Origin of the sequence: Lysinibacillus sp. Bpr_S20 (assembly GCF_023337835.1) — a bacterium.
In the GTDB taxonomy this organism is placed as follows: domain Bacteria; phylum Bacillota; class Bacilli; order Bacillales_A; family Planococcaceae; genus Lysinibacillus.
On record NZ_JALNLQ010000002.1, the window covers coordinates 115,344 to 173,014 of the forward strand.

General features: G+C 39.1%; 51 protein-coding genes and 1 riboswitch (1 of these 52 only partly in view). Of the genes, 47 read left to right on the plus strand and 4 right to left on the minus strand.

All coding sequences use genetic code 11. The features are described from left to right. Positions 1 to 245: 245 nt before the first annotated feature. The gene (locus MWJ95_RS05180) at positions 246 to 2,300 is read right to left on the minus strand and encodes a transglycosylase domain-containing protein (RefSeq protein ID WP_249104639.1); all 2,055 of its coding nucleotides are present in this window, start codon (positions 2,298 to 2,300) and stop codon (positions 246 to 248) included. 407 nt (positions 2,301 to 2,707) lie between these two features. On the opposite strand from MWJ95_RS05180, the gene speB reads away from it, so the two are divergent. Beyond that, the gene (gene speB / locus MWJ95_RS05185; protein ID WP_249104641.1) at positions 2,708 to 3,580 is read left to right on the plus strand and encodes an agmatinase; all 873 of its coding nucleotides are present in this window, start codon (positions 2,708 to 2,710) and stop codon (positions 3,578 to 3,580) included. A gap of 201 nt (positions 3,581 to 3,781) precedes the next feature. Here speB and MWJ95_RS05190 read toward each other — a convergent pair whose 3' ends face one another. After that, on the minus strand, positions 3,782 to 4,498 hold the full coding sequence (locus MWJ95_RS05190; RefSeq protein WP_249104643.1) for a 3-ketoacyl-ACP reductase: 717 nt from the start codon (positions 4,496 to 4,498) through the stop codon (positions 3,782 to 3,784). Positions 4,499 to 4,663: 165 nt separating this feature from the next. On the opposite strand from MWJ95_RS05190, the gene MWJ95_RS05195 reads away from it, so the two are divergent. From MWJ95_RS05195 to MWJ95_RS05210, 4 genes are all read left to right on the plus strand, one after another. Continuing rightward, positions 4,664 to 5,059 (plus strand): winged helix-turn-helix transcriptional regulator, encoded by a 396-nt coding sequence (locus MWJ95_RS05195; protein ID WP_249075195.1) that lies wholly within the window; start codon positions 4,664 to 4,666, stop codon positions 5,057 to 5,059. Positions 5,060 to 5,106: 47 nt separating this feature from the next. Further along, positions 5,107 to 5,307 carry a hypothetical protein gene (locus MWJ95_RS05200; protein WP_249075194.1) on the plus strand — a complete coding sequence of 67 codons (201 nt, stop codon included), beginning with the start codon at positions 5,107 to 5,109 and terminating at the stop codon, positions 5,305 to 5,307. 211 nt (positions 5,308 to 5,518) lie between these two features. Beyond that, on the plus strand, positions 5,519 to 6,088 hold the full coding sequence (locus tag MWJ95_RS05205) for a TetR/AcrR family transcriptional regulator (protein ID WP_249104644.1): 570 nt from the start codon (positions 5,519 to 5,521) through the stop codon (positions 6,086 to 6,088). Then, a complete protein-coding gene (locus MWJ95_RS05210) occupies positions 6,085 to 6,843 on the plus strand; it encodes a CPBP family intramembrane glutamic endopeptidase (protein WP_249075192.1) in 759 nt (252 codons plus the stop codon). Before MWJ95_RS05205 ends, MWJ95_RS05210 begins: the two co-directional genes overlap by 4 nt. A 64-nt stretch (positions 6,844 to 6,907) precedes the next feature. Here the strand turns inward: MWJ95_RS05210 and MWJ95_RS05215 are convergent, their stop codons facing one another. Then, entirely contained in the window at positions 6,908 to 7,843 is a 936-nt protein-coding gene (locus tag MWJ95_RS05215) for a threonine ammonia-lyase (protein WP_249075191.1), read from the minus strand. A 198-nt stretch (positions 7,844 to 8,041) separates the two neighbouring features. On the opposite strand from MWJ95_RS05215, the gene MWJ95_RS05220 reads away from it, so the two are divergent. The 19 genes from MWJ95_RS05220 (at position 8,042) to MWJ95_RS05310 (ending at position 33,851) form a co-directional block, all read left to right on the plus strand. After that, complete coding sequence (locus MWJ95_RS05220; RefSeq protein ID WP_249075190.1) at positions 8,042 to 8,473, plus strand: YwiB family protein; 432 nt, start codon at positions 8,042 to 8,044, stop codon at positions 8,471 to 8,473. Next, on the plus strand, positions 8,473 to 10,140 hold the full coding sequence (gene argS, locus MWJ95_RS05225) for an arginine--tRNA ligase (protein WP_249075189.1): 1,668 nt from the start codon (positions 8,473 to 8,475) through the stop codon (positions 10,138 to 10,140). The genes MWJ95_RS05220 and argS overlap by 1 nt, the downstream gene beginning before the upstream one ends. Positions 10,141 to 10,635: 495 nt before the next feature. Beyond that, positions 10,636 to 11,025: a MerR family transcriptional regulator gene (locus MWJ95_RS05230; protein ID WP_249104646.1), complete on the plus strand. Its 390-nt coding sequence runs from the start codon at positions 10,636 to 10,638 to the stop codon at positions 11,023 to 11,025. Continuing rightward, entirely contained in the window at positions 11,018 to 12,520 is a 1,503-nt protein-coding gene (locus MWJ95_RS05235) for a class I adenylate-forming enzyme family protein (protein ID WP_249104648.1), read from the plus strand. Before MWJ95_RS05230 ends, MWJ95_RS05235 begins: the two co-directional genes overlap by 8 nt. A 1-nt stretch (position 12,521) precedes the next feature. Beyond that, a complete protein-coding gene (locus tag MWJ95_RS05240) occupies positions 12,522 to 14,189 on the plus strand; it encodes an acyl-CoA dehydrogenase family protein (RefSeq protein WP_249104650.1) in 1,668 nt (555 codons plus the stop codon). Positions 14,190 to 14,267: 78 nt separating this feature from the next. Then, positions 14,268 to 14,450: riboswitch (cobalamin riboswitch) on the plus strand. 355 nt (positions 14,451 to 14,805) lie between these two features. Next, positions 14,806 to 15,771, plus strand: coding sequence for an ABC transporter substrate-binding protein (locus MWJ95_RS05245; protein ID WP_249104651.1), 966 nt, complete (start codon positions 14,806 to 14,808; stop codon positions 15,769 to 15,771). Next, positions 15,768 to 16,769 (plus strand): FecCD family ABC transporter permease, encoded by a 1,002-nt coding sequence (locus MWJ95_RS05250; protein ID WP_249075184.1) that lies wholly within the window; start codon positions 15,768 to 15,770, stop codon positions 16,767 to 16,769. The genes MWJ95_RS05245 and MWJ95_RS05250 overlap by 4 nt, the downstream gene beginning before the upstream one ends. Next, positions 16,766 to 18,238 carry an adenosylcobinamide amidohydrolase gene (locus MWJ95_RS05255; protein ID WP_249075183.1) on the plus strand — a complete coding sequence of 491 codons (1,473 nt, stop codon included), beginning with the start codon at positions 16,766 to 16,768 and terminating at the stop codon, positions 18,236 to 18,238. The genes MWJ95_RS05250 and MWJ95_RS05255 overlap by 4 nt, the downstream gene beginning before the upstream one ends. 55 nt (positions 18,239 to 18,293) lie before the next feature. Then, entirely contained in the window at positions 18,294 to 18,857 is a 564-nt protein-coding gene (locus tag MWJ95_RS05260) for a cob(I)yrinic acid a,c-diamide adenosyltransferase (RefSeq protein WP_249075182.1), read from the plus strand. 621 nt (positions 18,858 to 19,478) lie between these two features. Further along, positions 19,479 to 21,701 (plus strand): heterodisulfide reductase-related iron-sulfur binding cluster, encoded by a 2,223-nt coding sequence (locus MWJ95_RS05265; protein WP_249075181.1) that lies wholly within the window; start codon positions 19,479 to 19,481, stop codon positions 21,699 to 21,701. A gap of 333 nt (positions 21,702 to 22,034) precedes the next feature. Beyond that, entirely contained in the window at positions 22,035 to 23,240 is a 1,206-nt protein-coding gene (locus MWJ95_RS05270) for an acetyl-CoA C-acetyltransferase (RefSeq protein WP_249104653.1), read from the plus strand. Then, positions 23,240 to 24,091 carry a 3-hydroxybutyryl-CoA dehydrogenase gene (locus tag MWJ95_RS05275; RefSeq protein WP_249104925.1) on the plus strand — a complete coding sequence of 284 codons (852 nt, stop codon included), beginning with the start codon at positions 23,240 to 23,242 and terminating at the stop codon, positions 24,089 to 24,091. Before MWJ95_RS05270 ends, MWJ95_RS05275 begins: the two co-directional genes overlap by 1 nt. 69 nt (positions 24,092 to 24,160) lie before the next feature. Then, the gene (locus MWJ95_RS05280; protein WP_249075179.1) at positions 24,161 to 25,297 is read left to right on the plus strand and encodes an acyl-CoA dehydrogenase; all 1,137 of its coding nucleotides are present in this window, start codon (positions 24,161 to 24,163) and stop codon (positions 25,295 to 25,297) included. A gap of 280 nt (positions 25,298 to 25,577) precedes the next feature. Continuing rightward, positions 25,578 to 26,714, plus strand: coding sequence for an acyl-CoA dehydrogenase (locus MWJ95_RS05285; protein WP_249104655.1), 1,137 nt, complete (start codon positions 25,578 to 25,580; stop codon positions 26,712 to 26,714). Positions 26,715 to 26,717: 3 nt separating this feature from the next. After that, positions 26,718 to 27,350: a TetR/AcrR family transcriptional regulator gene (locus MWJ95_RS05290; RefSeq protein WP_249104657.1), complete on the plus strand. Its 633-nt coding sequence runs from the start codon at positions 26,718 to 26,720 to the stop codon at positions 27,348 to 27,350. A gap of 123 nt (positions 27,351 to 27,473) precedes the next feature. After that, positions 27,474 to 30,722, plus strand: coding sequence for a fused isobutyryl-CoA mutase/GTPase IcmF (gene icmF, locus MWJ95_RS05295; RefSeq protein WP_249104659.1), 3,249 nt, complete (start codon positions 27,474 to 27,476; stop codon positions 30,720 to 30,722). Positions 30,723 to 30,869: 147 nt separating this feature from the next. After that, positions 30,870 to 31,031: a hypothetical protein gene (locus MWJ95_RS05300; RefSeq protein WP_249075293.1), complete on the plus strand. Its 162-nt coding sequence runs from the start codon at positions 30,870 to 30,872 to the stop codon at positions 31,029 to 31,031. 155 nt (positions 31,032 to 31,186) lie between these two features. Continuing rightward, positions 31,187 to 31,723 (plus strand): DNA-directed RNA polymerase subunit delta, encoded by a 537-nt coding sequence (rpoE, locus tag MWJ95_RS05305; RefSeq protein WP_249075175.1) that lies wholly within the window; start codon positions 31,187 to 31,189, stop codon positions 31,721 to 31,723. Positions 31,724 to 32,258: 535 nt separating this feature from the next. Next, positions 32,259 to 33,851, plus strand: a complete 1,593-nt coding sequence (locus MWJ95_RS05310; protein WP_249075174.1) for a CTP synthase — start codon at positions 32,259 to 32,261, stop codon at positions 33,849 to 33,851. Positions 33,852 to 33,897: 46 nt separating this feature from the next. Here MWJ95_RS05310 and MWJ95_RS05315 read toward each other — a convergent pair whose 3' ends face one another. Further along, positions 33,898 to 34,428, minus strand: a complete 531-nt coding sequence (locus tag MWJ95_RS05315; RefSeq protein WP_249075173.1) for a DUF2529 family protein — start codon at positions 34,426 to 34,428, stop codon at positions 33,898 to 33,900. A 155-nt stretch (positions 34,429 to 34,583) separates the two neighbouring features. Here MWJ95_RS05315 and MWJ95_RS05320 point away from each other — a divergent pair, with 155 nt between their 5' ends. The 23 genes from MWJ95_RS05320 to MWJ95_RS05430 form a co-directional block, all read left to right on the plus strand. Then, complete coding sequence (locus MWJ95_RS05320) at positions 34,584 to 34,940, plus strand: response regulator (protein WP_249075172.1); 357 nt, start codon at positions 34,584 to 34,586, stop codon at positions 34,938 to 34,940. A gap of 529 nt (positions 34,941 to 35,469) precedes the next feature. Continuing rightward, the gene (locus MWJ95_RS05325) at positions 35,470 to 36,324 is read left to right on the plus strand and encodes a class II fructose-bisphosphate aldolase (protein WP_249075170.1); all 855 of its coding nucleotides are present in this window, start codon (positions 35,470 to 35,472) and stop codon (positions 36,322 to 36,324) included. A 284-nt stretch (positions 36,325 to 36,608) separates the two neighbouring features. Further along, positions 36,609 to 37,259, plus strand: coding sequence for a fructose-6-phosphate aldolase (fsa, locus tag MWJ95_RS05330; RefSeq protein ID WP_249075169.1), 651 nt, complete (start codon positions 36,609 to 36,611; stop codon positions 37,257 to 37,259). A gap of 63 nt (positions 37,260 to 37,322) precedes the next feature. Continuing rightward, complete coding sequence (locus MWJ95_RS05335; RefSeq protein WP_249075168.1) at positions 37,323 to 38,609, plus strand: UDP-N-acetylglucosamine 1-carboxyvinyltransferase; 1,287 nt, start codon at positions 37,323 to 37,325, stop codon at positions 38,607 to 38,609. Positions 38,610 to 38,704: 95 nt separating this feature from the next. Beyond that, entirely contained in the window at positions 38,705 to 39,664 is a 960-nt protein-coding gene (gene glpX / locus MWJ95_RS05340) for a class II fructose-bisphosphatase (protein WP_249075167.1), read from the plus strand. Positions 39,665 to 39,932: 268 nt separating this feature from the next. Continuing rightward, entirely contained in the window at positions 39,933 to 41,216 is a 1,284-nt protein-coding gene (rho, locus tag MWJ95_RS05345) for a transcription termination factor Rho (RefSeq protein ID WP_249075166.1), read from the plus strand. Between the two features lie 650 nt (positions 41,217 to 41,866). After that, positions 41,867 to 42,070, plus strand: a complete 204-nt coding sequence (gene rpmE / locus MWJ95_RS05350) for a 50S ribosomal protein L31 (protein WP_249075165.1) — start codon at positions 41,867 to 41,869, stop codon at positions 42,068 to 42,070. A 120-nt stretch (positions 42,071 to 42,190) separates the two neighbouring features. Continuing rightward, positions 42,191 to 42,763, plus strand: a complete 573-nt coding sequence (locus MWJ95_RS05355; RefSeq protein WP_249075164.1) for a thymidine kinase — start codon at positions 42,191 to 42,193, stop codon at positions 42,761 to 42,763. Positions 42,764 to 43,093: 330 nt separating this feature from the next. Further along, positions 43,094 to 44,170: a peptide chain release factor 1 gene (gene prfA, locus MWJ95_RS05360; RefSeq protein ID WP_249075163.1), complete on the plus strand. Its 1,077-nt coding sequence runs from the start codon at positions 43,094 to 43,096 to the stop codon at positions 44,168 to 44,170. Then, the gene (prmC, locus tag MWJ95_RS05365; protein WP_249104661.1) at positions 44,157 to 45,017 is read left to right on the plus strand and encodes a peptide chain release factor N(5)-glutamine methyltransferase; all 861 of its coding nucleotides are present in this window, start codon (positions 44,157 to 44,159) and stop codon (positions 45,015 to 45,017) included. Before prfA ends, prmC begins: the two co-directional genes overlap by 14 nt. A gap of 43 nt (positions 45,018 to 45,060) precedes the next feature. Then, positions 45,061 to 45,666: a stage II sporulation protein R gene (locus MWJ95_RS05370; protein WP_249104664.1), complete on the plus strand. Its 606-nt coding sequence runs from the start codon at positions 45,061 to 45,063 to the stop codon at positions 45,664 to 45,666. Between the two features lie 105 nt (positions 45,667 to 45,771). Beyond that, on the plus strand, positions 45,772 to 46,806 hold the full coding sequence (locus MWJ95_RS05375) for an L-threonylcarbamoyladenylate synthase (RefSeq protein ID WP_249104666.1): 1,035 nt from the start codon (positions 45,772 to 45,774) through the stop codon (positions 46,804 to 46,806). A gap of 213 nt (positions 46,807 to 47,019) precedes the next feature. Then, positions 47,020 to 47,517: a manganese efflux pump MntP gene (locus MWJ95_RS05380; RefSeq protein WP_249075159.1), complete on the plus strand. Its 498-nt coding sequence runs from the start codon at positions 47,020 to 47,022 to the stop codon at positions 47,515 to 47,517. 24 nt (positions 47,518 to 47,541) lie between these two features. Next, complete coding sequence (locus MWJ95_RS05385; RefSeq protein ID WP_249075158.1) at positions 47,542 to 47,982, plus strand: low molecular weight protein arginine phosphatase; 441 nt, start codon at positions 47,542 to 47,544, stop codon at positions 47,980 to 47,982. An 8-nt stretch (positions 47,983 to 47,990) separates the two neighbouring features. Next, positions 47,991 to 49,274, plus strand: a complete 1,284-nt coding sequence (locus tag MWJ95_RS05390) for a methyl-accepting chemotaxis protein (protein ID WP_249075157.1) — start codon at positions 47,991 to 47,993, stop codon at positions 49,272 to 49,274. Positions 49,275 to 49,643: 369 nt separating this feature from the next. Then, positions 49,644 to 49,814 (plus strand): hypothetical protein, encoded by a 171-nt coding sequence (locus tag MWJ95_RS05395; protein WP_249104669.1) that lies wholly within the window; start codon positions 49,644 to 49,646, stop codon positions 49,812 to 49,814. Between the two features lie 381 nt (positions 49,815 to 50,195). Next, positions 50,196 to 50,633: a ribose 5-phosphate isomerase B gene (gene rpiB / locus MWJ95_RS05400; protein WP_068986237.1), complete on the plus strand. Its 438-nt coding sequence runs from the start codon at positions 50,196 to 50,198 to the stop codon at positions 50,631 to 50,633. Between the two features lie 109 nt (positions 50,634 to 50,742). Beyond that, entirely contained in the window at positions 50,743 to 51,285 is a 543-nt protein-coding gene (locus MWJ95_RS05405) for a TIGR01440 family protein (protein ID WP_249075155.1), read from the plus strand. Positions 51,286 to 51,345: 60 nt separating this feature from the next. Continuing rightward, positions 51,346 to 52,587 carry a serine hydroxymethyltransferase gene (gene glyA / locus MWJ95_RS05410; protein ID WP_249104671.1) on the plus strand — a complete coding sequence of 414 codons (1,242 nt, stop codon included), beginning with the start codon at positions 51,346 to 51,348 and terminating at the stop codon, positions 52,585 to 52,587. A 279-nt stretch (positions 52,588 to 52,866) separates the two neighbouring features. After that, positions 52,867 to 55,017: a bifunctional diguanylate cyclase/phosphodiesterase gene (locus MWJ95_RS05415; protein ID WP_249075153.1), complete on the plus strand. Its 2,151-nt coding sequence runs from the start codon at positions 52,867 to 52,869 to the stop codon at positions 55,015 to 55,017. A 125-nt stretch (positions 55,018 to 55,142) separates the two neighbouring features. Further along, positions 55,143 to 55,772, plus strand: a complete 630-nt coding sequence (gene upp, locus MWJ95_RS05420) for a uracil phosphoribosyltransferase (protein WP_249075152.1) — start codon at positions 55,143 to 55,145, stop codon at positions 55,770 to 55,772. Positions 55,773 to 55,995: 223 nt separating this feature from the next. Further along, positions 55,996 to 57,117, plus strand: a complete 1,122-nt coding sequence (gene wecB / locus MWJ95_RS05425; protein ID WP_283175720.1) for a non-hydrolyzing UDP-N-acetylglucosamine 2-epimerase — start codon at positions 55,996 to 55,998, stop codon at positions 57,115 to 57,117. Positions 57,118 to 57,634: 517 nt separating this feature from the next. Continuing rightward, positions 57,635 to 57,671, plus strand: the 5' portion of a protein-coding gene (locus MWJ95_RS05430; protein WP_249075151.1) for an ATP synthase subunit I. It continues 335 nt past the right edge of the window; the window shows 37 of its 372 coding nt (coding positions 1-37); the start codon lies at positions 57,635 to 57,637; its stop codon lies beyond the right edge, outside the window.

The following is a 57,671-nucleotide window of genomic DNA, read 5'->3' on the forward strand; positions in this document are numbered from 1 at the left end:
GTAAGCTAGGACACTTGGTTCTGCGAATGTGATGGGCACTATGTGGCATTTGAACAACCCAAGCCCAAGCCAAATGCCCCATGATGCTCATCTACTTCGCAAACCATAAATAAGAAAAGCTTTCTGTTCCCACGGACACTGCTCCGGGGAAGAGAAAGCTTTTCTTTTTCGTATATATTTGTTTACTTTGTCGAGAGCCTTCGTTATTTAAACGTTTAAAGCTTCTAAAGGTTCCGCATGATGCATTAATTTTTAAAAATGGAGAATGGAAGCATGTTCCAGAAATTTCCCCATGTATTCGTATCGAGAATATCGAAGTTTGAACATTTTTCAGTTGGTACATCTTTAGCGTCCATGTAGATAAGACGCTGTTTTGGGCAGGCATCCGTTGCTAACTTACCTGATTCAATATCGATAACCACACCTTTAACGCCTTTAGGCTTTGCGAAATCCTCGTTCTTTGTTCCTTTATTGACTGTCTCCATAAAGTCAATCCAAATTTGCTTTGTAGATGCAGTATCTTCTTTAGCCGTTAGATTTTTCCCTTGATCATAGCCGTTCCATACGCCAGCAGTTAAGCTAGGTGTAAATCCAATCAGCCACTGATCGCTATTTGTAGAGCCAGATTTTGCTGCATACGTATGCGTCATACGCGAGCGAATGCTAATCCCTGTAGCAGGTGAATAATCGCTTAAGACTGGATCGAAAATACCCGTCATCATTTCTGTTAAGATATACGTATTTTCTTTTGAGAGAACGGTTTTATCTTCTTTATTAGCTTCTTTATTTTCGTAGATGATATCGCCATTAGCATTTTTAATAGAAACAATAGTAGTAGGAGCAGTTTCTTTCCCTTGTGAAGCTAAAATATTATAAGCATTCGTCATTTCATATAATGTTGTTTCAGTCGTTCCAAGAGCCATGGATAAGTTGTCTTTCTTTCCAATCGTCACATTGAAGCGATTTGCCATATCATGAAAGGCTTTAAATCCAATCTCCTCTAAAGTTTTCACAGCGTAAATATTATCAGAAATAGCGATAGCTTGTGCCATTGACATATCATGGTTTGCAAATTTACCGTTTACATTTTTAGGTGCATATGTGGATCGTCCATGATCATATGTGAAAGTTGTTTCACCGACATTTAAATAGGTTAATGGTGTATAACCATTCTCTAAAGCTGCCGCATATAAAATAGGTTTAATGGTTGAGCCAGGCTGACGTTTTGCCTGTGTTACTCGGTTAAATGAACTCGCAGCATAGTCACGCCCCCCAACTAATGCTGTAACAGCACCTGTTTTGGATTTCATACTAACAAAAGCAGTCTGAAGATCATCACTAGGCATATTTTTGGCTACAGCTTCTTCTGCTGCCTTTTGGTGCCCTAGATTAAGCGTTGTTTGGATAGTCCAGCCACCTTCACTAATATCGAGATTTTTCGATTTCAAAATTTCACTAGCCTCTTGCCATGCTACATCAAGGAAAAATGGAGCTACAGATTTTGTGGCAACCCAGCTATCATTCTTTAAGACAAGCTTTTCACTTTCTGCACGTGTTTTATCATCTTGCGTAATAGCCCCTTGATCGGCCATCAGTTTTAAAATAACGTGTTGGCGATTCGTTGCCTTTTCTAGATTGGCAATAGGGGAATAAATACTTGGCCCTTTTGGAATTCCTGTTAACATTGCCGCTTCTGCTAGTGTTAAATCTCTTGCAGATTTTCCGAAATAAAAACGACTGGCTGCTTCTACGCCGTACATACCATGTCCGTAGTAAACAGTATTTAAATAGCCTTCCAGTATTTCATCCTTATCATAAAAAACTTCTAATCTATAAGCATATAGTGCTTCATTTAATTTTCGTGTCCAAGACTTTTCATGTGAAAGATATAGATTTCGAGCATATTGTTGGGTAATTGTACTGGCTCCTTGAACCTTTCCACCAGCCTTAATATCAATTAAAACTGCACCGGCGATACGAGAAAGATCAAAACCGCCATGCTTATAAAAATCTTTATCCTCAACGGCGACCACTGCTTTCAGTAAATAGGGGGACATCTCATCAGAGCTAACCCAATATCGTCGTTCATTTGTAAAGTGATCCCCAATCTGGTTCTCATTTTCATCTAAGAAAATAGAGGCTTTCGGTACGGTTAAAGGTGGGGCACCAGCTATTTGAACATAGACGCGTAAAGCTATAAATGCTACTACAATGGCAGATGTAAAGGCGACAAAAAGGGTTAGTGCCTTACGTGTACGCTTCGCACGTTTTTGCTTACGTTGAAAGCTTTTTCTCTTCATCCGTCTTCACCTCGTTTTCTCACACTTGCGTATAGTATGTGTTTGAACATTCATATTTAATCGAAATTATTGGTAAAAACTATTGCACTTTATTCAAAAACATCTATACTTTTTTTGTACTGTTTGAAATGCTAGCATTCGACAAAAGCATGCCACCTTGTAGATTTTAATCGAATTTTGCTAGACGTTCCAATAATGTATACGAGGATATGGGGGTAGAGGTTTCATTACATTCCTGTAAGCCCTTTATAGAGTAATCGTAAAAGGTTCATTATCGAAAGTTATTAAATACAGATTTCAGATTGGAGTGAAGGCTGTACGCCTTCAGTCGGAACGGAAATCTACGCAGTGATGAACTGATGAAAATAAATAGAATAGAATTAATTTCTAAAAGTGGAGGTCTACTCATGAGATTTGATGAAGCTTATTCAGGGAATGTTTTTATAAAAAGTCATCCTACATACGAGGATGCTCAGGCGGTCATTTATGGTATGCCAATGGACTGGACAGTTAGTTATCGTCCGGGCTCACGTTTTGGTCCCCAGCGTATTCGTGAAGTATCTATTGGGCTAGAAGAATATAGCCCATACTTAGACCGTGAGCTAGAAGAAGTGAAATATTTTGATGCGGGTGATATACCGCTACCATTCGGTAATGCACAGCGCTCATTAGATGAAATTGAAAAGTATATCGAGAAGCTTTTAGCTGATGACAAAATTCCTGTAGGTATGGGTGGCGAACATTTAGTATCATGGCCTGTTATGAAAGCTGTGTCAGCTAAATATGATGATCTAGCAATTATCCACTTCGATGCACATACAGACTTACGTATAGAATATGAAGGGGAGCCACTTTCTCACTCAACGCCTATTCGTAAAATTGCCGAACATATCGGACCAAAAAATGTCTATTCTTTTGGTATTCGTTCAGGTATGAAGGAAGAATTCGAATGGGCAAAGGAAAATGGTATGCATATTTCAAAATTTGAAGTGCTAGAGCCATTAAAAGAAGTATTACCATCTTTAGCGGGACGTAATGTTTACGTTACGATTGATATAGATGTACTTGATCCAGCACATGCACCAGGTACAGGAACAGTAGATTGCGGAGGCATTACTGCAAAAGAATTACTAGCGTCCATCCATGCGATTGCAGCAAGTAACGTCAATGTAGTGGGCTTTGACCTAGTGGAAGTAGCACCAATCTACGACTCATCCGAAATGACAGCAAATACAGCTTCAAAATTGCTAAGAGAAATGATTTTGGGCTGGATTAAATAACGCCAGAAACACTAAATAAAGCAATGCATTCTGCGACGAAAGTGCAACGCCAGTCGCAAATACAGCTTCTAAATTGCTAAGAGAAATGATTTTGGAATGGGGTTTAGCTTTAAGCTAGCCCCATTTTTCATTTATAATCTGAAAAAGAAAGACGCCATCCAACATACATCGGATAGCGCTTTGATACTTCGAATAGTTCTATTAAGGGTTTGTCGACCAAAGTCCAGCGTGTTTTAAGACAACACGTGGATGAAGTTTTAGTTGTGCAACCATTAAATCTGCTAAATCTTCTGCTTGCATCACTTTTTCTGGATTGCCGTCTGTTAAGTTTAGTTCAACAGCCATATCTGTTGCAACTGTACTTGGCGTTAATGTTGTCACGCGAATATTTTTCTTACGTACTTCAAGCATTAATGATTCGCTTAGGCCAATAACGGCAGCTTTTGAAGCCGAGTATGCGCTTGTGATTGGTGCTCCTTTTTGACCAGCTGTTGATGAGATATTAATGATGTCGCCTGTGTTGCGCTCGATCATCTCCGGTAATACAGCACGTGTCGTGTAGTACACACCTTTTACGTTAACATCGATAATATTTGTCCATTCTTCAGGAGTTAAGTCCATGAAGTTACCGAATTTTGAAATGCCGGCATTGTTTACTAAAATATCGATAGCGCCAAGCTCGCCGCGGATAGATTCAACGGCTGTAGTAATAGAGTCTAAATCCGCTACATTTGCCGCAGCGATGGCTACTTTCACGTCATACTGTTTAAGTTCCTCTGCTACTTGTTGTAAATTTTCAAGCGTACGTCCAACAAGACCTACGTGAATACCTTCTTGTGCAAAAGCTACTGCTGTTGCACGTCCGATTCCACGCCCAGCTCCTGTAATTAACGCCACTTTTCCTGCGATTGTTTGCATGTTTTTCGCTCCTTCGGTTGAGATCATTTTATTTAGACGAAAAAATAGATTAACATTTGTCTTTAAGACTATCCTCATTTTACTACGGTTTTATACATTGTGAAGAGTGCACTTTTTGGTGCGGAGGTTACTAAAAGTTACTTATATGAAAAGGGAGTTAGCTCTATGTCAGATAAATTAAGAGAAGAAATAAAAGAGAGAATAGTAAATAATGATTACCATTGTGAAAAAGAACTTACCTTATCCATTATTAGTGGGAAATGGAAAGTTGTTATTTTGTGGCATTTAGGTGTAGAAGGACCGCATCGCTTCAGTGAGCTTCAAAGACTTTTTCCGAAAATATCTCATAAGATATTATCAAACCAATTACGTGAACTGATGGAGGATGGGATTGTTCATCGTGAAGTGTTTCCGGAAGTTCCTCCGAAAGTCGAATATTCTATGACTGAATTAGGGATGACGTTATTACCAATCGTTGAGATGATGTATGAATGGGGAAAAAAGAGAATCGATCAACTTAAACAACAAAGCAATAATGAGGTTATTTCGAAGGATTTATGATGAACTTTCTGTAAGCCTTAACGTCTTTTTATAAAAGGGGTGAACGAATGGGAGTTTGGTATTTCTTAATCTTATTTGTAGGGTTGTTTTTGATAGTTAAAGGACTATTTATGAAAAAGCAATCTTTGTTCATTAAGAAAATTGGATTTGTGTTTGTAGGATTGTTATGCATTTCATTCTCCATTTTTATGTTTACACCAGGAAGTGCAGAAATAATTTCTGATTGGCTAAATTTAACAATCGACTAAAAGAAAAAATGTGGGGCTAAAAGTGGGGCGGCGTAATGAATACACTTTTAGCCCCACTTGCTTTTTCAAGGACCTCCATTAACATGGCTCATGATAAAGTGTGCCTTTTTATTTATTCGGAATATTTCTTGAATTCCTGATTGACATTGATAAGAAAATACTGTTACATTATAGGTAACAAACGTTACCTATTGAAAGGAGGTAAATTTTTTTGGCACCAAAAGAGCGGTTTACAGAGGAAGTTTTAATGGATTGTGCTTTTGAAATGGCTAGGAAGAGTGGGATTGAAAGTGTGAATGCAAGAGATTTAGCAAAAGAGTTAGGCTGTTCGACAAAGCCTATTTTTCGATTGTTCTCGAGCATGGACGATTTGAAGTTTGCCATTTATGAAAGGGCCGGCAATCTTTATAACGAAAGAATGTTTCAAGGCTTGCAAGAAAATTCTTTTTTAGGGATGGGTTTGGCTTATATTAACTTTGCTCGCGAAGAAAAAAAGCTATTTGAGCTATTATTCTTATCTAATAAATATAAAATCTCGAGCTTTTCAGATTTAATCAATGACGTAGAAAATCAAGGAATTATCGCAATAATTTCAAAATTAACAGGATTAACGCAAACCTCCGCAAGATCTCTTTTTATAGATACATGGTTAACTACGCATGGTATTGCGACAATGTGTGCAACGAATACTTGCGATTTAGATAGCTCAGAAATTGAAGATATTCTAAAAGACGTATTTGAAGGTGTTAAACAAAAATTATTGAATGGAGAAAATAAATGAAAATGAAAAATTCACCTATTCTTTTATCGATACTATTTACTTTGCTTGTAATTGTTTTTCCTGCTATAGCTGGGACAATTATATCAATCAAAAATATAAGTAATTTAAGCTCTATACGTTTGATTCAATTTATTGCCTTTGCAGTTGGTGTTCTAGTTACTCTTTGGATCATGAAAAAAAGTAAATTCTCTTACCGTGATTTTGGATTAAGAAGGTTTAAAGCAGAGGCGTGGATGGTTGTTATCGTTATTTTTGAGCTGGTTGCTTTCTTTAATGGTATTACAGATCAAGATGGTTTTTCTGCGCAATACATACTTATTTTGCTTCTATTTGTTATTGCCGTTGGTCTTTGTGAAGAGTTTATTTTCCGAGGCCTAATTTTCAAATATTTATCAGCGAAAGGGCTTAAAGTCGCTATTATAGGCTCCTCAATTTTGTTTGGTATCGGACATCTTGCAAATGTACTTTCCGGTGCTGATTTATTAATGACATTACTACAAATAACTTTTGCATTCCTCTTTGGGTTAGTTTGTGCAGAGATTGTTGCAAAGACAAAAAGTATTATATTCCCGATTGTCTGGCACGCTATGCATGATTTTATTGCATTCTTGACCGATAGTGAGCCGAATGTTCTTTCTGTCTCTATTTATGTCTTTCATTGTCTAGTGTTAATTGGCCTTGCCATTTATTTCTGGAGAGCTTTATTTCCTAAAAAGGCTGTTATGAATTTAAAAAATCCTGAAAGTTTCGTTTAAACGCTACATGTTAAAAAGGCATCTACTCATTCATTTGAGTGGATGCCTTTTTTGGCTAGGCTCTTTAAATCAAAGTCTCTAAGCCAACATTACCCCCGGAAATAAGGAAGCACACTTTTTCGTTTTTACGAATAGGTAAAGATCCTTGTAGGGCAGCGCCTATTCCGATAGAAGAGGAAGGTTCTGCAATGATTTTACCCTCGGAGAGTAAGGTTTTCATCCCACGTTGGATCAAAGCCTCATCGACACTTACTACCTTATCAACAAGCTGTTGAACAATTGGAAAATTCCTTTCTCCAGGCTGTAAAGTTCGTAGAGCATCTGCCAAAGATTTTTGTTCCGGTAACAGCAATCTTTCACCAGCTTCTAAGCTTTTGCTATAACGCGAAACAACAGCAGGCTCCACGCCAATAATGTTGATATGAGGGGCAATGGATTTGACAGCAGTTGCCATACCACTAATTAATCCACCGCCACCCATTGGAACAACTATAGTATCGACATCAGGGAGCTGTGCTACTATTTCCAAACCTGCTGTTCCTTGTCCTGCCATAATATCGTAATCATCATAAGGATGAATGTTGAAATAGCCATAATCACGACTAAGCTTTTCTGTTACTACATGTCGTTCTGCAAGCTTACATTGGACAACTTCTGCACCTAAGGCACGTATTCCATCAACCTTAACGCTAGGAGCTGAATCCGGTAGAACAATTGTTGCCTTACTATTTAACAGTTTGGCAGCATAGGCCACACCTTTGCCATGATTACCTGAGGACGCAGCAACTACGCCTTGTTCTAATTGCTCGAACGGCATCGCAAGCATTTTATTGAGAGCCCCTCGAAGCTTAAAGGAGTTTGTTTTTTGCATATTCTCGGCTTTTATGTAGACATGACAACCTAAAAGATGATCGAGCCCATTTAATCGAATAATAGGTGTTTCATAAATATAAGATGAAATTCTTCGTTTAGCAGCATGAATTTGTTCAAGTGTTAACAAATAGCACCCCTCACTTCGTTTTGAATTTTCGAACTATTTAATATAACTGTAGATTTACAGGCAAATTGTGTCAATCGTTAAATAATGAACAAATTACTGCTACATCGGACAGAATCCTTACTTCTATCTTGAAAAATTATGAGTATTCATCCTATAATAAAAAGGTTATAGTAAAAACAATAAAAGGGAGCGTCCATAATGGCGAACGAAGCAAGATCGCAGGTGAACATTAAGCTCATTTCTACGATTCGCCCGATTGATGGGGAGTCTGAAGGCTATGAAATGTGGCTGACAGGGCAGCTACTTGAAAAAGCAGGAAGCATCTATTTGAAATATGAAGAGGTGCAGGAGGATAAAACTATCCGCACAACTATGAAGCTAGGCGATGAACAGGCATTAATTATGCGTAATGGAGCATTAAAAATGCGTCTACCACTTAACGTAATGGAGCAACAAATAGGTCATTATGAAAGTGAATTCGGTTCAATGCCACTCGTCATAGACACGAAAGAAATGACGTTTACAAAGCAATCAGTAAGCGGAGATTTCCATGTACAGTACGATTTACTAATCGGTGGACAATCCGTTGGCAATTATACATTAGACATTACATTTACGGAGGTACAATGATGAACGCAGTAGAACAAGTACAACAAGCCATTAAAGCGGCAATTGCGCAGGCTGTTGAAAAAGCAAGCTTAGTCGAAGCTGGCACAGAGTTAAATATTCACCTTGAAACACCGAAGGATAAAGCAAATGGGGACTACGCAACAAATATTGCTATGCAATTAACAAAATTAGCAAAAAAACCACCTCGTGCGATTGCAGAAGCTATTTTAGAAAATCTTGACACAGCAGGTACAGATATTGAGAAAATCGATATTGCTGGCCCTGGCTTCATGAATATTACAGTGCGTAAAGATTTCCTAACAGGTGTAGTAAAAGCAGTACTTGAGCAAGGTACTGATTACGGCCGTTCTAATGCTGGCGCAGGAGAAAAAGTTCAAGTTGAATTCGTATCTGCAAATCCAACAGGTGATCTTCATTTAGGACATGCGCGTGGAGCTTCTGTAGGGGATTCATTATGTAATGTGCTAGATATGGCTGGTTACGATGTCTCTCGTGAGTACTACATTAACGATGCGGGTAACCAAATCAATAACTTAGCGTATTCACTGGAAGCGCGTTATAAGCAAGCTTTAGGAATGGATGCTGAGATGCCAGAGGACGGCTACCACGGTCAAGATATTATTGAAATCGCTGGTAAACTAGCAAGCGAGCATGGTGATGCAATTTTATCTAAAACTGATGAAGAACGTTTTGCATTCTTCCGTCAACATGGTTTAGCGTTAGAATTAGACAAGTTAAAAACAGACCTTGCTAACTTCCGTGTAAACTTTAACGTGTGGTACTCAGAAACTTCACTATATGAAAACGGCAAAATCGAAGTAGCGTTAGATAAACTGAAAGCGAATGGTCATGTATTTGAAGAAGACGGTGCAACTTGGTTCCGTTCAACAACATTTGGTGACGATAAAGACCGCGTGTTAATTAAAAATGATGGTTCTTTCACATATCTGACTCCAGATATCGCGTACCATGAGGACAAAATTGTACGTGGCTTCGATAAATTAATTAATATTTGGGGAGCTGACCATCACGGCTATATCCCACGTATGAAGGCTGCTATTCAGGCACTAGGTTACGACCGTGATACGCTTGAAGTAGAAATCATCCAAATGGTTCAGCTTTATAAAAACGGTGAGAAATTCAAAATGTCTAAACGTACAGGGAACGCTGTGACAATGCGTGAGCTAGTAGAAGAAGTTGGTTTAGATGCAGTTCGTTATTTCTTCGTGAAAACTGCGGGCGATTCTCATATGGACTTTGACCTTGACCTTGCCGTATCTCAATCAAATGAAAACCCAGTGTATTATGCACAATATGCGCATGCACGTATTTCATCGATTTTACGCTCAGCAAATGAGCAAGGCTTTGCTGCAACAACAGATCATTTAACGCTGTTAACTGCGGAAAAAGAAATTGATTTATTGAAAAAAGTAGGCGACTTCCCGAAAGTGGTAGCAGAAGCTGCGAAGCACCGTACACCACACCGTATTGCCAACTATATTCAAGAAACAGCGGCTGCATTCCACAGCTTTTATAACGCTGAAAAAGTGTTAGATGCTTCAAATAAAGAGCTAACAGAAGCTCGTTTAGCCCTTATTACTGCTGTACGTACAACAATTGCCAACGCATTACGCTTAATCGGCGTATCTGCACCGGAAAAAATGTAATAATAGTCTATTTTGCCCCCGGCACGACATGTGCCGGGGGTTTTTTGTGTGGAAATGGATTTGATAGCTAAAGGTGTTGAATCGCAGATAGAATCCGAAGCAATTTGACTAAAGTCAGGTTCTTAGCGGCGGAATTTCTAGTTTTAGCGGCGTTCGTAGCTTGGTTAGCGGCGGATTATCAGGTTTTAGCGGCGATCCTCGCTTAGTTAGCGGCGCAACTCACACTTTTAGCGGCGATTTCCAACATAAGCTGGACAATTTGACAAAACTAAACTCAGGATTGAAAAACTTTTAATAGAATTTTACACAATATCAAGAACTGGATGGATAGATCCGCCGAAGCGACGGAAAGAGTTGTCGAAGTGCCAGGTGAAATCCCTGACCGAATCAATTTCTCTCATTAAAACTATTATTTTCTATAAAATTCATAAATCTCGTTGCGGTTTACGCTAACGTCAATGCTATACTAATGGAAAATGGGAGAGGGGGATGCTGTTGAAGACGATTAAAGAAGTGGCTAAGCAGTTTAATGTTTCAACACGGACAATTAGATATTATGAGGAGCTAGGGCTACTTAATCCTAATCGATCATCTACTAATCAGCGAACCTTTTCAAAAAAAGAATTAGCGAAGCTTAAACTTATTTTCCGAGGGAAGCGTTACGGTTTTTCACTTGAGGAGATTAAGGAGATGGTATTGCTGTTTGATCTTGATCGCACAGGCGTACAGCAGTTGGAGCGTACGGTCGAATATGGAGAGCAAAAAATTCAAGAGATTGATAGTAAGATAGCAGAGCTTACACAGATGAAAAACGAGTTACAGCAATTACAAGGCATTTTTATAGAAAAATTAGCGACTTTTAAGGGAGAGATGCACGATGAATAGTTCGAATTTGTTGGCACGTAATGCGCGAAAATACCCTATGAGTGAAGCAGTTGTTTGTCAGGGCAGTCGAATGACTTATCGTGATTTAGATGAGCAGGTGACACGTCTTAGTCATGTCTTATTAGAACAAGGTGTGTGGCAAGGCGATAAAGTTATCCTTTTTATGCCTAATGTTATCGAGTTTGTTGTTAGTTATTTTGCTATTCAGCGTATTGGAGCTATTGTCGTTCCAGTAAATGCGAAATTTACACTGCAAGAGGTTGAGTACGTAGCACAGCATGCTGATGCTAAGGCTATTCTAGTACATGAGGCAATTTTTGCAGCAGTTGACAACATCAAGGTAGTCCCTTTAAAAATCAAAACAGGTCAAGAGCAGGCTGGTTGGCTAAGCTATGAAACACTTATTCAACAGGCAAGCAATCAAACAATTGACTGCCAGTTGAATGAGGATGATGTTTCAACGATTTTATATACATCAGGCACAACGGGGAAACCAAAGGGGGTATTGTTTAGCTATCGCAATATTTTAACTGTAGCGCAAATGATTGCAGTGGAAATGGAAGTAAAGCCAGAAAGCCGAATCCTTCTTATGATGCCGTTGACGCATTCAGCTCCATTACATTTGTTTTTAATGGCGGGAATGCTTATAGGCTCAACAAATGTGTTAACGCCAACATTTACACCAGATTTGTTGATTGATGCAATCGAGCAAGAAAGAACAACACATTTCTTTGGCGCACCTGTCGCTTATTTGTTAACTGCTCAACTGCCAAGATTGCAAACAGCTGATTTATCATCGATGAAATGGTGGATTTATGGTGGCGCACCGTTATCACAAAAAGAAATCCACGCTATCCAAAAAGCTTTCCGAACGGATAATGTGACGTGTGTCTATGGCTTAACAGAGGCGGGCCCAAGCGGTTCGTTATTGTTTGGCAAAGAGCATGCAAGGAAGGCGGGGAGCATTGGTCGACGTGCACCACTTGGAGCGGAGTTACGTATTATCAACGACAATGGTGAAGAAGTCAGTGTTGGTGAAGTAGGAGAAATTGTGTTATTCGGTGAGGGCAATATGCTGGGCTATTACAAAGATGATATCGCAACAAAGGCTGCATTTATAGATGGCTGGCTGAAGACGGGTGATTTAGCTCGTATAGATGAGGACGGTTATATTTGGATTGTCGATCGTAAAAAGGATGTCATTTTGTCAGGCGGTGTGAATATTTACCCGAAAGAAATTGAAGATAGTATGTTGAGCTATGAGGGGATATTTGAAGTTGCTGTAATAGGTGTGCCACATCCGGAATGGGGAGAAACGGTGAAGGCCGTTTATGCCGCTAAAACAGAAATTGACGAGATCGAACTTAAAGCTCATTTGGAGGAGCATCTTGCTAAATATAAAATTCCACGCATCTTTGAACGTGTGGAAGCGCTACCACGAAATGCATCGGGCAAAATACTAAAACAAACCTTGAAGGGGCAAGAGGTGAAATAGCATGAAGGTTTTACAGCGGGAAGAAATGAAAACAACAAACTTTTTTAAAGATAATGATACACTTCAAAAAGTTTTAGAAATGATGCTAGATAAAGAGTTTGTGGAATATGCAACACGTGAGCTAACAGATTTCGGTGAGCTTTGTGCAGGAGATATTGATGTGAGGGCCAAGCATACGGATAGAGAGGGCGAACCTCGATTACAAAGGTATAATGCCTATGGGGAAGAAGTGTCAAAGGTTTGGGTCAATGAAGGGTATAAAAAAACAATTGAAGAGACGTACAATACCGGCATTGTGGGCTATGTGCATAAGAATATTCCGCAACTAGGTAGAAAGGGCAATTATGTGTATAGCTTTGCTCAAGGTTATATACTATCACATGCCGAACCAGGTTTTTATTGTCCGGTTACGTTAACGATGGCAACGGCGTATTTACTGGATCATTACGCGAGTGATGAGGTGAAGGAGCGCTTTTTACCACATGTTTGTGCAACAGGAGAGACGGAGCTATATGAAGGGGCTACATTTTTAACGGAGCGTCAAGGTGGCTCTGATGTTGGTGCGAATGTTGTAGAAGCAAGACAGGAAGGCAATCAGTATCGTTTATATGGGGAGAAATATTTTGCATCTAACGCAGGAATGTGTGGCGTAACTATGGTATTGGCTCGCATGGAAGGGGCTAAGGCAGGCTCAAAGGGCTTAACATTGTTTGCTGTTCCATGGCGAAATGAGGATGGCACTGTGAATAACCTTCGAATTCGGCGTTTAAAAGATAAACTTGGTGTTAGAGCAGTACCTTCTGGTGAAGTAGAATTTGATGGTGCGCTAGCCTATGTTGTAGGTGACCCTGATAAAGGGATTTACTACATGCTCGAGGCGCTTAATTTATCAAGAATTTGCAATGCAGTTGCTTCTATCGGCATTATGCGCCGCGGATATTTAGAGGCGAAGCACTATGTAACAAATCGTCATGCGTTTGGTAAACCTTTAACACAATATCCTATGATTCAAGATACGCTAGGGAAATTCGCTGCCAAGCTTCATGTAGAAGTTGCTACGGTTTTTGATGTTATTCAGCTGTACGATAAAGTAACGAGCGGGCAGGGCAAAAAAGAGGACATCATTTTGAATCGTTTGTATATTGCGATCATGAAAAAAGAAACGGCGGAGCAAGCTGTACATTATGCTAGTGAAGCCATTGAATTACATGGCGGAAACGGCTATATTGAAGATTTTGTTACACCTCGGTTATTACGAGATGCACAGGTACTTACTGTGTGGGAGGGGACTGCGAATATTTTAGCCTTAGAGCTTATTCGTTTAGTTGAAAAGTTTCATGTGCACGAAATGTTTGTCCGTGTCATGGAGGAACGTTTAGAAAAATTAGCTGACAGTCCATTAGTCGAAATTGTAGTGGATCAATTAGCAAAACTAGATTCAACGTTGCAAACATTTAGCCGTTTAGATGATGCTACGAAAACGTTTGAGGCAAAAAAGGTCGCAGAGAAAATGGCGCATTTATATGAAAGTGTGGTAGCGGTCGAATGGGCTCAAAAATTCGGTGGCAAATATGAGAAACTAGCAGATATTTATTTAGAGAACACATGGTCATTGCGTGAATTGGGTGCACCAATGAAAACGGTACAGTATTTTTCGGATATAGTGTAACTTCTTTGGCGCATAATGGATTTAATTGGGGGTCGTCTCGAATGGAGGCGACTTCTTTAATTTTCATGTATAATAAAATCAACTGAAAATTATAAAGGTTCTTTACTTAAGTAAAGTGAAAAGGGAAATCGGTGTAATTCCGATGCGGTCCCGCCACTGTATGTGTGAGTTTTTTCAATCTGCGCCACTGAAAATTTCGGGAAGGCTTGAAAAAGCGTATGTAGCACGAGCCAGGAGACCTGCCTTTATAGAAAACACGTTGTAGCCTACGAGGATAGGATGGTGGATTTTGTCATGGATTTTTTTGTGCAAATTTGACCCCCTCATTGTTTTCTGATGAGGGGTATTTGTTTTGGAAGATGAATGTCGATATATTTAAAAAATGGGCGATAAACTCACAATGTTAGGTGATAAATCGACAAAGTTGGGTGATAAACTCAAAATGTTGGGCGATAAATCTACATAGTTAGGTGATAAACTCAAAATGTTTGTGATAAACCTGCAACATTGAGCAATAAACCACAACATTAGCAGATGAAAATCTGAAAAGTATCGATCAATCAGAAAAACAAGTCGTTAAAAACTATATGCACAGGACTAAGGGGGATTTATTCACATGAAGAAAATTTGGAAAATAGGATTATCAGCATTTTTGGCAATTGGCTTGCTTGCTGCATGTAATACAAAAGAGGCAACAAAAGAAAAGCCCTCATCTACTGAACAACAAGAGGCAACGAAAGTAGATCAAGCAACATTCCCAATGACGTTAACGGATGCTACTGGCAAAGATATTACGCTAGAAGCACCTCCTGAAAAAATAGTCTCTCTCATTCCAAGTAACACTGAAATTTTATTTGGTCTTGGCTTAAATGATGAAATAGTGGGTGTAACAGATAATGACGATTATCCAGTAGAGGCTACTAAAAAAGAAAAGGTTGGCGGCATAGATTATAATATTGAACAAATTGTTGCTTTATCGCCAGATATTGTTCTTGCGCATGCATCGGGTATGAGCTATTCAAAAGGAGCAATTGAACAGCTTGAGGCTGCAGGTGTGAAAGTATTTGTAGTAGCGGATGCAAAAAACTTTAATGAAACTTACACAACGATTGAACAGCTTGGTCGTGCAACAGGAAAACTAGAAGAGGCTAAAAAAATAGTCGCAAATATGAAGGCAAAAGTGAAAGAAGTTGAAACAAAACTTGAGGGTGTTGAGCCAAAGAAAGTCTTTGTAGAATCTTCTGATGAGCCACAAATTTATACAGCTGGTAAAGGTACATTTATGAATGAAATGCTTCAAATGATTCATGCCGAAAATGTAGCAGCAGATTCAAACAACTGGTATGAAATTGATGCTGAACAAATTATCGCAAAAAATCCAGATGTCATTGTTGTCGCCTATAATTATGTACCTGATATTTTAACAAAAATACCGCAACGTCCAGGCTTTGAGACAATCTCTGCCGTGAAAAATAAAGCCATTGTACAAGTCGATGAAAATACGACAAGTCGTCAAGGTCCTCGTTTAGCAGATGGTCTTGAGGAATTAGCAAAGGCTGTCTACCCTGAGGCATTTAAATGAGTAAAACAATTGTAGCCTATGTAACAGCAATTACGCTTCTAATCATTAGCATCTGGTGTGGTGTGGCGATAGGCTCGGTTCATATTCCACTAGAAGTATTGTGGAATAAAGCGGCTGATGAAACAGCTGCCAATATTTTATGGAAAATTCGATTACCTCGAGTCCTGTTGGCAGGGCTTGTAGGGGCGTCACTTGCCATTGCAGGGGCAGCTTTTCAAGGCTTATTAAAAAACCCGTTGGCTGACCCTTATACGTTAGGGGTTTCCTCTGGTGCATCCGTTGGCGCAGTTATGACGATTTTTTTTAGTTTATCAATACCTGTAGTAGGCCATTTTACATTGCCAATCTTTAGTATGATAGGTGCCATATTAACGATGGTAGCTGTCATGGGCTTTGCTAGAATAGTAGATCGCTCGCTAAAAATGGAAACGCTTATTTTAACAGGGGTTATCTTTAGTTCATTTTTAGGTTCCTTGATTTCATTAATGATTGCATTATCTGGTGAGGAGCTACGCCAAGTTATCGGGTGGCTGCTAGGCTCAGTATCTATGCGTGGTTGGCCATATGTTCAGATGATTATTCCGTTTGTCATAATTGGCTCAATAATGCTTTGGACGCAAAGACGCGAGTTAAATGTTTTGTTATATGGTGAAGAACGTGCGAAGCATTTAGGTGTCAATGTTAAACGCAGTAAATATATTATTTTAGTAGGTGGATCTATGTTGACAGGAGCAGCGGTAGCTGTTTCTGGAACAATTGGTTTCGTGGGTTTAGTTGTTCCTCATATGACGAGAATGGTTTGGGGTTCCGATCATCGTCATTTATTGCCATTATCGTTTTTAAATGGGGCAACTTTGCTGATTATTTGTGATTTAGTAGCAAGAACGATTATTACACCAAGAGAGCTACCGATTGGTGTCATTACTGCATTTATTGGGGCGCCCGTTTTTTCCTATATTTTTTATAAACAACGTAGAAGCAAGGGGGTACGGGCATGATTGTTGTTGAACATCTTTCCGGCGGCTATGAAGACGTACCGATTGTCCATGATATAAGTTTTTCCGTTGAAAAAGGCAAAATACTAGGGATTTTAGGGCCGAATGGTAGCGGGAAATCCACACTGTTAAAAGTAATAAGTGGCATACTACCGGCAACCGCAGGCACTATATTAATAGATGGTCATACTATAAGCTCTTACAATGCCCGTGCATTAGCGAAGAAAATGGCAGTGCTACCACAATTACATGCTAATGCCTTTTCAAACAGTGTGCGGGAGGCAGTATCACTTGGACGTTATCCTCATCAAACAGGCTTCTTTTCAAGCTGGACTGATCGCGATGAACAAGCGGTCCAACATGCAATGATGCAAACAGGTGTGAAACGCTATGAACAGACACCGATGGAATTTTTGTCGGGCGGTGAACAGCAAAGAGTTTTTGTCGCGCAAGCTCTTGCACAAACAGCAGAAATATTGCTGCTAGATGAGCCAACGAACCATCTAGATATTGCGCATCAACGACAAATTTTAGATATGGTGCGAAAGGAAGCAATAGAACATGGTTTGACCGTGATTATGGTACTACATGATATGAATTTAGCTGCCCTCTATTGTGATGAATTATTATTAATGGAGGAAGGACGGATGCGGGCATTTGGAGCGCCACATGAAGTATTAATTGCTTCACAAATCGAAGAGGTCTATCATGCCCGAGTGACAACTTATGCACATCCAGAAATTCCAAAGCCTCAAATTACAATGATGCCAGCTTCAGTTGAACATCAGCAGCGTGCTGTCATTAAAAAGGAAAATTTCACTGTTACAGATCATTACATTAAGCTTCAATCAGAGTTTCCGTTGAAAACAGTGTCCTCAGCTGTTCATAATCCGGGTATCGGTTGGTATGATTGTCTGTTAAATCGCTCTGTACCAATAGATTATGTCATTAGTGATGTAAAGAGAGAGGTCGCTGAATTTTTACTAAATGAGCATTTTTCATCAACGAGTACCGTCGTCATGTTAACAGCTGTCCCAACAAATCTTGTTGCTATTAATGAATTTCAAGCTTCTTTTGGCAGCGTCTTAGTAGCTGTGACGGCTGGAGTTGGCAATGCTGTGGATGTGTCTCGCGCACATGAAAGACAAGGTGAACCATATATTGGTACTATTAATACATGGGTCATCGTTAATGGCTGTTTATCTGAAGAAGCGTTTTTCCAAGCAATGATGACAGCGAATGAGGCGAAAACAAAGGCATTGCAATCAGAAAATATTCGTGATGACCTTAGTGGTACAATTGCAACAGGTACAGCAACAGATAGTTTATTGATTGCAGCGACACAAAAAGGGGAGGAAATGCTGTACGGTGGACCCATTACGGATGTAGGCAAAATTATCGGTAAAGGTGTTTTTGAAACAACTGTGCAGGCAATTAAGAATTATCTTCATTCAGCAGATAGTTTTTTGTAGCGACAGCTACATGTCATGGCGAATTGCTAAAAATGAATTCTAGGAGATGAGAGAAATGAAGCTTTATACAAAAACAGGCGATACAGGTAAAACAAGTCTTATCGGAGGACGTGTTGATAAAGATAGCTTACGCGTAGAGACATATGGGGCAATCGATGAATTAAACTCTTTTATTGGTAAAGCTGTTAGTGAATTAGATCGTGAGTTATTTAAGGATATTTTAATTGATTTAGAAACGATTCAGCATGAGCTTTTTGATGCAGGTGGCGACCTTGCGAATGTCATGAAAGAGCGACATTATAAGCTAACAGAGAAGCCAATTGAAGTGCTGGAATCGCGTATTGATGCATTGTCAGAAGAGGCACCTCCGTTGCAGCGCTTTATTCTGCCAGGAGGTGCTCCGGCAGCTGCAACTTTACACATAGCTCGCACAGTAGCACGCCGAGCAGAGCGTCAAATGGTAACGCTTATGAAGGAAATCGAAGATGTACCGACAATTGTACAAAAATATTTAAATCGTTTATCTGATTATTTATTTGCGGTTGCACGTGTTGTTAATTTCCGATTGAATGTAGCGGATATCGAATATATTCGAAGCGGCAATGTTTTTAAAAAATAGCTTGATCAAATTACGCACATTACCTAAAGTTGTGGATGACATTTGATATAGGTTGATTGGAGTGGAGACTGGGCGACTCCTTGGGGATTAGCGACAGGGGAACGAAGGCTAAGAGCATCACGTCCTGTGATAACGCCTTCGTGACCAACATCGTGTTGCCCCGACGCCCCCAGGAAGCTCTGCTCTGCGCGAAAGCGAAGCGTCAGCGGCAAAGCGCCCAGTCGGAACGGAAATCAACCCCACGTTTTGCTAAACATATTAGTTTTAAAACGAAATAGCTAATTTGAAATTTACCGCACTAAAAAAGTCGATTTGTCATCAAAAAAATATGATGCGAATCGGCTTTTTTAGTATTTATATACAACTAAAAGAAAGATTTATAATATAAATGAATAAATCTCTTTAGTGGTTAGTAGCCATCATTAAAAATTCAGGGTGGCTTTTTTTCTTGTAAAATGTAAGAATATAAAATTATCAGAAATATTTCCGTTTTATGTTGACTGAATGCTCACTCATTTATTAGAATAGGAATATAATGATAGAATGACGTACATTTACGTATGAGCTAGCAAATTTATCACAAAGAGAGAAACTTACGACAAACTAAAGGGGGGACCAACCATGAGTCCATTAGTAATTGCAAACATTGTTCTAACAGTCGTGGTTGTGCTTTATGCAGTAGGATTGTTCTTCTATCTGTTAAAAACACGCTATAAGTTTGTACAATTGGGGAAAAAGGTTGAGTTTGATGAAAGTGTTAAAGAACGAGTTCGTTATCTTATGGTTAATGTACTTGGCCAAAACAAACTATTAAAGGATCCAAAGAGTGGTTTAATTCACGTCATGTTCTTCTATGGATTTTTGATGGTACAGTTAGGGGCCATTGATTTAATTTGGAAGGGGTTAGCACCTGGTTCTCATTTGCCGCTTGGTATTTTCTACAGTGTGTTTACATTCTTCCAAGAACTCGTAGTATTAATGATTTTAGTGGCGGTTGTCTGGGCATTTTATCGACGCTATATAGAAAAGCTAGTTCGTTTAAAACGAGGCTGGAAAAATGGTCTTGTCTTAATTTTCATTGGCGGGTTAATGGTATCTACATTACTTGCAAATGGTATGGGCATCATTTGGCATGGTGAAGAACTAACTTATACAGAGCCAGTTGCTTCTGGCATTGCTGCTATTTTTAGTTTCTTACCAGCATCAGCAGCGGCTGTTGTTTTCTATGTAATGTGGTGGGCGCACTTATTAATTCTTTTGACATTCTTAGTGTACGTACCACAATCGAAGCACTTCCACTTGATTGTAAGTCCAATTAATGTGTACATGAACCGTTTAGATCGTACAGGTACTCTAACACCTATCGATTTTGAAGCATTAGAAAATGCTGAAGATGAAGAGGATATTCCAGCCATTGGTGTTGGGCGTATTCAAGACTTCACACAAAAACAAATGCTAGATTTATATTCTTGTGTAGAGTGCGGGCGCTGTACAAATATGTGTCCAGCATCAGGAACAGGGAAAATGCTATCACCGATGGATTTAATCGTGAAGCTTCGTGATCATTTAACATTTACAGGTGCTGTTGTGACAAAGCAAAAGCCTTGGGTACCTTATCAATTCTTTGCGAATACAAAGGGCAATCAGCTAGCGATGGCAGCGGGCGCTGAGGGGGCAGTAATTGAAGATATCTACAGCCCTTCTTTAATCGGCGAAGTCATTACAGAAGAAGAGATTTGGGCATGTACAACGTGTCGTAACTGTGAAGATCAATGTCCTGTTATGAACGAGCATGTCGATAAAATTATTGATTTACGTCGTTACTTAACAATGACTGAAGGAAAAGTAAACCCTGATGCACAACGCGCGATGACAAATATCGAGCGTCAAGGTAATCCTTGGGGCTTAAACCGTAAAGAAAAAGAAAATTGGCGTGACTTAGATCCAACAATTCATATTCCAACAGTGAAAGAGCTGAAAAAATCAGGCGAAGAAATGGAATATTTATTCTGGGTAGGTTCGATGGGGGCATTTGATAACCGCTCACAAAAAATTGCATTAGCTTTCTGTCGTTTATTAAACGAGGCAGGCGTGAAGTTTGCGATTTTAGGAAATAAAGAGAAAAACTCAGGGGATACTCCTCGTCGTTTAGGAAATGAGTTCTTATTCCAAGAGCTGGCAACAGCAAATATCGATGAATTTGAGAAAAATGACGTGAAGAAAATCGTTACGATTGACCCACACGCTTATAATATCTTTAAAAATGAATACCAAGACTTCGGCTGGAAAGGTGAGGTCTACCACCATACTGAACTATTGAATCAATTGATTGATGAAAATCGACTAGCGTTAAATTACGAAGTTCATGAAACAATTGTTTTCCATGATTCTTGTTATTTAGGCCGTTATAACGATGTTTATGATGCACCGCGTGAGATATTACGTGGTATCCCAGGTGTTAAACTTGTGGAAATGGAGCGTAACCGTGAGACGGCAATGTGCTGTGGTGCGGGAGGCGGTTTAATGTGGATGGAAGAGCATGTAGGCAACCGTATTAACGTAGCACGAACAGAGCAAGCTTTAGCAACTGATGCATCCGTTATTTCTTCTGGCTGTCCGTACTGCTTAACAATGCTTGAGGATGGTACAAAGGCAAAAGAGGTTGAGGATTCAATCGGTACATTTGATGTTGCAGAACTTTTAGAGCGTTCTGTATTTGGTGAAAAAGTGAAAGCTGTCGAGGAATCTGTGGAAGAGGCAGCAGATGTAATGGTTGAAGAAGTAGTAGCTTCAGTGGATACTGTCGAACAAGACAAGAATACAGAAGCTAACGCAGAAAAATGATGGCTATTGCAGAAATATTTTTGTTATCTGAAAAATATAAATTGCACAATAAATAATTGTTTTGTAGAATAAGATTAAATGGAGATGGGAGTTAATCTAACTTCTTTCAGTGGGTATCCAAACACCCGCTGAAAGAAGTTAAAGCCTCCGGCGGATGTCATGGAATCGAAAAGGAGTGCTTTGTGCAAGCACAAAGCCGATTCCAGACGCAATTATGCCGAGGCATAATTGATACTAACTCCCATTTTTCATAGCTAGAGGTCGAGCGAGCGTTCAGTCAACGCAGATGCTCTAATACTTCTTCTAGAACGTAAAACAAAAGGGGTGTTTTACTTGAATAGAGCAGTAATTTTAGCAGGAGCAAGAACGGCATTCGGTAAGTTTGGAGGTTCACTATCCTCATTAAGTGCAAGTGATTTAGGTGCAGTCGCCATAAAAGGGGCACTTGAGAAAGCGAGTATTTCGCCTGATGAAGTGGATGAAGTAATTTTAGGCTCCGTTTTACAAGGGGGACAGGGCCAAATTCCTTCAAGGCAGGCTGCGATCAAAGCAAATTTACCAATAGCAGTGAAAACAGAAACGATCAACAAGGTTTGCGCGTCAGGGATGCGCGCAGTAACACTAGCGGATCAGCTCATTCGATTAGGGGACGAAGAAGTTATTATCGCTGGTGGTATGGAGTCTATGTCCAATGCACCGTATTATCTACAAAATGGTCGAACGGGCTTACGCATGGGCGACTCAACAATGGTGGATGGCATGCTATATGATGGTTTAACATGTGCCTTTCATAAGGCAAGGCCACATATGGGAAGCTATGGTAATATAACGGCAAAAGAATATTCGTTAAGCCGTGAAGAGCAGGATGCTTGGTCTGTTCGCAGTCATGAACGTGCACTTGCAGCAATTGAGAAAGGTTATTTCGCTGAAGAAATTGTGCCTGTGGAAATTCCACAACGTAAGGGAGAGCCGATTCAAGTCCATACAGATGAGGCGCCAAGAGCCGGTACGTCGATGGAGGTACTTGCCAAACTCAAGCCTGCCTTTGACAAGGATGGAACGATTACAGCAGGTAATGCACCTGGCGTTAACGATGGTGCATGTGCGCTAATAGTTATGAGTGAGGAACGTGCTGTTCGTGAAGGCAGAGAACCACTTGCAATTATTATCGGTCATGAAGAGATTGCTATTGAGCCAGAAAACTTCCCACAAACACCAGGGCTTGTCATTAACAAATTACTGAAAAAGACGGGGAAATCATTAGCCGATATTGATTTGGTCGAAATTAATGAAGCATTCGCAGCAGTAGCTCTTGTTAGCAAACAGCTGGCGGATTTAGATGCTGAAAAAATCAATGTTAATGGTGGCGCGGTTGCACTAGGTCATCCAATCGGAGCATCTGGAGCACGCATAATTTTAACACTTGCGCATGAATTAAAACGTCGTGGTGGTGGTATCGGAATTGCTGCTATCTGCTCAGGTGGAGGGCAAGGCGATGCGATCATGATTGAAGTACCGAAAACAGGGGGACACGAATGATGGGAATTCAAAAAGTAATGGTTATTGGTGCCGGGCAAATGGGCTCTGGCATTGCACAAGTTTGTGCACAAGCTGGCTTTGACGTAAAACTGAACGATATGAAGCAAGAATTTTTCGAACGTGGTCTAGGAGTGATAACGAAAAACCTGACGCGAGATGTCGAAAAAGGGCGTAAAACGGAGGATGAAAAGGCGGCTATTTTAGGTCGTATTAGTATGTCACTAGATTTACAGGATGCTAGTGACGTAGATATTATCATCGAGGCAGCAGTGGAAAACATGGAAGTGAAGCAATCCATCTTTAAGCAAATTGATCAGATTGCACCGGCACATGCCATTTTAGCTACGAATACATCATCTTTACCAATTACAGAAATTGCAGCTGTAACAAACCGTCCAGAGCAAGTAATTGGTATGCACTTTATGAATCCTGTACCTGTTATGAAGCTTGTAGAAATTATTAGAGGATTAGCTACAAGTGATGAAGTCTACAAGGCAGTTGAAGATATGACAGTGAAATTGTCGAAAACGCCAGTGGAAGTAAATGACTTCCCAGGCTTTATATCGAATCGTATTTTATTACCAATGATTAATGAAGCGATTTACGCATTGTATGAGGGTGTAGCATCGAAAGAAGCAATTGATGATGTGATGAAGCTCGGAATGAATCATCCGATGGGGCCGTTAACATTAGCAGACTTTATTGGACTTGATACATGTCTTTCTATTATGGAAATTTTACATGAGGGCTTAGGTGATAGTAAATATAGACCTTGTCCATTGCTTCGCAAATATGTGGCAGCTGGCTGGCTAGGTAAAAAATCTGGAAGAGGCTTTTACGTTTACGAATAATCCTATGGGGATGGGAAGATTCAAACGAAGTGCAATGCTACGGGACAACGTACAGGGGTGACATAATAGATGCATTTACAATTTACAGATGAACAAATAATGATGCGTGACATGGTTCGAAATTTTGCTCAGGAAAAAATTGAACCGTGGGTAGAACGTATGGAAGCAGGAGAGTTTCCACGTGAGCTCCTTGCACAAATGGGAGAATTAGGTTTAATGGGGATCACGACGCCTGAGGATTTAGGCGGCGCGGCGATGGATTTTACATCGTACATAATTGCTATTAATGAACTATCGAAGGTTAGTGCAGTAATGGGGGTTATTTTATCTGTACATACTTCGGTTGGAACAAACCCCATTATTTATTTCGGCAACGATGAACAGAAGAAACGTTATGTTCCAAAGCTTGCTGCAGGAGAATATTTAGGGGCATTTTGTTTAACAGAGCCTAGCGCAGGTTCTGATGCTGGCTCATTACAATCTAAAGCGGTGCGAGATGGAGATGAATATGTCATCAACGGCTCCAAAGTGTTTATTACAAACGGTGGGGAAGCGGATGTTTATATTGTCTTTGCCGCAACGAATCCTGCTGAAAAAACTCGTGGTATTTCAGCATTTATTGTTGAAAAAGGCACACCAGGCTTAATCATAGGTAAAGATGAACATAAAATGGGCTTACACGGCTCACGTACAGTTCAACTAACGTTCGACAACTGTCGCATACCAGCCACAAACCTTCTTGGGGAGGAAGGGGAAGGCTTTAAAATTGCAATGGCCAACTTAGATGTTGGGCGTATTGGAATCGCAGCACAAGCGCTAGGCATTGCCGAAGCAGCACTTGAGGCAGCTACTGCCTATGCAAAAGAACGTGTTCAATTTGGAAAGCCTATTGCGGTGCAACAAGGGGTTGGCTTCAAGCTTGCGGATATGGCGACGAGGATTGAATCAGCAAAATTACTAGTCTATCGTGCAGCGGATTTACGCACAAAAGGGTTATCGTGCGGAGCCGAGGCGTCGATGGCGAAACTTTTTGCCTCCCGTACGGCAGTGCAAACAGCAATAGACGCTATACAAATTTTTGGTGGTTATGGCTATACAAAAGACTATCCCGTAGAGCGTTATTTCCGAGATGCAAAGGTGACAGAAATTTACGAGGGTACAAGTGAAATTCAAAAGCTAGTCATTAGTAAACATTTACTTAAATAAGGCTTGGTGTTTGTTGCATTGTTGATTTTTCAAGGATGATGTCGATTGCTAAAAGAAAAAACTCGGGTAACCTGATGAACTGATCAGGTCGAGTAATAAACCGCTCGGGTAACCCGGAAAACTGATCAGGTAAAGCAATGAACCGCTCAGGTACCTCGAAGACTGCTCAGGTAACCAAAAGATTTGCTCAGTTTCTCGAAGTAATATTGCAGATACATTATCAAAATTGAAATCAACAATATAGCACGAATAGAGTCTAACAAAAAAGGGGTAATGGACAATGAACTTTCAATTAACAGAAGAGCATGAACAATTACGTGAAATGATTCGTGATTTTGCTATAAATGAAGTAGCACCAACGGCAGCTGAACGTGACGAGAACGAAGAGTTTGACCGTGCGATTTTCGATAAAATGGCGGAACTAGGTTTAACAGGTATTCCGTGGCCAGAAGAATACGGTGGCGCAGGCTTTGACTATCTTGCATATGTCATTGCAGTAGAGGAATTATCACGTGTATGTGCTTCAACAGGGGTAACTTTATCAGCACATACTTCACTTGCTGGTTGGCCGATCTTTAAATTCGGTACGGAAGAACAAAAACAAAAATATCTTCGTCCAATGGCAGAAGGTAAACATATCGGTGCATATGGCTTAACAGAGCCAGGATCAGGCTCTGATGCTGGTGGCATGAGAACATATGCAAAACTAGATGGCGATGATTATATTTTAAACGGCTCGAAAATTTTCATTACCAATGGTGGAGTAGCAGATACATATGTTGTATTTGCAGTAACAGATCCAGAAGCTAAACATGGCACAACAGCTTTTATCGTTGAAGCTGGCTTTGAAGGTTTCTCGGTAGGGAAGAAGGAGAAAAAACTAGGAATTCGTTCATCTCCTACAACTGAAATTATTTTTGATAACTGTCGCGTTCCGAAAGAAAACATGCTTGGGGCTGAGGGAGAAGGCTTCAAAATTGCGATGACAACACTTGATGGGGGACGTAATGGTATTGCGGCTCAAGCTGTAGGAATTGCGCAAGGAGCATTAGATGCAGCGGTTGAATACGGTAAAGAGCGTGTGCAATTTGGCAAACCGATTACTGCTAACCAAGGTGTATCCTTTAAACTAGCGGATATGGCAACTCAAATTGAAGCATCTCGACTGCTTACATACCAAGCAGCTTGGTTGGAATCAAATGGTCTACCATATGGTAAGGCATCTGCAATGGCAAAATTAATGGCTGGCGATACTGCGATGAATGTAACGACTGAGGCGGTTCAAGTCTTTGGTGGCTATGGTTATACGAAAGATTATCCTGTTGAGCGCTTCATGCGTGATGCGAAAATCACACAAATTTATGAAGGTACACAAGAGATTCAACGACTTGTTATCTCTCGTATGTTGACAAAATAACGTATGACAGAAAGAGATAAAAGACCCCAAGTACAGTCAACGGTAAAAGATGAAAATCTTATCGCCATTCGTCGAGAACAAATGATAGAGGGAGCCATTAAATTATTTAGAGAAAAAGGTTTCCATCGTGCTACTACGAGAGAAATCGCAAAAGCTGCAGGCTTTAGTATCGGAACATTATATGAATATATTCGTACTAAGGAAGATGTCCTTTACCTTGTATGTGATAGTATTTATCACCATGCGATGGAGCGACTTTCAAGTTATGAGATTAAGGCAGGAACTATAGAAGAATTAAAAGAAATGATTCGAGAGTATTTCTTGCAAATTGATAGTATGGTTGATGAGCTGACAATCATGTATCAGGAAACTAAATCACTGTCAAAAGAAGCACAGCGTTATGTATTTAGTAAGGAGTTTGAAATGGTTGGTACTTTTGAGCGATTACTAAAACGCTGTGTGCAGTCAGGTGAAATAACGATGACGGATAAGCAAATTCATATGGCAGCAAATAGCTTAGTCGTTTCTGGACAAAGCTGGGCATTCCGTAAATGGGCGCTCCATCGTCAGCACTCGATAGACGAATTTATTGAAATGCAAATAACATTGTTTATTTCAGGCATAAAGGGGTTCTAATAAGTTCCGTAAAGGGGTTGTCGGTAATTGCATAAAGCGACATTGCAATTACCGATTTTTTTATGAATTATGTTTCATAGCACAAAGGTGTAATTGATTAAGGGGAGAAAGTGGGGATTTCATATGACAAAGGTAGAAGTATATCGTCCAAAAAATCACGTACGTTTTGTTACAGCATCAAGTCTTTTTGATGGACATGATGCTTCGGTTAACATTATGCGACGTATTTTACAATCAAGCGGTGTAGAGGTAATCCATTTAGGACATAACCGCTCCGTGGAAGAAGTCGTAAATGCTGCGATACAAGAGGATGCTCAAGGCATTGCGATATCCTCATATCAAGGCGGACATATGGAATACTTTAAATATATGTATGATTTGCTACGTGAAAAAGGGGCGCCACATATTAAAATTTATGGTGGCGGCGGTGGTGTTATTTTACCACGTGAAATTAAAGAGCTACATGCTTACGGGATTGCAGGGATTTTCTCGCCAGAGGATGGGCGTGTTTTAGGATTACAAGGGATGATTAACCAGAAAATTAAAGGAACCGATTTTCCAACAGCTACAGGTAATTATCTAGAAAAGCTCGATGCTCTAACGACAGAGACACCGGAAATTTTAGCAAATTTATTAACTGCTGCTGAATCGAATGATGATGAAGAAACGAAAGAGATGCTAGAAGAAGCTCGTAAACGCTCAAAAGGGACACCTGTATTAGGTATTACAGGAACTGGTGGTGCGGGTAAATCCTCCTTAACGGATGAATTAATTCGTCGTTTCCTAAAGGAGTTTCCGGATAAACGCGTAGCTATTCTTTCTGTCGATCCGACAAAACAAAAAACAGGTGGAGCATTACTTGGTGACCGAATTCGTATGAATGCGATTTTCAATAATCGAGTATATATGCGTAGTTTAGCAACCCGTGGATCTCGTACAGAACTTACGGCTTCTATTGGGGATGTGCTAGATGTAGCGCGTGTAGCAGGCTATGATTTAATCATTGTAGAAACAAGTGGTATTGGTCAAGGTGATGCCGAGATTACAAAATACACGGATCTGTCCATGTACGTTATGACAAGTGAGTTTGGTGCGCCGACACAGCTTGAGAAAATTGACATGATTGATTTTGCGGATGTGATCGCCATCAATAAATTTGAACGCAAAGGCTCTGAGGATGCGCTACGTCAAGTACAAAAACAATATCAGCGTTCACGAGAGCTTTGGGATGAATCACTTGATAATATGCCTGTGTACGGTACGATTGCCAGTCAATTTAATGATAAAGGAACGAATGCTTTATTTGCGGCATTAGTCAATATCATCAATACGAAGACAGGAAGTAATTGGGAAACGGGCTATGAGCAATTTGCGAAAACCCAAAAGCAAGACGTTATCATTCCAAACGATCGTCGTTATTATTTACGGGAAATTACTGATACCGTGCGTGGCTATCATAAAAAATCAGAGCTACAAGTGGAATTTGCACGCCGACTATTCCAATTAGAGGGAGCGATTGAAGCGATTGAGGAAAAGGCACCAAATGATGCACTTGTCGCATCTCTTACTTCTCTCGCTGAAGGTGTCAGAGACGAACTAACAGCTGAGTCTAAACGTATATTAGATAATTGGCAAGCTTTAAAAGAAGCGTATGCTGGAGACGAACTTGTAACGAAAGTTCGTGATAAAGAAATTCGAACAATTTTAAGGACAACAAGCCTTTCCGGCACAAAAATTCCTAAAGTTGCTTTGCCGAAATTCGTAGATTATGGTGAAATTTTACGCTGGGTTTATAGAGAAAATGTACCTGGTGAATTCCCGTATACAGCTGGGGTATTCCAATTTAAACGCGAAGGCGAAGATCCGAAGCGTCAATTTGCTGGTGAAGGAACGCCTGAACGTACAAATAAACGATTCCATTATTTATCGAAGGATGATGATGCCAAACGTTTATCAACAGCATTTGACTCTGTAACGCTTTATGGTGAGGATCCAGATTACCGACCAGATATTTATGGCAAGGTTGGGGAGTCGGGTGTATCTATTTGTACGCTAGAGGATATGAAAAAGCTTTATGCAGGCTTTGATTTATGTGCACCATCAACATCAGTATCGATGACAATTAACGGGCCAGCACCGGTTATTTTGGCGATGTTCATGAATACGGCTATTGATCAGCAAGTGAAACTGCGTGAGGAAGAACTTGGTCGACCTTTGACAGTTGAAGAATTTACGGAGACACGAGAGAAAACATTACAGGTTGTACGTGGAACCGTGCAAGCAGATATTTTAAAAGAAGATCAAGGGCAAAATACGTGTATTTTCTCAACAGAATTTGCGTTGCGAATGATGGGGGATATTCAACAATACTTTATCGATCATAAAGTTCGTAATTATTACTCAGTATCTATTTCTGGCTACCATATTGCCGAAGCTGGTGCGAATCCAATATCACAATTGGCCTTTACATTAGCAAATGGCTTCACGTATGTGGAATATTATTTAAGCCGAGGAATGAATATTGACGACTTTGCGCCAAATCTATCATTCTTCTTCTCCAACGGACTAGATCCAGAGTACACAGTTATTGGACGTGTAGCCCGTCGTATTTGGGCAGTGGTAATGCGTGATAAGTACGGTGCGAATGAACGAGCACAAAAATTAAAATATCATATCCAAACATCTGGACGCAGCTTACATGCACAGGAAATTGATTTTAATGATATCCGCACAACATTACAGGCTTTAATGGCCTTACAGGATAACTGTAATTCATTGCATACAAATGCATATGATGAGGCAATTACAACGCCTACGGAAGAATCTGTACGTCGTGCAATGGCTATTCAAATGATTATTACGAAGGAACATGGCTTAGCGAAAAACGAAAATCCATTACAGGGAGCGTTTATCGTTGAAGAGTTAACAGACCTTGTAGAAGAAGCGGTACTAGAAGAATTTGATCGTATCAATGATCGTGGTGGTGTGCTAGGTGCAATGGAAACACAATATCAACGTGGTAAGATTCAAGAGGAATCCATGTACTACGAGATGCTAAAGCATTCAGGTGAGCTACCGATTATTGGTGTGAACACATACTTAAATCCGAATCCACCTTCAGAAGATGAAATTAACAATATGGAAATTGCGCGTGCATCGACAGAAGAAAAAGAGACGCAAATCCATAATTTACATGAGTTCTGGAAGCAACATAAAAATGAGAACGAAGCAGCTCTTGCTCGTTTACAACATGTTGCGGTAAACAACGGTAATATTTTCGCGGAGCTTATGGAAACCGTAAAAGTCGCTAGCTTAGGGCAAATTACAAATGCATTATATGAGGTTGGCGGACAATATCGTCGTAATATGTAATTTGTAAACGTGTATATTTTCTAGCTGTATAACATTTATTCTAGTTTGTACAAAATGTTTGTGTAGTTTTAAGTGTCTAGTCTTAGGATTAGGCACTTCTTTTTATTTCCGTTATAATAAATTGTAAAAAAAGGGGAGGCGCAGTAGATGATGAAATCAGTTAGTAACTACATCATTATTTTAGCTTTATTGATAGGAGTTTATTTCCTGTATGATAAGCAAATTGGCGCTGTTCCTTTACTATTACTATCTGTCTATTTGTTTTACTTAGGCATAAAAAAAATGCGTGATATAAAAAACAGTAATTGAAGCTAGCAAAGAGGATAAAACTTTGTATATAATGGGTATTATGCTTATGATATGGAAAGTTACTTTTGTGCGGCCTTTTTTGCTGCGCTCCGAAAATAAAGCTATATGAATTTTAAAACGTCCATTGTGATGGATGAGGGAAAGGAAGTGCACGAATGAATTTTCGTGAAATGACAAAAGAACAATTAACAGAAGAATCGTTAATTAACTTAGCTTATGCAATATTAAATGAAAAACGTGCCTCAGTGTCTTTTAATGACTTATTAACAATTATTCAAGAGCTTGTAGGCTATAGTGATGAAGAAATGAAAGCTCGCCTATTACAATTTTACACAGATATAAATGTAGATGGCCGCTTCTTATTTAATCAGGAAACTGGATGGGGCTTACGTGAATGGTATAAAGTTGAACAGATTGAAGAAGAAACAGCTCCTTCTGTTAAAACGCATAAGAAAAAATCTAAAGCTGCCGTTGAGGATGAAGATGATTTAGAAGAAGATCTAGATGAAGAAGATATTGACTTTGATGAAGACTTTGAAGAATTCGTTGAAGATGAAGAAGATCTAGACGAAGAAGATGACGACAAAGAAGATATCGATTTTGATGAAGACGATATAGAGGACATCGATGAAGAAATCGACGAGGACTTTATTGATGATGAAGATGAACTTGAAGAAGAGGATGAAATCTAAGACGATTTCGGACGCAATTGTGCCGAGGCATAATTGATGATCATTACTCTTTGAAATTTTCTTTCTTTTATCCTTATAGTAAAAAATCTTGACTTCTATCGCGGTTACGTTTAATCTTTTACTTGGGCTCCTTAATTAAAGGAGAAAGACCGTGTATGTAATACGCTCCCCCTGCAAACCTATGCAGGAGGAGCGTTTTTTTATTTTTTTAACTTTATTCAATCAAGTTCTCCCATGTTTATAGCTACGGAATGAATATAAATGCTCTAATTTATTCATGATGTATAATAATCGGTGATTGAATATATGTTAGAACTTTTTAAAAGGAAAGTAGAAAAGAGATAGAAACGATTACAGCTTCGAATCGACTACAATTTTGTAGGCATTCTCGGCTTTTCTTATTTTAGGGATAAGAAATATTACTTTTCTTAGCCTATAGAGAAATTTGCACCAATGCTCAAGATGACTTAGCTTAGGACGTGAATGCACTTTTCTTACTAGCAATTTCTAGAACAACATAAGGAGGAATTTTTTCATGACGAAGTATATTTTTGTAACAGGTGGGGTTGTGTCATCACTTGGAAAAGGGATAGTAGCAGCATCTCTAGGTCGTTTATTAAAAAACCGTGGATTAGAAGTAACAATTCAAAAATTTGACCCATATATCAATATTGACCCAGGTACAATGAGTCCTTATCAACATGGTGAGGTTTTCGTAACTGATGATGGCGCAGAAGCTGACTTAGACTTAGGTCACTACGAACGTTTCATCGACATTAACCTAGGAAAACATTCTACAGTAACATCAGGTCGTGTTTATCAGTCTGTATTACAAAAAGAACGCCGCGGTGATTACAACGGTGGAACAGTACAAGTAATTCCTCACATTACAAATGAAATCAAAGATCGTATTCAACGTGCTGGTCGTGAAACAAATGCAGACGTCGTTATTACAGAAGTAGGCGGAACAGTAGGGGATATTGAGTCATTACCATTCCTTGAAGCAATTCGCCAAATGAAAACGAATTTAGGCCATAACAATGTCATGTATGTTCATTGTACGCTTATTCCTTATATTAAAGCTGCGGGTGAGCTAAAAACAAAACCAACTCAGCATTCTGTAAAAGAATTACGTTCTCTAGGTATTCAACCAAATATTATCGTTGTGCGCACAGAGCAAGAAGTGCCTCAAGATATGAAAGAAAAATTAGCTTTATTCTGTGATGTTCAACCACACGAAATTATTGAATCTCGCGATGCAGAACATTTATATGAAGTACCTTTAAACCTTCATGCTCAAGATATCGATGATATTGTACTTGATCATTTTGGCATTAAAGCACCTGAGGCAGATATGGAAGAATGGCGTGAGCTTGTAGCAAAAGTGAAAAACTTACCAAATAAACGAAAAGTAGCATTAGTAGGTAAATATGTAGAACTACAAGATGCTTATATTTCTGTAGTAGAGGCATTAAAACATGCAGGTTATGCATTTAATTCTGATATTGAAATTGACTGGATCAATGCAGAACATGTAGATACAGACAATGTTGCTTCACTATTAAAAGGTGCTGACGCTATTTTAGTTCCAGGTGGCTTCGGTGATCGTGGAGTAGAAGGTAAAATTTTAGCGACACAATTTGCTCGTGAAAATAATGTGCCATTCTTAGGTATTTGCCTAGGTATGCAACTTGCAACAGTGGAGTTTGCTCGTAACGTACTTGGTTTAAAAGGAGCGCACTCTACTGAGCTTGATCCACAAACGGAATATCCGATTATTGACTTCCTACCAGATCAAAACGATAGTGTAGACATTGGTGGTACATTACGTTTAGGTTTATATCCATGTAAACTAAAAGAAGGCTCGAAGGCAATCAAAGCTTATGGTCAAGAGCTAGTTTATGAACGTCACCGTCATCGTTATGAATTTAACAATGAATATCGTGAAGCGATGGAAGCTGAAGGTCTTGTCTTCTCAGGTACAAGTCCTGACGGCAAATTAGTGGAAATTATCGAGTTACCAGAAAATAATTTCTTCGTAGCATGTCAATTCCACCCAGAGTTAGTATCACGTCCAAACCGTCCACAACCATTGTTCCGTGATTTTATCGGAGCAACATTCAAATAATGAAAAAAGAGTTGTCTCATGCTGAGACAACTCTTTTTTAGATTCTTTATAGCTCTTCGTCATCAAGACCAAGCATTTCATCATACGCAATTTTTAAGGCTTCATAAACGAACAGGGCAGCAATAGCGTGTGGCACAACGATGCGTTTGCCTAAATCATTCGGTAATAAACCACCTCGTATGCGTGTGGAAATATACGTATACGCTAAATCTGCTAATGGATTTTCGGTATTAGCTACTTCACTAGCAACTGCTGCGAATGGAATAAATTGATTGTTTAATTGCTGCGCTAGAGCTAGTGCATCTTCATCGTGTGCACTACGTGTAAAAATACATACACGATCGGCTTCCGTAATCACTGTATCTTTTGTCCAAGGGACTAACTTAGCAAAACGTTCCACTGCTTGATATGCATTTAATTCGACAACTTGCATTTCACCAAAGCATGCGAAATAGACATTACCTTCACCAATACCAGCTTGTGCAAGTAATCGTGCTGTTTCTTCAATAGCTTCCTCTTCATTTTGTGTTATTCTTTGTAATAATCCACTTAATTGTGTTGTTAGAATTTTTGACATGATTCCACCTCAATCAATATTATAGGTATGAAAAGACTATAAAGCAAAAGCAGATAATTTATAATACTAGAAGGTATTAAGAGGTTAAAGGAGAATAATACATAATATAGGAAGTTTTGTGTAAGAATAATAACTCGAAAAGGGCGGAATGAAATGTGAAACGATTACTAATTGTTGATGATCAACCAGGAATTCGTTTGCTTTTAAATGAAGTGTTGAAAAAAGAAGGTTATGTTACATATTTAGCTGCAAATGGTACGGAAGCACTGAAATATGCTGAGGAGGAAATGGATTGTGTCCTATTAGACATGAAAATTCCAGGGATGGATGGCATAGAAATTTTAAAGCGCTTAAAAGAGAAGTGGCCACAACTCCCGGTATTCATGATGACTGCATATGGTGAATTAGACGTTGTACAAGAAGCATTAGACTTAGGAGCAATTCGATACTTTACTAAGCCTTTTGATATTTTTGAAGTGCGTGATGAGGTTAATAAAACATTAAAAGGTTAAATGAACAGGCAGTGGTCAACACCGCCTGTTTTTTTATGGTTATTATTCGATTTGAAGTTGGGTGTCCGATGAGCCGTAGTTTTGAGATTTATCGATAACTTTTGATTGTTTATCGACCAACTTTATCGATTTATCACCCAACTTTTTTAGTTTATCGACCAACTTTATCGATTTATCACCCAACTTTCGAAAAATATCGACATCTACCTTCATGCAACACTATCTGACCGCACTGATAATTTGCGCCGCTTATGACATAAGCATATTTTTTTACGCAAAATTTAACATCAAAAAAGCATAAGAAATCAACGTTTCTAAATTGATTTCTCGCGCTTTTTAAGGTTTTGACCAGTTTTGTCCCAGCCACTAGAACTTTCGTTGGGTTTCACTAGGCACCGCCGCTACGTTGCACTACGCTTTCGTGCAGAAAACAAAGTAACCTGAAATGCTTTTCAGGTTACTTTGTTTTTGCTATGATTAAATAGCATATTTATGTAGAAAGAATAGTCCTAAGAGGAGGATTTTTAGTATGGCATTAGTATCTATGAAAGAGATGTTAATTAAAGCAAAAGCAGAGGGTTATGCTGTTGGTCAGTTCAACATCAACAACCTTGAGTGGACTCAGGCAATTTTACAAGCAGCAGAAGAAGAAAAATCTCCAGTTATTTTAGGTGTTTCTGAAGGCGCAGGAAAATATATGGGCGGATTTATCGCCGTTGTACAAATGGTAAAAGGTTTGATGGAGTCTTATGGTACTACAGTACCTGTAGCTATTCATCTTGACCATGGTTCAAGCTTTGAAAAATGTAAAGAAGCAATTGATGCAGGATTTACTTCTGTAATGATTGATGCATCTCATCATCCATTCGAGGAAAATGTTGCAACTACTTCTAAAGTAGTTGAGTATGCTCATGCGAAAGGTGTTTCTGTTGAAGCTGAGCTTGGCACTGTTGGTGGTGACGAGGATGGCGTAATCGGTGGTATTATGTACGCTGATCCAGAGGAATGCCGTAAAATGGTTGAGCTAACAGATATCGATTGCTTAGCACCAGCACTTGGCTCTGTACATGGTCCTTATAAAGGAGAACCAAATTTAGGCTTTAAAGAGATGGAAGAAATCTCTAACTTAGCAGATCTACCATTAGTATTACATGGTGGTACAGGGATCCCAACGAAAGATATTCAACGCTCAATTTCATTAGGTACAGCAAAAATTAACGTCAATACTGAAAATCAAATTGCTGCTACAAAAGTAATCCGTGAAGTTCTTGAGAATGATAAAGTTGTTTATGATCCTCGTAAATTCCTTGCTCCAGCACGTGAAGCAATTAAATCAACAGTTATCGGGAAAATCCGTGAATTTGGTAGTGCGCAAAAAGCATAATTTTTGTATCTAAACGGCTACAAAAGCACAGATGAATACACAAAATAAGAGAAGTGTTGATGCTGTTATCGACCTTCTCTTGTTTTTGAAATGATGAATTTTTGGCGAAAATTTAAATATATGGTTCATCACCAAAAGTTGGGGATAGCATTTGTGTTAAAACGAATGTAATGTATAGTAGTTGATTTCCGATTTAACTGAATGGCCCTAGGAAAGCGCCCAGTCGGAACGGAAATCAACCCACGATATAGTGATGAGCAAAACAGTGATCAGGAGGGAATACAATGAAATTTTTTATTGATACAGCAAATTTCGAAGAGATTAAAGAAGCACACGCATGGGGTATTTTATCAGGCGTTACAACAAACCCATCATTAGTTGCTAAAGAAGAGAATGTTTCTTTCCATGATCGTCTTCGTGAAATCACAGAGCTTGTAGATGGCTCAGTGAGTGGGGAAGTAATTGCTCTAGATGCAGAAGGTATGATTAAAGAAGGCTTAGAATTGGCTGCAATTGCTCCGAATATTACAGTTAAATTGCCAATGACGCCAGCTGGATTAGAGGCATGTCGCTTCTTTGCTGACAAAGGTATTAAAACGAACGTAACACTAATCTTCAGTGCCAACCAAGCATTAATGGCAGCTCGTGCGGGTGCTACATATGTATCACCATTTATCGGTCGTCTAGATGATATGGGTCAAAACGGTGTTGAACTAATTGAAACGATTGCAGATATTTTTACAATTCATAATATCGAAACGCAAATTATCGCTGCATCTATTCGTCATCCACAGCATGTAACAGCTGCAGCACTTGCTGGCGCGCACATTGCAACTACTCCATTTAAAGTTTTAAAGCAACTTTTCCATCATCCATTAACGGAAAAAGGAATTGAAGGATTTTTAACGGATTGGAATAAGAGAAAAGGCAAATAATAAGATTATATAGTGAGCCAATTGCAGAAAAAATTACTTTCCAATCATGAGGGAGAACGCAAAATGGATGTTTACAAAATTACAGGCGAAAATCGTCTAAAGGGTACAATAAAAGTTAGTGGTGCAAAAAATAGTGCAGTCGCCTTAATTCCAGCATCAATTTTGGCGAACTCTCCAGTGACAATTGGAGGGTTACCAGAAATTTCCGATGCATGGACGTTAAAGGCATTATTAGAGGAGATTGGTGGAGAAGTTTCATTTGAGGATGGCATCATGACCATCGATCCAACTGAAATGATTGCGTTGCCATTACCAAATGGTAACGTGAAAAAGCTTCGTGCCTCTTATTATCTAATGGGAGCAATGCTTGGTCGCTTTAAAAAAGCTGTCATTGGTTTACCAGGAGGCTGCTTCTTAGGGCCACGTCCTATTGACCAACATATAAAAGGCTTTGAAGCATTAGGTGCGAAAATTACTAATGAGCATGGAGCCATTTATTTACGTGCTGATGAATTAATTGGTGCCAAAATATATTTAGACGTTGCCAGTGTTGGAGCAACGATTAATATTATGTTAGCTGCTGTCCTTGCGAAGGGACGTACGGTTATTGAAAATGCAGCAAAAGAACCGGAAATTATTGATGTAGCTACTCTTCTCACTAACATGGGAGCTAATATTAAAGGGGCAGGTACAAGTGTTATCCGTATTGAAGGTGTAGAGGAACTTCACGGTACGGAGCACACGATTATTCCAGATCGCATTGAAGCTGCTACATTTATGATTATGGCTGCCGCTTTAGGTGAAGGTATTACGATTGATAATGTTATTCCATTGCATTTAGAGGCGATTATTGCAAAGCTTCGTGAAATGGGAGTAAAGATTGAAATCGGTGAAGAAAGTATTTTTGTGCCAAAAACAGACCTCTCCACATTGCAAGCCGTTGATGTTAAAACATTAGTGTATCCTGGGTTTCCAACGGATATTCAGCAACCACTTTCTGTTTTAATGTCCCAAGCATTTGGTTCCTCAAAGGTAACAGATACAATCTATACAGCTCGATTTAAACATATTGATGAACTTCGTCGTATGAATGCCAATGCACGCGTTGAAGGAAATACAGCTATGATTACAGGTCCTAGTAAATTACAAGGCTCAACTGTAACGGCTACAGATCTTCGAGCGGGCGCCGCATTAGTATTAGCTGGCCTGTTAGCTGAAGGCGAAACAGAAATTCATGATATCTATCATATTGAGCGTGGTTATAGCTCACTTATTGAGAAATTACGTGATTTAGGCGCTGATATTCGACGTGAAACAATAATGGCACGCGTAGCAGAGACAAAGGAATAATGAGAGCTAAAAGTTTTGAACTAACTATGTTACAATAGAGGTAATTTGAATGTTTCGGCGAAGAAATATGCCGATAACGGGAGGCAAATAAGACAATGGAACGTAGTTTATCGATGGAAGTAGTACGAGTAACAGAGGCAGCAGCAATCGCATCCGGGAAATGGATGGGTCGCGGTTTGAAAATTGAGGCAGATGATGCAGCGACGACAGCGATGCGCGTGATGTTCGATACAATTCCAATGCATGCTACAGTAGTGATTGGTGAAGGCGAAATGGATGAAGCACCAATGCTTTATATTGGTGAAGAGCTTGGCCTACGCAATGGAGGTCCTCAAGTAGATATCGCAGTTGACCCATTAGAAGGTACTAATATTGTAGCGAAGGGTACAAACGGTGCAATGACAGTTCTTGCTATTGCAGATAAAGGCAATCTGTTAAATGCACCTGATATGTACATGGAGAAAATTGCAGTAGGACCAGAAGCGGCTGGTAAGGTAGATATTAATGCTTCTGTTACGTATAATTTATTACAGGTAGCAAAAGCTAAAAATAAAGATATTTCAGACGTAGTAGCTACACTTTTAGATCGACCACGTCACCAAGCAATTGTTGATGAAATCCGAGAAGCTGGGGCACGTATTAAATTTATTCAAGACGGCGACGTTGGAGCAGCTATCAATACTGCTTTTGATGAAACTGGCATTGATATTATGTTTGGTACAGGTGGTGCACCAGAGGGTGTTATTTCAGCTGTTGCATTAAAATGTCTAGGCGGAGACTTCCAAGCGAAGCTAGTGCCAGAAGATGATGAACAGTTAGAACGTTGCAAAAAAATGGGTGTAGATGTAGATAAAGTTCTTTATTTAGATGACCTAGTTAAAGGTGACGATGCTATTTTTGCAGCGACTGCTGTAACAGATTGCGAGCTGCTAAAAGGTGTTCAATATAAAGGAGCTTATGCATTAACACATTCAGTTGTTATGCGAGCTAAATCTGGAACTGTGCGTTTTGTAGAAGGACGTCACGCTCTTGATAAAAAACCTAGCTATAAATAAAAATTTCTTCTAAAATATACCTAGTGCATCTTTTTGCACTAGGTACCTTCTTCTAAATTTTCAACCATCCCATAGTTTTATAAGGCTATGTTAGGCTTCATTGTTTTGTATAGTTAATGAAAGTACCTATCGCTCTAATTCGAACTACTTAATTTCTAACGTAAGAAAACGCTGACAGGTACGAAAAAATCACAGAGCCTATCGTAAAAACTTCTTTGATATCCCCAAAACTGGCAATTATATTTTGAAAAAGACTGGAGTTGTGCATATGTCTGCATTGACAATCGCTCAATTAGAAAACATGACGTTAAAAGAGCTTTACGCCCTTGCACGCCAATATAAAATTTCATATTATAGCAAGCTAACGAAAAAAGAATTAATATTTGCTATTTTGAAAACTCGCTCGGAGCAAGAGGGCTATTTCTTTATGGAAGGTGTACTAGAAATTGTTTCGCAAGAGGGCTTTGGCTTCCTTCGACCAATTAACTATTCTCCAAGTAAAGAGGATATTTATATTTCTGCTTCTCAAATTCGTCGCTTTGACCTACGAAATGGGGACAAGGTATCTGGTAAAGTACGTCCACCTAAAGAAAACGAACGTTATTATGGACTACTACAAGTAGATGCTGTTAACGGCGAAGACCCAGAAGTAGCAAAGGAACGTGTGCATTTCCCTGCATTAACGCCTTTATATCCTGACCGACAAATTAAACTGGAAACAACACAACGTAATTTATCGACTCGTATCATGGATTTAGTGGCACCTGTAGGCTTTGGACAGCGTGGATTGATCGTGGCACCACCAAAGGCAGGGAAAACATCATTATTAAAAGAAATTGCGAATGCTATTACAACTAATCATCCAGATGCTGAGTTAATTGTATTACTTATTGACGAACGCCCTGAGGAAGTAACTGATATTGAACGTTCAGTAAATGCAGATGTAGTGAGCTCAACGTTCGATGAGGTTCCTGAAAATCATGTGAAAGTTGCCGAAATTGTGTTAGAACGTGCACGCCGCTTAGTTGAGCATAAGCGTGATGTTATTATTTTAATGGACTCTATTACACGTTTAGCACGAGCTTATAATTTAGTTATTCCTCCGAGCGGTCGTACGCTTTCAGGTGGTATTGATCCTGCTGCTTTCCATAGACCAAAACGATTCTTCGGTTCTGCACGTAATATTGAAGAAGGTGGTAGCTTAACTATTTTAGCGACAGCTTTAGTGGATACAGGATCTCGTATGGATGAGGTTATTTATGAGGAATTTAAAGGAACAGGTAATTTAGAGCTTCATCTCGATCGCCAATTAGCAGAGCGTCGTATTTTCCCTGCGCTTGATATCCGCCGTTCGGGTACACGTAAGGAAGAACTTCTGCTAGAGCCTGAGCAACTTGAAAAGCTTTGGGCAATTCGTAAAACATTCTCGGACGCACCTGATTTTGCGGAGCGCTTCATGAAAAAATTACGTACGACAAAATCTAATGAAGAATTCTTCGAAAAATTAAATGAAGATATGAAAAAAGCTACTAAAGGTAAGGGCTTACTATAAAATGAATCACCATTGACTATAACTAGTCGATGGTGATTTTTAAATACTGGTATAACACACCTATATAATAAGGTGATTGAAGTGGAGGCTGGGCGACTCCTTGGGGATAAGCAATAGTGGAACGAAGGCTAAGAACATCACATCCTGTGATAACGCCTTCGTGACCAACATCGTGCTGCTGCCGCTACGTTGCACTCACGCTTTCGCGCAAAAGACATCTGTTGGCCCGAGACCCTGGAGCGAGCAACGCGAGTGAAGCGGAAGGGGAACGAAGGCTAAGAGCATCACGTCCTGTGATAACGCCTTCGTGACCAACATCGTGCTGCTGCCGCTGCGTTAACACTACGCTTTCGCGCAAAAAACACATGTTGCCCCGACGCCCCCAGGAAGCTTTGCTCTGTGCGAAAGCGAAGCGACAGCAACAACAAAGCGCCCAGCCGGAACGGAAATCACCCCCACGTTATAGTGATACTCCCCTAAAATTAAATAACTAATCGATAGAGGAAAAACTATTGTCAAATGTATAGGATATATGGTAATATTGCAAAGTATGTAACGTGTACATATGTAGCCGACATATTCGGGCTATGTAAGGTACAGTTCGATAATACTCTGTTCCAGATGGTTCAGGGCGAGAGGAGAAAACGAATATGAAACAAGGAATTCATCCAGACTACAAAGAAGCATCAGTAACTTGCTCTTGTGGTAACACTTTCAAAACTGGTTCAGTAAAAGAAAACATCGTTGTCGAGTTCTGCAACGAATGTCACCCATTCTATACTGGCCGTCAAAAATTCGCGTCTGCTGATGGTCGCGTGGATCGTTTCAACAAAAAATACGGTCTTAAAAACTAATGTTAGTTTAATACCTGCCAAGCATGTGCTTGGCAGGTATTTTTTTCAGTATAACCAAAATGAATGTTGATGCGAGTCTTTTCGATATCCAGATTGATAAGAAGAAAGGGAGAAGACAAAATGGCACAGCTATATTTTAAACACGGCGCAATGAATAGTGGTAAATCTATAGAAATTCTAAAAGTTGCGCATAACTATGAAGAACAACAAAAACCTGTAATGATGTTTACACCAGGCATAGATACGCGAGATGAAGTAGGCTTTATCTCAAGTCGAGTAGGCTTACGTCAACAAGCCATTCCTGTTAATGATGATACAAATATTTTTGAGCTAGTAAAAAACAATGCTGTCAAACCATATTGTGTACTTGTTGACGAAGTACAATTTTTAAAAAAAGAACATGTTTTGCAGTTAGCATATATCGTAGATGAGTTAGATATTCCAGTTATGGGCTTCGGTCTAAAAAACGATTTCCAAAATGAGTTATTTGAAGGCAGTCAGTACATGCTTACATATGCAGATAAAATTGAGGAAATGAAAACAATTTGCTGGTTCTGTCATAAAAAGGCTACAATGAATTTGCGTGTTGATGAAAGTGGAAAACCTGTTTATACAGGTGATCAAATTCAAATTGGAGGAAATGATTCCTATTATCCAGTTTGTCGAAAATGTCACACACATCCGCCACTATAAAGCAAAAAAGGCTTTGTCGATAAGGCTAATAAAAAGTAGCATACATGCGAAAACTTCCTTATACTAAGTAGTGGAAATAAAAAATCTTTATAAAAAAATCTTTACGCGCTTAGCGTAATTCTAATTTAGAGTTTCTCTTTTTCAGTAACGATACGACAGTTATAATAGAGCAAACTTCATAAAAAAAGGTTCACCAAACGTTATGGATGACTTTTGTTAAAACGTCCACTATGAATATAAGTTGATTGTAGTGGAGTCGCCCAGCCGGAACGGAAATCAACCATACGTTTTGCTGATAATCCTTAAAAAAACTAAATAGAGGTGAAATCCATGTTTGATCGATTACAAGCAGTGGAGGATCGTTACGAAAGGCTAACAGAGCTTTTAAGTGATCCCGATATTGTGAATGATAGTAAAAAATTACGCGAATATTCCAAGGAACAATCAGATATCCAGGAAACGGTAGATGCTTATCGTGAATATAAAAATGTAAAAGAGCAATTAGCTGATACACGTGAGATGCTAGATAGTGAAAAAGATCCTGATATGCATGAGATGGTGAAAGAAGAATTCAACCTATTAAAAGAGCAGCAAGAAGAATTAGAAGAACGTTTACGTATTCTATTAATTCCAAAAGACCCTAATGATAATAAAAACGTTATTATGGAGATTCGTGGGGCAGCTGGTGGAGACGAGGCGAATATTTTTGCGGGAGATTTATTCCGTATGTACTCTCGTTATGCTGAGACACAAGGCTGGAAGATTGACGTAATGGAAGCGACGCCGAACCCAATGGGTGGTTATAAAGAAGTTATTTTTATGATTAACGGCCAAGGTGCATATTCAAAATTCAAATTTGAAAATGGTGCACACCGCGTACAACGTGTACCTGCCACGGAATCTCAAGGGCGTATTCATACTTCGACAGCGACAGTAGCTTGCTTACCTGAAGTTGAAGAAGTAGATGTTGAAATCCATGAAAAAGATATCCGAGTGGATACATTTGCATCTTCTGGTGCTGGTGGTCAGTCTGTAAATACAACGATGTCAGCTGTTCGTATGACTCACTTACCGACAGGTGTTGTTGTATCGATGCAGGATGAACGATCACAAATTAAAAACCGTGAAAAGGCAATGAAAATCTTACGTGCCCGTGTTGCTGATATGTATTTGCAAGAAGCACAAAAGGAAATCGATGCTACACGTAAATCAGCTGTAGGTTCAGGCGATCGCTCTGAGCGTATTCGCACATACAATTATCCACAAAACCGTGTAACCGACCACCGTATTGGTTTAACGATTCAAAAGCTAGATCAAATCGTTGAAGGTAGACTAGACGAAATCATTGATACGCTCATTTTAGAAGAGCAAGCATCAAAGTTAGAGCGATTAAATGATGACTTATAATAAAGTAATGGAGGCCCTTCAATGGGCTTCTTCTTTTTTAGTGGATAATGGTCGTGAGGAAACAGCAGCGCGTATTGTTATGCAGCATATACTTGGCACTAGTTATTCAGAAGTAATGCTACATCTTCAAGACGTATTAACAGCTGAACAAAAAGAAAAGTTTAAAGAATTAATCGAAGAGCATGTGAGTGGACGACCTGTACAGTATTGCGTCGGTAGTGAAGAATTTTATGGTCGTTCATTTATAGTTGATGAGTCAGTACTTATTCCTAGACCTGAGACTGAGGAATTGGTGCTTGGAACAATCTATCGGATGAACAAAATATGGAATGATCAAGCATTGAAACTTGCAGATATAGGAACTGGTAGCGGTGCAATCGCTATTTCTATGAAGTTAGAATGTCCAGAGCTAACGGTCTTTGCTACTGATCTATCTGAAGCTGCTTTAACGACAGCTCAAAAAAATGCACAAAGATTATCGGCGGATATTGAGTTTCGACTAGGGGATTTAACGAAACCTCTGGCAGGGGAGAAATTTGATATCGTGTTATCGAATCCACCGTATATTGCTTTTGATGAGGCGAAAGAGATGTCAAATACCGTGCTAGATCATGAACCACACAGTGCTCTGTTTGCAGAAGAAGACGGACTTATTTTATATAGAAAATTGGCTGAGCAACTTCCACCCCTTATGAATAAACCGTCGCTCATTGGTCTTGAAATCGGTTATACACAAGGAGAGCAGGTGGCTCAATTCTTTAAAAATAGTTTTCCGCAGGCTACAATTTCGATAGAAAAAGATATAAATGGTAAACCTCGAATGATTTTTTGTGAAATTCATGTATAAAGTATCTACTTCTTGCCAACAATGTTAGCAAGGAGGGATTTTTATGTTAAACGAATACAAGATTATTAGATTACCTAAACAAAATATTTTACTAGCTTTTGCAAGATTAGTATTTATTGCGATTGCCTTACAATTATGTATTTTATATATTCCATCATTAGTAGGTTTTGCGAAAGAGTCTATCAATCAGGAGCAAGAAAACGATTTTCGTATACGCGTTATTGCCAATAGCAATACATCACAGGATCAGCTTGAAAAAGAGCAACTTGTCAAAAATTTAAAGCCGTATTTTAAACAAGTAGCTAGTGCTGGAGCTAAAAATGTGGATAATGAGCAAATACTTTCATTAAAAAAAGAAATTGAAGCAGAAATAAACAAAAATTATCCACAGCTGGATACACAAGTTGTACTTGGGGATAACTTATTTCCGCCAAAGAGAAAGGACGCTGTACTTTATCCACAAAACTTATATCATTCGATTGTCGTAAAAATCGGTGATGCACGTGGCGATAACTGGTGGTGTAGCGTATTCCCATCGATTTGTGAGCCTACTAAAGCAGAAGCAAAAGAAGAAGTGAAAGAAGAAGTAGAAGAAGAGAAGGAACACGTTACATTTTTTCTATGGGAATGGATTAAAGGTTTTTTTTGAATGAATTATTCGCGAATTCTGATAACTTATGCACAATTTTTAAGAAGTTATAAACATTATGTGGATAATTTAGTAAAAACGAAAAATTGAAGGAAGGTTTTAATTATGGAAACCGTGTGCAAGATTGTGGATAGTAATGTGAATAGTCAGATAACTTATGCACAAGCTGTGGATATCTTAAATGCAGGCGAGGTCGTGGCATTTCCAACAGAAACGGTTTATGGCCTAGGAGCTGTTGCTACAAATGACACAGCGGTCAAAAAGATATTTGAAGCAAAAGGTCGTCCATCAGACAATCCGCTAATTGTTCACATTGGCACAAAAGAGGAAGTTGAACGCTATATAGAGCATATTTCAGAAGTAGCCAAAAAATGCATGGATTTATTTTGGCCAGGGCCACTGACACTTGTAATGCCTGTAAAGCCAAATGTGCTGGCAGACAGTGTGACAGCTGGTTTATCGACTGTCGGTATACGTATGCCAGATCATCCAGTTGCACTCGCCTTACTTCAACAATTAAAAAAGCCACTTGCTGCGCCAAGTGCTAATCGTAGTGGGAAGCCAAGTCCTACAGAAGCCATACATGTTCAGGATGATTTGGGAGGGTACATACCTTATATTTTAGATGGAGGTTCTACTGGGATTGGACTCGAATCCACAGTGCTAGATGTTACGCACGAGCCTCCAGTAATTTTGCGTCCAGGCGGAATTACGAAGGAAATGTTAGAGGCTAAGATTGGTCAAGTACTTCAACCTTCAAAAATAGAGCAGAAATTAGAGGCTACGCCAAAAGCCCCTGGTATGAAATATACACACTATGCACCTAACGCTCCTGTACTATTAATTGAATGTGATTTGGAGAAAGTCCATGAGGCTGTACAACAATTACAAAGCCAAGGACATAAAGTAGCGTTACTTGCACCTGCGAGCTTTGTTGACAGCAAGGCTGATTTTTATTTCTCAGTAGGAGAAGCAGGTAGTAAAGAAGAAATGGGTGCGACTTTGTATCATGCCCTAAGAGCTTGCGATAAAACAACAGCTACAATTATTCTGGCAACTACTACTTCGACTGAAGGGGTAGGGGCTGCAATAATGAATCGTCTTGACAAAGCAGCCGGAGGAAAATGGTATACTTCGTAAATAAAATAGCATGCTGGAAGCTACTTCTGGCATGCTATTTTATATTGTCGTGCTTTCAGTTGAAGAAAGTACAGTAAGTTTCTACTACAAATGAAGGTGATTGTTTATCGTTACAGTGACTTTTAACACCTAGTTGTAAGGAAATTGTATTATGATAATACTGTAATTTCGAGCATAAAATGATAAAATATTAGAGAGCGAAGGAGTGCTTTCTTGCAGGGGATTCTTGCAGGTATATTAACGTCTGTAGATGTGATCGGTTTATATGTATTAATACCAAATGTTCGATATCGATTTTTTTTGTCAGTATGGACAGCTGCTTTGCATATGCTATTCCCGTTACTGGGTTTTGAATTTGGACACTTTTTAATGCGCTTCCTCTTAGAATGGGGACAATGGATTTCAAGTATCTTATTGTTTTGCATGGGTTTACATTTACTATTATTTTCGCAAAAGGATGAAAAGGCTACAATTTCACCAATACTTTTAGCTGTGACTGCAAGCCTAGATACCTTTTCAGTAAGTGTTTCTTTTGGTATGCTAAATATAGAGAAAACAGTATTTATTGTAAGCGCAGGTGTAAGTGCACTCATTTGCTCTTATGGGTCATTAGTCATTGCACGTAAAAGTCAGGTCCTTCTTGGTAATAAATCTCAAATGATTGCAGGGATTTTTTTTATCATTATGGGTTTCTTGGCTATCCGACAATAGAGAAAATAGGGAAGGGTGATAAGTATGAAAATATTATTTGTTTGCACCGGGAATACTTGTCGCAGTCCTATGGCAGAGGTAATTTTAAAGCATAAACAAATTGACAATGTTGAGGTCCGTTCAGCGGGCATTTATGCCATGCCAAATGCGGAAATGTCTGCACATGCACAACAAGTAGTTGATGAAGCAAATATGACGCAACAGCATTTAGCAACACAATTATCAATAACTGAAATGGAGTGGGCTGATTTAATTTTAACAATGACAACAGCTCACAAAGATACAATTATCGCTAATTATCCACATGCAGAACGAAAAGTCTTTACGTTAAAAGAGTATACAGGCGCAGGTAGTACAGGGAATGTTGTGGATCCTTATGGTGGAAGTATAGCAATTTATAAAGAAACATTTGCAGAAATAACGGAATTGGTAGAACGATTAGTAAAAAAAATTGAAGAGAATTGAGGGTCGTTATGAAAAAACAGTTTGGCTTACGACTTAAACTAGTATTATTTGTCGGTATTCTTGCACTAATCACATACAGTATTAGTTTTATATTTATCGAATATTTACAACCTACCTTTTTCCCGGGGGTCGATCGTAAACTGTTTGAAATCTTTACTTATCTGTCGGGGATTGCATGGTCAGGCATTTTAGCTGCAGTATTCAGTGTAATCCTAATTAAACCTTTACAGAAGCTCGAAAATTCAGCTTCCCGTGTAGCGGAAGGGAAGATTGGACAAGATGTAGAAATGCCGAAAACAAATGATGAAATTCGTTCTGTTGCAGAGGCATTCCAACAAATGGTGTTAAACTTAAGAGGAATGGTCGAAAGCATCGATAATAACTTCCAGCAAACCAATCAATCCATAATCCAGCTATCTGATGAAGCAGCTGTTGCAACAAAAAAAGCAGAGAATATCGCTTTTACAGTAAAACATATTTCCTCTGGTGCTGAAACATCTGCAACCGCAGTCCAAGATACAGCTGAAGCAATTGAAGATGTACGAGCACTTGCGACAGAAGTTAATAGTAGAGCAGAGGCATCGGCAACACAATCTAAAGAGATTTTACATAATTTATCAACAACAACAAAAGCAATCGAAACGTTAGTAAATAGCATTCAGCAAATCGCAGCTGGCAATACAGAGGCATTAGAAAGCATTCGCCTTTTAGAGGATAACGCTGGACAGGTAGAGCGCATTATTAGCTTAGTTGGCGATATTGCAGCACAAACCAATTTACTAGCTTTAAATGCTTCGATTGAGGCAGCGCGTGCTGGTGAACATGGCAAAGGTTTTGCCGTTGTAGCGGAAGAAGTTCGTAGTTTAGCTGATGAAAGTGCAAAAGCGGTACAGGGCATTACTTCACTTATCCAATCTATGCAACAAAATGTTGAAATTGTTGTAAAACAAATGAACCAGCAAGTGTCATTTGCAACAAAAGAAGCTGCGCGTGTATCAGAAACAACGACAGCGGTAGAAGGAATGTCTTCAAGTGTCCATGAAATGGCGACTGCGATTGTGGAAATTTCTTCACTAATTGAACAGCAAATGCATAATATTGAAACAACTGCTCGTCAATCTCAAGAAGTTGCTGCCATTGCTCAAGAAACGTCAGCAGGAGCACAAGAAGTTCGCAGTGCAACAGAAGAACAAGCATACGCAATTGAGCAAGTAGAAAAACTAGCAGAAGGCTTAAAGAAACAATCCGAAGAGCTCCACAAAATGATTCAACAATTTGATAGACAAGCATAAATAGGAAGATTTTAGACTGTAGATAAACTCGAGTGAGATTCGAGTTAACTACAGTTTTTTTATGTTGTCTTGAAGCATGTGCATAGTACTAAGATGATTGTGATGGGATAAAGTAGAGCAGAGAGTGAAGAGTAGCTTGCAGAGCGACGGAAAGAAGAGACGAAGCGACGGAAAGAGCGGCAAGAGTGACGGAAAAAAGAGACGAAGCGACGGAAAGAGCGGCAAGAGTGACGGAAAGAAGAGACGAAGTGACGGATAGCCGCAGAGCGATGGAAAGAAGAACGACAACGACGGAAAGAACTGGCGAAGCGACGGAAAGAGCGACCAGGGCGACGGAAAGAAGAGACAAAGTGACGGATAGCCCGCAGAGTGACGGAAAGAAGAGCGGCAACGACGGAAAGAATAGACGAAGCGACGGATAATGTGGCCAGAGTGACGGATAGAAGAGGCAAAGAGATGGATAAAGAACGGCAACGACGGAAAGAGCGACCAGAGCGACGGAAAGAAGAGCGGCAACGACGGAAAGAACTGGCGAAGTGACGGAAAGAGCGGCAAGAGCGACGGAAAGAAGAGCCAAAGTGACGGATAGCCGCACTCGCATTTTGCACAGAATCCCACCATAGTGCCAACTATTGGTAATACATAGAAATAATATTGATATAGTTTGTCCACTATAATGACAAAGGTAAAAAATCTTTAGAAGATAGAATATTGCAACAAAAGACTTTTATCCGAATTTATCAACATGATATTCACAATATCCACAGGAAAATGAGTTTAAAAGTGAATGATTTTTCGTTCACTTACAAGAAATGTTCGTCTTTTAGGAGAAATCAGCATAAAAATGCAAGAAAAATCATGTTATTCTTGGGGGAGAAGTGGTACACTAGTGTTGACTATATTTCGAAAAGAGGGAACCCAGTGAGAATAGCAATTTCTTCTGATCACGGAGGCAATAACTTACGTCGTGAGATTATGCAGCTGTTAGATGAGCTAAACATTAGCTACGAAGATTTTGGTCCACAATCTGCGGATTCAGTAGACTATCCTGATTATGCAAAACCAGTTACAGAAGGTGTTGCTAGCGGGGAATTTGATAAAGGTATTTTAATTTGTGGTACAGGCATTGGTATGTCCATTGCTGCAAATAAAATTAAGGGGATTCGTTGTGCTTTAGTACATGATTTATTTAGCGCAAAAGCAACGCGTTGCCACAATGATTCAAATGTTTTAGCAATGGGTGAGCGTGTTATTGGGCCAGGCCTTGCACGTGAAATTGCAAAAGTATGGCTTGAAACAGATTTTGAAGGTGGTCGTCATACGCGACGCATTGAAAAAATCGCTGAGCTTGAGCAATAAGAAAAGCAATTAAGTTTGTTAAGATATGTCCTAAGCTAAAAAGGTTCGTCAAAGAGTGTTTTTTTAGCTGTGTGACATAAATAATTTAGAAATTAAGGGGCTGAGCATAGTGGTTGTACAACAAATACGAACACATTTGACTCAGTTACTCAGTGAATTTGAAGAGCAGGTAACCCTACGACCAAATACTATTTTTGTCGTAGGCTGCTCGACATCTGAAGTGATTGGTCAGAAAATTGGCACAGCAGGTGCGCTTGAAATTGGAGAGGCGATTTTTGAGCCGTTGCAGGCATTTGCAAAGAAACATCAACTACATCTAGCGTTCCAAGGATGTGAGCACATTAATCGTGCGATTACTATGGAAGCAACAACGGCAGACCGATTTGGTTATGAACCTGTGTCGGTTGTACCAGTTCGTACAGCAGGCGGCTCAATGTCCGCTTATGCCTTTACGCAATTTACAAATCCTGTTGTTGTGGAAGCTGTGCAAGCAAATGCAGGCATTGACATTGGTCAAACGCTTATAGGTATGCATTTAAAGGCAGTAGCTGTTCCGGTTCGTACTTCTGTAAAAATGGTAGGAGAAGCGGTTGTAACGATAGCAACAACACGCCCAAAGCTGATTGGCGGAGAGCGTGCAGTATATAAATAAAATTACCTCTGAAATCAGTGGTATACAAATAACGATTATACTTAGGAGGCTTTTTCAAACATGGCATACGAAAAATTAGCAGTACAAGACAAAGCAGTATTAGACGGAATTCTTGCGGAAAAAAAACGTCAACAAGCAAATATTGAGTTAATCGCATCAGAAAACTTTGTTTCTGAGGCAGTAATGGAAGCACAAGGTTCTGTTCTAACAAATAAATATGCTGAAGGTTATCCAGGTAAACGCTACTATGGCGGCTGTGAACACGTAGATGTTGTGGAAGATATCGCACGTGATCGTGTGAAAGAAATCTTCGGTGCAGAATATGCAAACGTACAACCACACTCTGGTGCTCAAGCAAACATGGCTGTATACCACACAATTTTAGAACCAGGTGACACAGTACTTGGGATGAATCTATCTCACGGCGGTCACTTAACACATGGATCTCCTGTAAACTTCTCAGGTATTCTATATAACTTCGTTGAATACGGCGTAACAAAAGATACGCAAGTAATCGATTATGAAGATGTACGCCAAAAAGCATTAGAACATAAGCCAAAACTAATTGTTGCAGGTGCATCTGCCTATCCACGTGAAATCGATTTTGCTAAATTCCGAGAAATCGCTGATGAAGTAGGCGCGTACTTCATGGTGGATATGGCACATATCGCGGGTCTTGTAGCAGCTGGTGAGCACCAATCTCCAGTGCCATATGCTGATTTTGTAACATCTACAACACATAAAACATTACGTGGTCCACGTGGTGGTCTAATCCTTGCTTCGAAAGAATGGGAGCAAAAGCTTAACAAATCTGTTTTCCCAGGTATCCAAGGTGGACCATTAATGCACGTAATCGCTGCAAAAGCTGTTGCATTCGGTGAAGCATTACAACCAGAATTCAAAGAATATGCAAAACAAATTAAAGCTAATGCAAAAGCTTTAGCCGAAGTATTAATGGCAGAAGGTGTTGAAATTGTATCTGGTGGTACGGATAACCACTTGTTACTTCTTAACGTGAAATCTCTTGGCTTAACAGGAAAAGTAGCAGAGCACGCACTTGATGAAGTAGGGATTACAACAAATAAAAATACAATCCCTTACGATACAGAATCTCCATTCGTCACTTCTGGGATCCGTATTGGTACACCAGCTGTAACATCTCGTGGCTTCAATGAAGAGGACATGAAAGAAGTTGGGGCAATTATTGCTACGGTTCTTAAAAATCCAGAAGATGATGCAGTTAAAACTGAAGCAAAAGCTCGCGTAAAAGCTTTAACTGACAAACATCCATTATACGTATAATTTAATAGATAAGGCTGTGGTTAAAGTGGTAAATTTCACTTTAGCCACAGCTTTTTTTTGGCTTAGCGACTTAGTGGCTCATTGAACACTCTTATGGAATCCTCCTTTAATTTGGGTATTAAGTTATTTTAAATGTCCTGTTTTTGAATTTATTTACATAAACTTAGTAGAAAAGGATATATTATATAGTAGAGTGGGACAAATAATGTCCAGAAAAAGCGACAATTCATTGAATTTTTATGTACAATGTAAATGAGATTTCAAGGGAGGAGGGGCTAGATGGCTACTAAAACAATGGTCGTAGAACATGAAATGCTATTAAATACAATTCGCAGACTAGGTGATAATTCTAGAGAAAGTTATGTTATTTTTGATGCAACGAATAATCATTGCGTATTGGAATGTAATGATTCGTTTTGTACGCTTACAAATTCTACACGTTCGCACATCATAAATAATGATTATTTTTCATTCATGTCAAACGAAGAACAGACGACTATTAAAATGATTAAAGATAAAATACATAGCGGGGTCATGGTACAAACAAAATTGGACCATAGTTGCTTCGATAAACCTCCTTTTTTAGCAGAGATACAAGCGCTCCCATTTCAAAATAATAAAAATGAAACATTGTATGTGCTAGTAGTTGTGAAGGATGTTACGTATTACCATACTGACGAATTTTTAATGCGCCTTGAAAAAGTTATGTACGAAGCGATTGAAAAGGATTATTCCTTTGACAAAAAGATGGATGTTATTTGCAGTAGTTTAGATGAATTTTTTATGCCAAGAATCACAAGTATGGTACTTGTTAAAACTGAGGCAGATCAATTACGGGTTTTTAAAGGGAACGACAAATTAAAAGATTTGCCGGAGCTTAGTGAAACGAAAGAATTTTTTAAGAGAGTTATGCAAGGGGAGACATCCATTTTAGTTAAGAATTTGGATGAGATTGATATTCCAATAGAACATAAAATGTTGGCCCAATCATCTGAAATGCCTTATGGATGGTTTATGCCGATATACAATCAACAACACCAAGCAATTGGATTGTTCGCGATATTTTCAAGGCAGCCTTGTTGTGACCAAAACTTTTTTGAAAGCATGTTTCGAAAAATCGGTGCTCTTGTTGCATTGGCATACTCGTATGCAAAAACGCAAAAAAAGATATGGGATTTAGCCTTTATTGATATTACAACGGGTCTGCCGAATCGTCATAGTTTTTTAAACAAGGTAGAAAAAGAATACGGTCAAAATGGCAATATTAAAATCTTAAAGCCAAGCGAATTCCATCAAATTGTCGAGTTGTATGGTCGGGAAGCGGGGGATGAGCTTTTAAGACAAATTGCTAAACGTCTAAATGACGAGAAGAATGATCATCACGAATATATTGCTAGATTTACAAGCTCTAGTTTAATCATGGCAAATGCGACATCCGATGAAGATTTCTTCTATTATAAAAGGCGTATAAATGAGATTATTCGTCAGCCCTTTATTGTGGGGGGAAAGCAAATTTATATTACATTGAAAACTGGAATTGCTTTCTATAACAATGAGATGAAGATTACGGATGCTATTCGCTTTGCAGATAATGCTGTATCGTTTGCGGCCAATAATCCGGGCACCCATATGGAAATATTCACACAAGAAAGAAATGATGAGCTTGAGCAGCAAATGACAGTGTTAAACCATTTGGCGCAAGCGATAAAAAACAAAGAAATCTCAGTGAATTTACAGCCAAAGGTTGATTTACGGACAGGAGAAATTCAAAGTATGGAAGCACTTGCCCGCTGGATTTCGCCAAAACTTGGTTTCGTATCACCGGCCATCTTTATTCCTGTGGCAGAAAGTGCAGGAAAGGTACGCGAAATCGATATTCAAATATTAGAGATTGTACTTTCGTGGTTAGCAGAACGCAAAAGACTAGGAAAAAAATTAGTGAAAGTAGCTGTGAATATTTCGCCTGATCATTTTTACTATGCTCATTTTGTACAGGATACAGTGGAGCTCGTCCAGAAATACGATATAGATCCGAAATATATCATTTTAGAAGTAACGGAAAATATAGGACTAGTTGATTTTCAGACCGCTTTTTCAATTATCCAGGAATTAAAGGACTACGGCTTTAAAACGTCGGTGGACGATTTTGGAACAGGTTTTTCATCATTAAGTTATTTACAAAGACTGCCGTTTACTGAATTGAAAATAGATCGAAGCTTTATTCATGCTATTAATGATGATGCGACACTGGCGATTGTCCAATCTATTATTCAATTAGCGTTAAATCTAGGAATGACTCCTGTCGCAGAAGGTATTGAAAATAAGGAACAGGTTGAGATTTTACGGGCACTTGGCTGTACGGTAGGACAAGGTTATTTCTATTATAAGCCGATGACAATAGAGCAGTTAGATGCAGTACTTGATGAATAATTGCTATTATATGTAGCAAACATTCTTGAAAAGGAGTTGTCAAAAATTTAATTTTGAGACGACTCCTTTTTTCTGTTATACTAGGTTAGATAAAAATGAATCCGAACGGTTAGGAGAGAATCCCTTTGAGCAAAGTATACGTATTTGATCATCCACTAATCCAACACAAATTAACTTATATTCGTGATAAGAATACAGGAACAAAAGAATTCCGTGAGCTAGTAGACGAAGTTGCAACATTAATGGCATTCGAAATTACACGAGAAATGCCAGTAGAGGAAATTGAAATTGAGACACCAGTTACAGTTGCTAAAACAAAAGTCCTTTCTGGTAAGAAACTTGCGATTGTACCGATTCTACGTGCAGGTATTGGCATGGTAGATGGCGTATTAAATCTAATTCCAGCTGCTAAAGTTGGACATATCGGTCTTTATCGTGATCCAGAAACTTTAAAACCTGTAGAATACTATGCAAAACTTCCAGCAGATGTAGAAGAACGTGATTTCATCATTGTAGACCCAATGCTTGCAACTGGTGGATCAGCAGTGGAAGCGATCAACTCACTGAAAAAACGTGGGGCGAAAAGCATTAAATTTATGTGCTTAATCGCTGCGCCAGAGGGTGTAAAAGAAATTCAAGATCAGCATCCAGATGTAGATATTTATATTGCTGCACTTGATGAAAAACTAAATGACCATGGCTACATTGTCCCTGGTTTAGGTGATGCAGGCGACCGCCTATTCGGTACAAAATAATACTGAACGGATTTCAACAGAAATCAACCACACGTTATGGTGAAAATCCAAACTAGGTTTAGTATGTAATTTTTAGGAAACATAAATTTTTTGGGAGCGTCCTTCAATATTGAAGGACGTTTCATAGTATGTAAGCGAATTACTTTACTTGCTTCATTCAATGCAGATCAATGGAAGTAAAGTACTTTTCATACAAATATAACAAAGGACGGTGCAATTCGTTTTGACGAAAAGATGGAAAGTAATGACGATTTTCGGTACGAGACCAGAGGCTATTAAAATGGCTCCACTTGTATTGGAATTACAAAAGTATCCTGAGCAAATAGAATCGATTGTGACAGTAACGGCGCAACATCGCCAAATGCTCGATCAAGTTTTAGAAACATTTAAAATTACACCAGACTACGATTTAAATATTATGAAGGATCGTCAAACATTAATTGACGTGACGACGAATGCATTACAAGGCTTAGACAAAGTCATGAAAGAAGCAAAACCGGATATAGTTTTAGTACATGGTGATACAGCAACAACTTTCATTGCGAGTCTAGCTGCATTTTATAACCAAATTGCTATTGGACATGTGGAAGCAGGTCTTCGAACTTGGAATAAATATTCACCATATCCAGAGGAAATGAACCGCCAGTTAACAGGTGTTATGGCTGACCTTCATTTCGCACCGACGGAAGTCTCAAAGAAAAACCTTTTAGATGAAAATAAAAATCCTGAAACTATTTTTGTCACTGGTAACACAGCGATCGACGCATTAGCTACAACAGTAAGTGAACATTACACACACCCTGTACTAGAAAAAATAGGTTCGGATCGTATGATTTTATTAACAGCACATCGTCGTGAAAATCTAGGCGAACCTATGCGTCATATGTTTAGAGCGATTACTAGAATTTTAGCAGAGCATGAAGATGTACAAGTTGTTTATCCAGTTCATATGAACCCAGCTGTACGAGAAATAGCGAATGAAATTTTAGGGGACAATAAGCGTGTTCATTTGATTGAACCTCTTGAGGTCTTCGATTTCCATAACTTTGCGGCTAATTCTTATATGATTTTAACTGATTCTGGTGGTGTCCAAGAAGAAGCACCTTCTTTAGGTAAACCAGTTTTAGTACTTAGAGATACAACAGAGCGCCCAGAAGGTATCGCTGCAGGGACTCTTAAGCTAGCAGGAACGGAAGAAGAAACAATCTACTCTTTAGCAAAACAATTAATAGAAGATAAAAAGGCTTATGAAGCAATGGCGAAAGCGTCAAATCCTTATGGTGATGGACATGCTTCTGAACGTATTGTGAAGGCACTTCTGGAATTTTTACAAAAAAGCAAGTAATATCCCTTTTTGAAATCAAAAAATGAGTCTAATGTACTAATCGCGACGGGCAGGCTAATTTACGAGCATATATGCGTCGTAAATTAGCTTTTTTTTGCGCAAACGTGAACTTTGATTTTGAAGTTATGAATTTTCATACACAAATTTGTCAACAATTTGACAAGAGTATAGTGGCTGTGAAGTTTTTCTCCTTTACTAATTGACTTCAAATATCTCCTATTGTATGCTTACAAAGGGTAAGAATGATAAGGGTTTCTATTCGTAAATAGAGGTTGAAACACTTGTTACATCAAGTTTCTACTAAATTGACAGTTCAAACCAAATACTGTCGATTTGCAACGTTTTGTGCGTTTCGGGGTGTAAGATATTTTTTGGATTTACACCTGTAATTTCAAAAAAACGCTCTCCCGTTACTATTCCGCTGTGAGTAGTGTTTTTCACTGCTCTTTTCTGATTTCACATAGTGGTCAGCAAACGTTTCTTTACTCGAAAAATTGATTCAGGAGATTACAAACCAATGCTAGATTTGCATCACATTTTTGCTGTGCAGAAGA

Excerpts from the sequence above, each read along its gene's own strand:
- MWJ95_RS05180 (WP_249104639.1), bottom strand. The coding sequence starts at position 2,300 with ATGAAGAGAAAAAGCTTTCAACGTAAGCAAAAACGTGCGAAGCGTACA.
- speB (WP_249104641.1), top strand. The coding sequence starts at position 2,708 with ATGAGATTTGATGAAGCTTATTCAGGGAATGTTTTTATAAAAAGTCAT.
- MWJ95_RS05190 (WP_249104643.1), bottom strand. The coding sequence starts at position 4,498 with ATGCAAACAATCGCAGGAAAAGTGGCGTTAATTACAGGAGCTGGGCGT.
- MWJ95_RS05195 (WP_249075195.1), top strand. The coding sequence starts at position 4,664 with ATGTCAGATAAATTAAGAGAAGAAATAAAAGAGAGAATAGTAAATAAT.
- MWJ95_RS05200 (WP_249075194.1), top strand. The coding sequence starts at position 5,107 with ATGGGAGTTTGGTATTTCTTAATCTTATTTGTAGGGTTGTTTTTGATA.
- MWJ95_RS05210 (WP_249075192.1), top strand. The coding sequence starts at position 6,085 with ATGAAAATGAAAAATTCACCTATTCTTTTATCGATACTATTTACTTTG.
- MWJ95_RS05220 (WP_249075190.1), top strand. The coding sequence starts at position 8,042 with ATGGCGAACGAAGCAAGATCGCAGGTGAACATTAAGCTCATTTCTACG.
- argS (WP_249075189.1), top strand. The coding sequence starts at position 8,473 with ATGAACGCAGTAGAACAAGTACAACAAGCCATTAAAGCGGCAATTGCG.
- MWJ95_RS05235 (WP_249104648.1), top strand. The coding sequence starts at position 11,018 with ATGAATAGTTCGAATTTGTTGGCACGTAATGCGCGAAAATACCCTATG.
- MWJ95_RS05240 (WP_249104650.1), top strand. The coding sequence starts at position 12,522 with ATGAAGGTTTTACAGCGGGAAGAAATGAAAACAACAAACTTTTTTAAA.
- MWJ95_RS05245 (WP_249104651.1), top strand. The coding sequence starts at position 14,806 with ATGAAGAAAATTTGGAAAATAGGATTATCAGCATTTTTGGCAATTGGC.
- MWJ95_RS05250 (WP_249075184.1), top strand. The coding sequence starts at position 15,768 with ATGAGTAAAACAATTGTAGCCTATGTAACAGCAATTACGCTTCTAATC.
- MWJ95_RS05255 (WP_249075183.1), top strand. The coding sequence starts at position 16,766 with ATGATTGTTGTTGAACATCTTTCCGGCGGCTATGAAGACGTACCGATT.
- MWJ95_RS05260 (WP_249075182.1), top strand. The coding sequence starts at position 18,294 with ATGAAGCTTTATACAAAAACAGGCGATACAGGTAAAACAAGTCTTATC.
- MWJ95_RS05265 (WP_249075181.1), top strand. The coding sequence starts at position 19,479 with ATGAGTCCATTAGTAATTGCAAACATTGTTCTAACAGTCGTGGTTGTG.
- MWJ95_RS05275 (WP_249104925.1), top strand. The coding sequence starts at position 23,240 with ATGGGAATTCAAAAAGTAATGGTTATTGGTGCCGGGCAAATGGGCTCT.
- MWJ95_RS05280 (WP_249075179.1), top strand. The coding sequence starts at position 24,161 with ATGCATTTACAATTTACAGATGAACAAATAATGATGCGTGACATGGTT.
- MWJ95_RS05285 (WP_249104655.1), top strand. The coding sequence starts at position 25,578 with ATGAACTTTCAATTAACAGAAGAGCATGAACAATTACGTGAAATGATT.
- MWJ95_RS05290 (WP_249104657.1), top strand. The coding sequence starts at position 26,718 with ATGACAGAAAGAGATAAAAGACCCCAAGTACAGTCAACGGTAAAAGAT.
- icmF (WP_249104659.1), top strand. The coding sequence starts at position 27,474 with ATGACAAAGGTAGAAGTATATCGTCCAAAAAATCACGTACGTTTTGTT.
- MWJ95_RS05300 (WP_249075293.1), top strand. The coding sequence starts at position 30,870 with ATGATGAAATCAGTTAGTAACTACATCATTATTTTAGCTTTATTGATA.
- rpoE (WP_249075175.1), top strand. The coding sequence starts at position 31,187 with ATGAATTTTCGTGAAATGACAAAAGAACAATTAACAGAAGAATCGTTA.
- MWJ95_RS05310 (WP_249075174.1), top strand. The coding sequence starts at position 32,259 with ATGACGAAGTATATTTTTGTAACAGGTGGGGTTGTGTCATCACTTGGA.
- MWJ95_RS05315 (WP_249075173.1), bottom strand. The coding sequence starts at position 34,428 with ATGTCAAAAATTCTAACAACACAATTAAGTGGATTATTACAAAGAATA.
- MWJ95_RS05325 (WP_249075170.1), top strand. The coding sequence starts at position 35,470 with ATGGCATTAGTATCTATGAAAGAGATGTTAATTAAAGCAAAAGCAGAG.
- fsa (WP_249075169.1), top strand. The coding sequence starts at position 36,609 with ATGAAATTTTTTATTGATACAGCAAATTTCGAAGAGATTAAAGAAGCA.
- MWJ95_RS05335 (WP_249075168.1), top strand. The coding sequence starts at position 37,323 with ATGGATGTTTACAAAATTACAGGCGAAAATCGTCTAAAGGGTACAATA.
- glpX (WP_249075167.1), top strand. The coding sequence starts at position 38,705 with ATGGAACGTAGTTTATCGATGGAAGTAGTACGAGTAACAGAGGCAGCA.
- rho (WP_249075166.1), top strand. The coding sequence starts at position 39,933 with ATGTCTGCATTGACAATCGCTCAATTAGAAAACATGACGTTAAAAGAG.
- rpmE (WP_249075165.1), top strand. The coding sequence starts at position 41,867 with ATGAAACAAGGAATTCATCCAGACTACAAAGAAGCATCAGTAACTTGC.
- MWJ95_RS05355 (WP_249075164.1), top strand. The coding sequence starts at position 42,191 with ATGGCACAGCTATATTTTAAACACGGCGCAATGAATAGTGGTAAATCT.
- prfA (WP_249075163.1), top strand. The coding sequence starts at position 43,094 with ATGTTTGATCGATTACAAGCAGTGGAGGATCGTTACGAAAGGCTAACA.
- prmC (WP_249104661.1), top strand. The coding sequence starts at position 44,157 with ATGATGACTTATAATAAAGTAATGGAGGCCCTTCAATGGGCTTCTTCT.
- MWJ95_RS05370 (WP_249104664.1), top strand. The coding sequence starts at position 45,061 with ATGTTAAACGAATACAAGATTATTAGATTACCTAAACAAAATATTTTA.
- MWJ95_RS05375 (WP_249104666.1), top strand. The coding sequence starts at position 45,772 with ATGGAAACCGTGTGCAAGATTGTGGATAGTAATGTGAATAGTCAGATA.
- MWJ95_RS05385 (WP_249075158.1), top strand. The coding sequence starts at position 47,542 with ATGAAAATATTATTTGTTTGCACCGGGAATACTTGTCGCAGTCCTATG.
- MWJ95_RS05390 (WP_249075157.1), top strand. The coding sequence starts at position 47,991 with ATGAAAAAACAGTTTGGCTTACGACTTAAACTAGTATTATTTGTCGGT.
- glyA (WP_249104671.1), top strand. The coding sequence starts at position 51,346 with ATGGCATACGAAAAATTAGCAGTACAAGACAAAGCAGTATTAGACGGA.
- MWJ95_RS05415 (WP_249075153.1), top strand. The coding sequence starts at position 52,867 with ATGGCTACTAAAACAATGGTCGTAGAACATGAAATGCTATTAAATACA.